Annotated in this window: 53 protein-coding genes and 5 tRNA genes (1 of these 58 only partly in view); 35 read left to right on the forward strand and 23 right to left on the reverse strand. The window is 57.7% G+C overall.

Features of this window, described 5'->3' with window-relative positions; genetic code table 11:
- The first annotated feature begins 31 nt into the window (after window positions 1–31).
- The 13 genes from HMPREF3169_RS05210 (at window position 32) to HMPREF3169_RS05270 (ending at window position 9,996) form a co-directional block, all read left to right on the forward strand.
- Entirely contained in the window at window positions 32–1,309 is a 1,278-nt protein-coding gene (locus HMPREF3169_RS05210) for a glutaminase (protein WP_070455864.1), read from the forward strand.
- 513 nt (window positions 1,310–1,822) lie between these two features.
- Window positions 1,823–2,077, forward strand: a complete 255-nt coding sequence (locus HMPREF3169_RS05215) for a hypothetical protein (RefSeq protein ID WP_070455865.1) — start codon at window positions 1,823–1,825, stop codon at window positions 2,075–2,077.
- A gap of 612 nt (window positions 2,078–2,689) precedes the next feature.
- Window positions 2,690–3,223: a hypothetical protein gene (locus HMPREF3169_RS05220; RefSeq protein WP_070455866.1), complete on the forward strand. Its 534-nt coding sequence runs from the start codon at window positions 2,690–2,692 to the stop codon at window positions 3,221–3,223.
- 127 nt (window positions 3,224–3,350) lie between these two features.
- Complete coding sequence (locus tag HMPREF3169_RS05225; RefSeq protein WP_070455867.1) at window positions 3,351–3,968, forward strand: hypothetical protein; 618 nt, start codon at window positions 3,351–3,353, stop codon at window positions 3,966–3,968.
- A 65-nt stretch (window positions 3,969–4,033) separates the two neighbouring features.
- Window positions 4,034–4,513, forward strand: a complete 480-nt coding sequence (locus HMPREF3169_RS05230; RefSeq protein ID WP_070455868.1) for a hypothetical protein — start codon at window positions 4,034–4,036, stop codon at window positions 4,511–4,513.
- Between the two features lie 598 nt (window positions 4,514–5,111).
- Window positions 5,112–5,312 carry a hypothetical protein gene (locus HMPREF3169_RS05235; protein WP_070455869.1) on the forward strand — a complete coding sequence of 67 codons (201 nt, stop codon included), beginning with the start codon at window positions 5,112–5,114 and terminating at the stop codon, window positions 5,310–5,312.
- A 13-nt stretch (window positions 5,313–5,325) separates the two neighbouring features.
- Entirely contained in the window at window positions 5,326–6,147 is an 822-nt protein-coding gene (locus HMPREF3169_RS05240; protein ID WP_070455870.1) for a hypothetical protein, read from the forward strand.
- A gap of 127 nt (window positions 6,148–6,274) precedes the next feature.
- Entirely contained in the window at window positions 6,275–6,538 is a 264-nt protein-coding gene (locus HMPREF3169_RS05245) for a hypothetical protein (protein WP_070455871.1), read from the forward strand.
- Window positions 6,539–6,609: 71 nt separating this feature from the next.
- Window positions 6,610–7,350: a hypothetical protein gene (locus HMPREF3169_RS05250; RefSeq protein ID WP_070455872.1), complete on the forward strand. Its 741-nt coding sequence runs from the start codon at window positions 6,610–6,612 to the stop codon at window positions 7,348–7,350.
- Between the two features lie 410 nt (window positions 7,351–7,760).
- Window positions 7,761–8,129: a P27 family phage terminase small subunit gene (locus HMPREF3169_RS05255; RefSeq protein ID WP_070455873.1), complete on the forward strand. Its 369-nt coding sequence runs from the start codon at window positions 7,761–7,763 to the stop codon at window positions 8,127–8,129.
- Between the two features lie 42 nt (window positions 8,130–8,171).
- Window positions 8,172–8,420: a hypothetical protein gene (locus tag HMPREF3169_RS05260; RefSeq protein WP_148132103.1), complete on the forward strand. Its 249-nt coding sequence runs from the start codon at window positions 8,172–8,174 to the stop codon at window positions 8,418–8,420.
- Between the two features lie 377 nt (window positions 8,421–8,797).
- Complete coding sequence (locus HMPREF3169_RS05265) at window positions 8,798–8,983, forward strand: hypothetical protein (RefSeq protein ID WP_070455875.1); 186 nt, start codon at window positions 8,798–8,800, stop codon at window positions 8,981–8,983.
- Window positions 8,980–9,996: an AAA family ATPase gene (locus HMPREF3169_RS05270; RefSeq protein ID WP_070455876.1), complete on the forward strand. Its 1,017-nt coding sequence runs from the start codon at window positions 8,980–8,982 to the stop codon at window positions 9,994–9,996. Before HMPREF3169_RS05265 ends, HMPREF3169_RS05270 begins: the two co-directional genes overlap by 4 nt.
- A 1,171-nt stretch (window positions 9,997–11,167) precedes the next feature.
- Here the strand turns inward: HMPREF3169_RS05270 and HMPREF3169_RS05275 are convergent.
- Both HMPREF3169_RS05275 and HMPREF3169_RS05280 read right to left on the reverse strand, forming a co-directional pair.
- Window positions 11,168–12,013, reverse strand: coding sequence for a tyrosine-type recombinase/integrase (locus tag HMPREF3169_RS05275; RefSeq protein ID WP_168162619.1), 846 nt, complete (start codon window positions 12,011–12,013; stop codon window positions 11,168–11,170).
- A 443-nt stretch (window positions 12,014–12,456) separates the two neighbouring features.
- A tRNA-Lys gene (locus HMPREF3169_RS05280) sits at window positions 12,457–12,529 on the reverse strand.
- A gap of 286 nt (window positions 12,530–12,815) precedes the next feature.
- On the opposite strand from HMPREF3169_RS05280, the gene HMPREF3169_RS05285 reads away from it, so the two are divergent.
- On the forward strand, window positions 12,816–14,036 hold the full coding sequence (locus HMPREF3169_RS05285; protein WP_070455878.1) for a L,D-transpeptidase: 1,221 nt from the start codon (window positions 12,816–12,818) through the stop codon (window positions 14,034–14,036).
- A 33-nt stretch (window positions 14,037–14,069) separates the two neighbouring features.
- Here HMPREF3169_RS05285 and crtI read toward each other — a convergent pair whose 3' ends face one another.
- The 4 genes from crtI to orn all read right to left on the reverse strand — a co-directional run bounded on the left by crtI (window position 14,070) and on the right by orn (window position 17,419).
- Complete coding sequence (crtI, locus tag HMPREF3169_RS05290) at window positions 14,070–15,677, reverse strand: phytoene desaturase family protein (protein ID WP_070455879.1); 1,608 nt, start codon at window positions 15,675–15,677, stop codon at window positions 14,070–14,072.
- Window positions 15,677–16,573 carry a phytoene/squalene synthase family protein gene (locus tag HMPREF3169_RS05295; RefSeq protein ID WP_246815600.1) on the reverse strand — a complete coding sequence of 299 codons (897 nt, stop codon included), beginning with the start codon at window positions 16,571–16,573 and terminating at the stop codon, window positions 15,677–15,679. The genes crtI and HMPREF3169_RS05295 overlap by 1 nt, the downstream gene beginning before the upstream one ends.
- A 90-nt stretch (window positions 16,574–16,663) precedes the next feature.
- Window positions 16,664–16,736 (reverse strand) — tRNA-His (locus tag HMPREF3169_RS05300).
- Between the two features lie 50 nt (window positions 16,737–16,786).
- Window positions 16,787–17,419, reverse strand: coding sequence for an oligoribonuclease (gene orn / locus HMPREF3169_RS05305; protein WP_061924309.1), 633 nt, complete (start codon window positions 17,417–17,419; stop codon window positions 16,787–16,789).
- A gap of 332 nt (window positions 17,420–17,751) precedes the next feature.
- On the opposite strand from orn, the gene HMPREF3169_RS05310 reads away from it, so the two are divergent.
- Window positions 17,752–19,263 (forward strand): alanine/glycine:cation symporter family protein, encoded by a 1,512-nt coding sequence (locus HMPREF3169_RS05310; RefSeq protein ID WP_070455880.1) that lies wholly within the window; start codon window positions 17,752–17,754, stop codon window positions 19,261–19,263.
- 40 nt (window positions 19,264–19,303) lie between these two features.
- Here HMPREF3169_RS05310 and cmrA read toward each other — a convergent pair whose 3' ends face one another.
- Window positions 19,304–20,116, reverse strand: a complete 813-nt coding sequence (gene cmrA / locus HMPREF3169_RS05315; protein WP_070455881.1) for a mycolate reductase — start codon at window positions 20,114–20,116, stop codon at window positions 19,304–19,306.
- A gap of 146 nt (window positions 20,117–20,262) precedes the next feature.
- On the opposite strand from cmrA, the gene HMPREF3169_RS05320 reads away from it, so the two are divergent.
- Window positions 20,263–20,448 carry a PspC domain-containing protein gene (locus HMPREF3169_RS05320; RefSeq protein WP_201040745.1) on the forward strand — a complete coding sequence of 62 codons (186 nt, stop codon included), beginning with the start codon at window positions 20,263–20,265 and terminating at the stop codon, window positions 20,446–20,448.
- Window positions 20,449–20,451: 3 nt separating this feature from the next.
- Here the strand turns inward: HMPREF3169_RS05320 and HMPREF3169_RS05325 are convergent, their stop codons facing one another.
- The 3 genes from HMPREF3169_RS05325 to HMPREF3169_RS05335 form a co-directional block, all read right to left on the reverse strand.
- The gene (locus HMPREF3169_RS05325; RefSeq protein WP_061924293.1) at window positions 20,452–21,114 is read right to left on the reverse strand and encodes a hypothetical protein; all 663 of its coding nucleotides are present in this window, start codon (window positions 21,112–21,114) and stop codon (window positions 20,452–20,454) included.
- A gap of 102 nt (window positions 21,115–21,216) precedes the next feature.
- Window positions 21,217–21,290 (reverse strand) — tRNA-Arg (locus HMPREF3169_RS05330).
- A gap of 56 nt (window positions 21,291–21,346) precedes the next feature.
- Window positions 21,347–22,312, reverse strand: a complete 966-nt coding sequence (locus HMPREF3169_RS05335) for a LysR family transcriptional regulator (protein WP_062043497.1) — start codon at window positions 22,310–22,312, stop codon at window positions 21,347–21,349.
- A 75-nt stretch (window positions 22,313–22,387) separates the two neighbouring features.
- Between HMPREF3169_RS05335 and HMPREF3169_RS05340 the strand changes: the two genes are divergently transcribed.
- The 6 genes from HMPREF3169_RS05340 (at window position 22,388) to ald (ending at window position 29,683) form a co-directional block, all read left to right on the forward strand.
- A complete protein-coding gene (locus tag HMPREF3169_RS05340; protein WP_070455882.1) occupies window positions 22,388–24,508 on the forward strand; it encodes a bifunctional copper resistance protein CopD/cytochrome c oxidase assembly protein in 2,121 nt (706 codons plus the stop codon).
- 262 nt (window positions 24,509–24,770) lie between these two features.
- Entirely contained in the window at window positions 24,771–25,370 is a 600-nt protein-coding gene (locus tag HMPREF3169_RS05345; protein ID WP_070455883.1) for a single-stranded DNA-binding protein, read from the forward strand.
- 160 nt (window positions 25,371–25,530) lie between these two features.
- Window positions 25,531–27,201: an energy-dependent translational throttle protein EttA gene (gene ettA, locus HMPREF3169_RS05350; RefSeq protein ID WP_062037514.1), complete on the forward strand. Its 1,671-nt coding sequence runs from the start codon at window positions 25,531–25,533 to the stop codon at window positions 27,199–27,201.
- Between the two features lie 29 nt (window positions 27,202–27,230).
- Window positions 27,231–27,659, forward strand: a complete 429-nt coding sequence (locus tag HMPREF3169_RS05355) for an acyl-CoA thioesterase (RefSeq protein ID WP_061924236.1) — start codon at window positions 27,231–27,233, stop codon at window positions 27,657–27,659.
- 56 nt (window positions 27,660–27,715) lie between these two features.
- Complete coding sequence (locus tag HMPREF3169_RS05360; protein ID WP_061924233.1) at window positions 27,716–28,360, forward strand: DUF8185 domain-containing protein; 645 nt, start codon at window positions 27,716–27,718, stop codon at window positions 28,358–28,360.
- A gap of 231 nt (window positions 28,361–28,591) precedes the next feature.
- Window positions 28,592–29,683 carry an alanine dehydrogenase gene (gene ald / locus HMPREF3169_RS05365; RefSeq protein ID WP_061924230.1) on the forward strand — a complete coding sequence of 364 codons (1,092 nt, stop codon included), beginning with the start codon at window positions 28,592–28,594 and terminating at the stop codon, window positions 29,681–29,683.
- A 3-nt stretch (window positions 29,684–29,686) separates the two neighbouring features.
- On the opposite strand, the gene HMPREF3169_RS05370 is transcribed toward ald, so the two are convergent.
- Both HMPREF3169_RS05370 and HMPREF3169_RS05375 read right to left on the reverse strand, forming a co-directional pair.
- On the reverse strand, window positions 29,687–30,082 hold the full coding sequence (locus tag HMPREF3169_RS05370) for a globin (protein ID WP_061924226.1): 396 nt from the start codon (window positions 30,080–30,082) through the stop codon (window positions 29,687–29,689).
- A gap of 3 nt (window positions 30,083–30,085) precedes the next feature.
- On the reverse strand, window positions 30,086–31,126 hold the full coding sequence (locus tag HMPREF3169_RS05375) for a mechanosensitive ion channel family protein (protein WP_061924223.1): 1,041 nt from the start codon (window positions 31,124–31,126) through the stop codon (window positions 30,086–30,088).
- A 237-nt stretch (window positions 31,127–31,363) separates the two neighbouring features.
- On the opposite strand from HMPREF3169_RS05375, the gene HMPREF3169_RS05380 reads away from it, so the two are divergent.
- On the forward strand, window positions 31,364–32,515 hold the full coding sequence (locus HMPREF3169_RS05380; protein ID WP_070455884.1) for a cystathionine gamma-synthase: 1,152 nt from the start codon (window positions 31,364–31,366) through the stop codon (window positions 32,513–32,515).
- A 163-nt stretch (window positions 32,516–32,678) separates the two neighbouring features.
- Here the strand turns inward: HMPREF3169_RS05380 and HMPREF3169_RS05385 are convergent, their stop codons facing one another.
- Window positions 32,679–34,586 (reverse strand): FAD/NAD(P)-binding protein, encoded by a 1,908-nt coding sequence (locus HMPREF3169_RS05385; RefSeq protein ID WP_070455885.1) that lies wholly within the window; start codon window positions 34,584–34,586, stop codon window positions 32,679–32,681.
- 149 nt (window positions 34,587–34,735) lie between these two features.
- Here HMPREF3169_RS05385 and HMPREF3169_RS05390 point away from each other — a divergent pair, with 149 nt between their 5' ends.
- The 7 genes from HMPREF3169_RS05390 (at window position 34,736) to HMPREF3169_RS05420 (ending at window position 42,866) form a co-directional block, all read left to right on the forward strand.
- The gene (locus HMPREF3169_RS05390) at window positions 34,736–36,367 is read left to right on the forward strand and encodes a TIGR04028 family ABC transporter substrate-binding protein (RefSeq protein ID WP_062043514.1); all 1,632 of its coding nucleotides are present in this window, start codon (window positions 34,736–34,738) and stop codon (window positions 36,365–36,367) included.
- Window positions 36,368–37,348 carry an ABC transporter permease gene (locus tag HMPREF3169_RS05395; RefSeq protein ID WP_070455886.1) on the forward strand — a complete coding sequence of 327 codons (981 nt, stop codon included), beginning with the start codon at window positions 36,368–36,370 and terminating at the stop codon, window positions 37,346–37,348.
- Window positions 37,345–38,220 (forward strand): ABC transporter permease, encoded by an 876-nt coding sequence (locus HMPREF3169_RS05400; protein WP_070455887.1) that lies wholly within the window; start codon window positions 37,345–37,347, stop codon window positions 38,218–38,220. Before HMPREF3169_RS05395 ends, HMPREF3169_RS05400 begins: the two co-directional genes overlap by 4 nt.
- Window positions 38,221–38,227: 7 nt before the next feature.
- Complete coding sequence (locus tag HMPREF3169_RS05405; RefSeq protein ID WP_070455888.1) at window positions 38,228–39,898, forward strand: dipeptide ABC transporter ATP-binding protein; 1,671 nt, start codon at window positions 38,228–38,230, stop codon at window positions 39,896–39,898.
- Between the two features lie 79 nt (window positions 39,899–39,977).
- Window positions 39,978–41,204 (forward strand): alkylhydroperoxidase domain protein, encoded by a 1,227-nt coding sequence (locus HMPREF3169_RS05410; RefSeq protein ID WP_061924203.1) that lies wholly within the window; start codon window positions 39,978–39,980, stop codon window positions 41,202–41,204.
- A 50-nt stretch (window positions 41,205–41,254) separates the two neighbouring features.
- Entirely contained in the window at window positions 41,255–41,956 is a 702-nt protein-coding gene (locus tag HMPREF3169_RS05415) for an SDR family oxidoreductase (RefSeq protein WP_061924200.1), read from the forward strand.
- Window positions 41,957–42,110: 154 nt separating this feature from the next.
- Window positions 42,111–42,866 (forward strand): GntR family transcriptional regulator, encoded by a 756-nt coding sequence (locus HMPREF3169_RS05420; protein ID WP_246815601.1) that lies wholly within the window; start codon window positions 42,111–42,113, stop codon window positions 42,864–42,866.
- Between the two features lie 12 nt (window positions 42,867–42,878).
- Here HMPREF3169_RS05420 and pepN read toward each other — a convergent pair whose 3' ends face one another.
- Complete coding sequence (pepN, locus tag HMPREF3169_RS05425; protein ID WP_070455890.1) at window positions 42,879–45,434, reverse strand: aminopeptidase N; 2,556 nt, start codon at window positions 45,432–45,434, stop codon at window positions 42,879–42,881.
- Window positions 45,435–45,541: 107 nt separating this feature from the next.
- On the opposite strand from pepN, the gene HMPREF3169_RS05430 reads away from it, so the two are divergent.
- Window positions 45,542–46,165: a mycothiol-dependent nitroreductase Rv2466c family protein gene (locus HMPREF3169_RS05430; RefSeq protein ID WP_070432994.1), complete on the forward strand. Its 624-nt coding sequence runs from the start codon at window positions 45,542–45,544 to the stop codon at window positions 46,163–46,165.
- A 20-nt stretch (window positions 46,166–46,185) separates the two neighbouring features.
- On the opposite strand, the gene HMPREF3169_RS05435 is transcribed toward HMPREF3169_RS05430, so the two are convergent.
- Window positions 46,186–46,887: a hypothetical protein gene (locus HMPREF3169_RS05435; RefSeq protein WP_070455891.1), complete on the reverse strand. Its 702-nt coding sequence runs from the start codon at window positions 46,885–46,887 to the stop codon at window positions 46,186–46,188.
- Window positions 46,888–47,012: 125 nt separating this feature from the next.
- On the opposite strand from HMPREF3169_RS05435, the gene HMPREF3169_RS05440 reads away from it, so the two are divergent.
- Window positions 47,013–47,486, forward strand: a complete 474-nt coding sequence (locus HMPREF3169_RS05440) for a ribose-5-phosphate isomerase (RefSeq protein ID WP_061924185.1) — start codon at window positions 47,013–47,015, stop codon at window positions 47,484–47,486.
- A gap of 158 nt (window positions 47,487–47,644) precedes the next feature.
- Here HMPREF3169_RS05440 and HMPREF3169_RS05445 read toward each other — a convergent pair whose 3' ends face one another.
- Window positions 47,645–48,478 carry an aldo/keto reductase gene (locus HMPREF3169_RS05445; RefSeq protein ID WP_061924182.1) on the reverse strand — a complete coding sequence of 278 codons (834 nt, stop codon included), beginning with the start codon at window positions 48,476–48,478 and terminating at the stop codon, window positions 47,645–47,647.
- A gap of 133 nt (window positions 48,479–48,611) precedes the next feature.
- Window positions 48,612–49,409, reverse strand: coding sequence for a hypothetical protein (locus HMPREF3169_RS05450; RefSeq protein ID WP_070455892.1), 798 nt, complete (start codon window positions 49,407–49,409; stop codon window positions 48,612–48,614).
- A gap of 149 nt (window positions 49,410–49,558) precedes the next feature.
- Here HMPREF3169_RS05450 and HMPREF3169_RS05455 point away from each other — a divergent pair.
- Window positions 49,559–49,633 (forward strand) — tRNA-Gly (locus HMPREF3169_RS05455).
- A 225-nt stretch (window positions 49,634–49,858) separates the two neighbouring features.
- Here the strand turns inward: HMPREF3169_RS05455 and HMPREF3169_RS13100 are convergent.
- The gene (locus tag HMPREF3169_RS13100; protein WP_168162620.1) at window positions 49,859–49,999 is read right to left on the reverse strand and encodes a hypothetical protein; all 141 of its coding nucleotides are present in this window, start codon (window positions 49,997–49,999) and stop codon (window positions 49,859–49,861) included.
- 194 nt (window positions 50,000–50,193) lie between these two features.
- Between HMPREF3169_RS13100 and HMPREF3169_RS05460 the strand changes: the two genes are divergently transcribed.
- Window positions 50,194–50,267, forward strand: a tRNA-Pro gene (locus tag HMPREF3169_RS05460).
- A gap of 85 nt (window positions 50,268–50,352) precedes the next feature.
- Window positions 50,353–51,711, forward strand: coding sequence for a trigger factor (tig, locus tag HMPREF3169_RS05465; RefSeq protein ID WP_070455893.1), 1,359 nt, complete (start codon window positions 50,353–50,355; stop codon window positions 51,709–51,711).
- A gap of 106 nt (window positions 51,712–51,817) precedes the next feature.
- Here the strand turns inward: tig and HMPREF3169_RS05470 are convergent, their stop codons facing one another.
- The 5 genes from HMPREF3169_RS05470 to HMPREF3169_RS05490 form a co-directional block, all read right to left on the reverse strand.
- Window positions 51,818–52,393 carry an NADPH-dependent FMN reductase gene (locus tag HMPREF3169_RS05470; protein ID WP_061924173.1) on the reverse strand — a complete coding sequence of 192 codons (576 nt, stop codon included), beginning with the start codon at window positions 52,391–52,393 and terminating at the stop codon, window positions 51,818–51,820.
- A gap of 286 nt (window positions 52,394–52,679) precedes the next feature.
- Entirely contained in the window at window positions 52,680–53,705 is a 1,026-nt protein-coding gene (nrdF, locus tag HMPREF3169_RS05475; RefSeq protein ID WP_082778640.1) for a class 1b ribonucleoside-diphosphate reductase subunit beta, read from the reverse strand.
- A 53-nt stretch (window positions 53,706–53,758) separates the two neighbouring features.
- Window positions 53,759–55,957 (reverse strand): class 1b ribonucleoside-diphosphate reductase subunit alpha, encoded by a 2,199-nt coding sequence (nrdE, locus tag HMPREF3169_RS05480; protein WP_070455894.1) that lies wholly within the window; start codon window positions 55,955–55,957, stop codon window positions 53,759–53,761.
- 35 nt (window positions 55,958–55,992) lie between these two features.
- On the reverse strand, window positions 55,993–56,421 hold the full coding sequence (gene nrdI, locus HMPREF3169_RS05485; RefSeq protein WP_246815603.1) for a class Ib ribonucleoside-diphosphate reductase assembly flavoprotein NrdI: 429 nt from the start codon (window positions 56,419–56,421) through the stop codon (window positions 55,993–55,995).
- A gap of 147 nt (window positions 56,422–56,568) precedes the next feature.
- Window positions 56,569–56,617, reverse strand: the end of a protein-coding gene (locus HMPREF3169_RS05490; RefSeq protein WP_070455895.1) for a metal-dependent transcriptional regulator. Its footprint extends 632 nt past the window's final position; 49 of the gene's 681 nt are visible here — the last part of the coding sequence; its start codon lies beyond the right edge, outside the window; its stop codon occupies window positions 56,569–56,571.

A 56,617-nucleotide genomic window follows, 5' to 3' on the forward strand; every position in this document is an offset into this window, starting at 1 on the left:
GCCAGCATAGTCATCCGTAAGCTAGAGCGAGATGAAAACACCAATTCCTTTTTACTTACGGGAAATCCTTGACCATGTCCGTGATGATAAACGCGGAAAAGTAGCGGACTATATTCCAGAGCTTGCGGTTGCGAACCCGGACTACCTAGGCGCGGCGATGTGCACCACCACTGGCCATGTCTATTGGGCAGGTGATGCAGATATCGAGTTCACCATGCAGTCCATCTCCAAGCCTTTTGTGTATGCGCTTGCATTGCAGGAGCTGGGGCTGGAAGCGGTGCGCTCGATTGTGGGAATGGAGCCTTCCGGTGAGGCCTTCAACGAGTTGTCTTTGAACCGCGACGACCACCGCCCGGTCAACCCGATGATCAACGCGGGCGCAATTGCGGTCACGCAGCTCATCAACGGCGTGGACTCGGGCGTCGATGAACGTGTTGAGCGTATCCGCAGCTACATGTCTCGCCTGGCGGGTCATGAGCTGCATATTGACGAAAGCGTTTCCGGCTCTGAGCTTGAAAACGCGGAACGCAACCTCGCGCTCGCGCACATGCTGCGCAATTACAACATTATTGAGGATGAAGCCCACGATGCGGTGCTGACTTACACCCGGCAGTGCTCTATCCGCGTGACAGTCAAAGACCTCGCGGTGATGTCTGCGACGCTGGCTAACGGCGGCCGTCAACCGATAACCGATGACAAGATCCTAGATGCCGACGTTTGCCGCCTCACGCTGGCGCTGATGAGCTCGGCAGGTATGTACGACGGCGCGGGTCGCTGGATGGCGGAGGTCGGCATTCCGGCGAAGTCGGGCGTGGCAGGCGGCCTGCTGGGTACGCTGCCGGGCCAGCTGGGTGTGGCTACCTTCTCGCCGCGTCTGAATGAGGAAGGCAACTCCGTGCGCGGCGTGGAAGCCTTCAAGCTTTTGTCTAAGGACATGGGTTTGCATCTGATGTCCACTGAGGAGCGCTACGGCGTGCAGCCAATCCGCCACATCGTGGACGAAGACACCGCGACGGTTATCTACCTGCAGGGCGTTCTCAACTTCAACGCCGCGGAGACCGTCCTGCACGAGCTGGAGCGCTATGACCTGAGCGCCGCCAAGGTGGTCTTGGAGCTTTCCAACGTCACCGCGACTAACCGCATGGGGCGCCGCATGCTGAAGGAGGGCCTGCGCCGCATCCGCGAGTCGGGCTTCGATATCGAGCTGGTTGACCCAGACCAGGAGCTCGAGGACCTCAAGATGTCCGACGGCACCGAGGTTCCAGTTGGCGATCCGGAGGACTATCAGATTGCGGGCGAGCCAATCTAACGCTTTCTGTGGCGTGGTGCTGCCTCCTCCTGCGCCCGCAGTGGCAAATGGTGAGGTCGCCCCGCGGCCAATGGGGTGCGTGTTAACTGGTGGGGCTGGTGACGGCTGACCTCACCATCCTTTCCTCACCATTTGGAAAATCGACCTCACCATCTAGGTTTGTCTGCATTTGGAGGTCAGGCGGGTGGCCGATTCCGGCGAAGATTAAGGGCGTTTTCCGTGGGGCGAATCGAGCCTTTTCTAAAGACGTAAAATCGCGCCGCTTCTGCTGATGTAACTGTTTGCTGGTGGGGATGCGGCGCCTCGGCGGGGAGGTGGCAAAATGAAAAATCTCGCGGCCTCCATGAAAGGAAACCGCGAGATTCTGTACTGTGCGCCATCAGGGACTTGAACCGGGGAGTTAATCCTCGTGAAAGTCCTGCAAGCTCACGAGCTTTTTCCTGTTCTGTTAGGGAATTCTACACGGTTAACATGCCGTGAACATGCCAGAAACAGGAAAGGTTTTTACCCCCCGTGAATAAATTAATCCCGGCTGAGATACCAGCCGATGACACCGTCCTCGCAGACGTAGACGGAGCCGTGTTCTCCAGCGTTGAAGACGGCAATATTTTCATCATCCAAGATGCAGAGCTTGACCAAGAGTATCCGAGCCTAGCCCCATTGCTCGACACCGCCTCCCGGTGCGGTCTGGACCTCCCCAGCGATATCACCCGCTCCTCTGAAATGTTCCCTAGCGGAAAAGAGCGCGTTCGCTGGTTTAGCGCTTAAGGCAAAAAGTGCTGTCCAGCAAAGTACGCACCGTGGAGAAGCCCTTAAAGCTGTCCTGTATTGGAACAGCCCTTGCCCCACGGGTACACGCTGGCAGCAACAGCCCATTACCCCGGCGTTATGCGGTTTAGAGGTCCTGTGCAGAGGATGAACAGGACCGGGTTAGCCGGGCAATCCACCGTGACCAAGGAACACGGTGCCCAACACAACAACCGGCGCGTAAAGCGTGATTTGTAAGAAGCGAGCGCCGCGCCCCTCGCCACCCCGTCCTTTGTTTAGCGACAAAGGATAACCCGCCCGAATGATTCGGGAAATCATAAGAAGCAACCAGTTTTCCAAACTGCTTCCTATTCCTCGGTTAATCCAGGCGGGAACGGAGATGTAGCTAGTCTCTGTGGGGTCATCCTAGCAGACGGTTGCCTAACAAGGGGCAATCGTCTACTAGGCGTGGGATAGCAACGAATCACGGTTCAAAGGGCAGGCACGCTGGGCAGGCTATCCCAGCAAGGGGCTACCTCTACCCTTTAAGGCTAGGTCCCCAAAGGGAGACAGTGCGCACCAGAGCTGGCTAACCCGCTCCACTGGACAGCCGGGTCTAGTAAGCTAAGGCCTGTGAAAAATACTCTTGTTCCCTTGCTCCTTGCTGTCCCTCTCCTCCTGACTGGTTGCGGTGGCGATGCCGAAACAACAACAGCGACCAGCTCCAGCGAGTACACCGCTGAAGAGACAACCAGCGAGTACACCGCTGAAGAGACAACAACAACCGCACAGGACCGTCCAGCAGAGTGTGACTCCAGCAACGACGGAACTTTCGAGCTTGCATCCGCTGAAATTGTCCAAGCTCCCAGCGGAGCACGTTCCGTTAGGTGGACCTTTAACGGAGACATGCCAGCGGGTTCCGAGGTAGCCTTTGGCGCATCCGGTGGCGGTTCAACAATGGGTGTAAAGATGACCAACGGTGAAGTTACTGCAAACTACTGGATGCCCAGCGGGGGAGCGAACAATTACTCCGAGATGCCGGTGGACTCGCAGCCGGGCTCCGTTAGCGTAGCGGTTCCTCCAGCCATCGCCCCGGACTTTAACGGCGGCTGGATGGCGGACCTAACAGTGGATAGTCAACGAGTCTCTGTTTGCACCGCGTTTTAGCTACAGTAATCCTGTTCGTGGGGTAAGGAACGCATCCATCCGTTATAGTCACAGTGGCTTTAAGATGGACGGCCTACGCTGCTCTTGATAGGGCACCGTGTAATCGAAAGCAAGGCGGTAAGGGGGTATGTTCTGGTTTAGGTGTAGTCTAGGTTCCGATACGGAGACGGCGAATCTCCAGCTAGTAGAGGAGGAGACCAACCGACAATTAAGCGAGGAGACGGTAACCGGAAACTCGATTACCAACCGCGCAACGCTGCTACTGACCACCGCCGTTATCTTTGTGGGAGTTTCAAAAGCTGGTAATGCTCTAGGGGCCGCTGAAACGGCTACCGCCGTTTTCGGATTACTCGCCTCGCTGTGTGCGGTGGTGACTTTGTTTTCTGGAACCAAAGTTGGTGATACCAACTTGGATAAGCTAGATAAGCACGCGGACCAACTGAACACGTACCTACTACGTGGAAAGATTCTCTCTGGTAAACGGCAAACGCTCACAAAGCGGAAAGATGCGCACAAGGCACAGATGCGCTGGTTGAGAGCTGGTTACGCGGCCCTGTTGCTGGCTGTTCTGGCTGCTACTTTTCCAGTGGTAATTAATTTATTCGAAAGAGAAGACATGCCCAACAACGAGAACGAAAAGCCGCGCCCGTCTATCACTGAAATGATGGCAACCCCTCCAGAATCCACGGATAAGCTTTTCCTTAACAGCGCGCCCGATGCAGAGTTTAAAGCGGTAAAGCATTAGAGAACACGAGCAAAGATGATAGATTACTACACGTTGACTATCCACTCTCTCTACAAGGATTACTCGTGAAGAAACTCACCACCGCCGCGTGCGCAGTTGCGCTTGCTGCCACTCTCTCTACTGTCCCGGCATCAGCAACCACTCTCGAACGCTTAGGGGACGCTTGCAGGATTGACTTCAGTATTACCGAACGCAACCTAACAAGGGAAGAGGGGTTTGTGTTCACAAAGGACGAAGCCCCGTTTTTGACTAGCCAAATCGAATATTTCCTGTCACTGTACGAGAAAGACTTGGCAGAGGCTCCCGCTGGTTCGGAAGATGCCAAGAAAGCAGAGGAAAGAATCGCTATTTACAAGAGCGCTCTATCCCGTGTTGACGAGTGCCTCGCTGAACCGGCGGACGAAGAGGGCAAGGAACCAGCTAGCGAGTCCAGCTCGTCCAGCCCTTGGATTACGGCGCTAGTCGGTCTAATCGGTGCCGTTATCGGTGGTGTGGTTACCGCGTTCGGTATTGTTCCAGCCCTTAAAGAGGCTTTGCACCTGTAGTAACAACGTCTGAGTCGCTATCCAGGACGGTAATCGGTCCTCGCACGGCTTTGGTTCTAGGCCTTGGTTCATCCAAGGCGTTGGGCCGCAAGATTAGGTGTTCCGCAGCTGAGTTACCTACTAAGAAATGAACACATTAGTAACTGCAACTATTAATGTGTTCATAATCTAGTAGGTGGTTGCCGTTGGGTGAAGTGTTAGAAGCCGCTTTAAGGCGATGAAGAACCTTCTCTAGTCCTTCACCCTTGGAACGACTGAAAGGTGCTTAGAGGTGCCGTTAGGCCGCTTAAATGGCGTGGTGTGGTTTTAGGCTTGTTAAAGTGGTGAATGATACCGCAACAGGCACCAGCAAACAGTATGAGATTTCTCACAATCCACTGTTCTGCTGTCCGAAAACCTTGAAACGACACCTATGTACTTATTGAGAGACGCATTCAAGGAATCGCCGCGAGGCTGGTGCGGTGATTACCTCGGATCTCCTCCGAACTCAACGAGTGGTCGTTCCTTTTGCAGCTCCTGGCTATTAAGGCCAGGGGCTGTTTTACTTTTGCAAATTGCACTAACAGTTAGTGCGCATCCAACCAGGAAGGAGGTAGACGTGCCGAGCGTCAACCGATACGAAAACCGGAATACCCCGGACCAGCAAATGGCTGCTAACGCTCGCTACCGCGAAAAACAACGCAACGCCCGTAACTGGCTGGATGAAGTCGCCACGGACCTAGGGCTGACAAGGGACCAGTTGGTATCCAGTCCGGCTGGTCAAGTCGCGCAGCTACTCCGAACCCATTTCAATTCTTAGAAAGGCTACTTTTATGTCCGTTATTGCTACGTCTCCAGGCTTTGAATACGAGGTTATCGACTCCGAGGCGCTGGTGTGGGAGCCGCCGCTGGAAAAGCAAGTTTACCTCGAGCTCCAGACTCAAAAGCGACTATCTAACAAGCTTCGTGCCAAGCTCGCAGAGGCCGAATCAAAGTTTTGTTACTCGTGCTCTGGAATTCAGCCGCTAAAGCGCTTTTTCAAGGGAGAATCTAGGTGTAAGTCATGCGTACACTTTGCAAAGGCTGCTTATGATGCAGAAAATCGTGAAGCTATCCGAGAAAGCCAACGGGCACGATACCAGCCGGTGCTAAAGGCACCGTGCTACCCGGTGACTTCCAAGGTTTGCCCTGGTTGCAGCACCGATAAACCTTGGACAGATTACGCTGCTAATCGCTCGAATTGGAACGGACTAGATTCTCGCTGCCGTGCTTGCAGGGCTGGTTATTACCAGGAGTGCAAGACAGAGCGTGACGAATACACCAATAACTACCGCCGCAGCGTTAACCCGTGGGCTTCCAAGCTCTCTGCTGGATACGCCCGTGCTGTTAAGGAGGGACTGCCAGCGGAGAAGATTACGACCAAGCAACTGTTGGAGTTTTGGGAAAGCGTCGGTATTGACTCCGAGCGCTCTGCTTACTCTGGACGATTGCTCTGGGATGGAACAGTGTCCTTAGACCATATCGTCCCATTGTCTAGTCCTGATTCGCCTGGGCACGTGCTTTCGAACCTGGTGCCTTGCCTTTGGGAGGAAAATAACGCTAAGAACACCGGCCATTTCATCCATCTGCTAGGGAGAATTCACAATGCCGACTAGCACGCCATCGCTGACAACATCACCACTCAAGACCCGCCGATGCGGGTCTCTTTTTGTATGGGGCGTTCGCACAGAATCGCCAGGGGAGTCCTCTCTCAACCTCAACTAGATTTTTAAGGAGAACATCATGCACAAAAGCATTCCGCTTAATGGGGAGCAGCTGATTAACCAAGCGGCCCGGGCATTCAACGGTGCCGCCGTCTCAACACCTGACCTTATCCGCCTCGCACTCGAGGACGCACCAGATGGCACTAACGGAGCTGTCCGCTCCGAGCCGTCCTTGTCCAAGGCTGTGGACCCTAGTCAAGGCGCTGGGTACCAACGACGCGCAAAGCACGAAGATCCGCTACTGGACTCGTTAAGCGCGGTCTTAGGACTCCGTAGTTATTAACCAAACCCATCCTGCCGTCCTTCACAACGAGGACGGCATTTTTGTTTTTATCCCGAAAGGAAAATCTGCTTATGCTCAACATTGATTCTTGGAACCTAAACCATCCAAAGGCTGTGCTTGACCTACTCGAAGCACAGGAGAAGCTGAACCAGATCGCTGATTCACCAGCGCCGGACCGCAACGGCTTATTTAACGCAAAAACTGTAGAGAAGACACTTAATGCTATGGTCGAGCACTCTCTTCGCACTGGTCCAGAACGCCTGCGTGCAATTACTAACGCGCAGTCCGCCATTCAAAACCGCATAGATTCCACCGTCGCTGCCCACCTTGACAACTACCTCGAGCAAGCTCGTGGCTCTTTTGATGACGCAGCTAATGCTTATTATGCCGCTCTTGAGGAGCTCCCAGTCGAGCCGTTTACTGCGCACGACGTGATTAATTTCTCTAAGCCACAACGAGAGGCTTATGACGCAGCTCGAGAAGCCGCTGGAACCATCTCGCATTGGATTGACTGGAGCAACGACCTCAGGCAACTACCCGGTCAGGGAATGGGGGCCTGGACCTCATGGAATCTTGTGGCCTCGCCACAGACCGTAGGGGCTCTTATGATTCTCCAGCTCGATGAGACCGCAGGTCTAGAACCTGCGTACCAGGCTATCCTCCCTACGCTAGCTAAGGCTATCCGCGACGGTGCCGAGCTTCGCCTAGCTACCCCTGCGCAGGCTAAGACAGATGCTGCGGAGGTAGAGGCAGAGCGGCAGGAGATGTCCGAGCCAGCCCACCGTGCACTGCGTACCTCGCTGGGGTACTAGGGGGCCAGCCCCGCTGGGGGAGGCCCGGCCTCCCTCCTCCCTCCCTACCTACCGGGTGCCCCTCCCTGGGTTGCCCCCTCTTCCTCCTCCTCCCTCGGAAGAGGAGGTGCTAAGCAGGCTTTGCTCCTGCTCGCTGCTGGGTTTGCAGGGCACGCTGCGTAGCCTCGGTTGGTCCTCGTGCACTACTAAGAAAGCGAGGAACACCTCCTCTTCCTGCCAGCCGGGGCTTCGAGTGTGCCTTGCTTGCGTTTTCGCTGGTACCAGAACTGGCAAACGCTCAAAAATAACCCCTGACCTGCCCTTATGTACCCAGGGGGTATACCCCGCCCTGTATAGCCAGACCGGGAGGTATTGCGCCTGCCTTCGTTCCTGGCAAAAGATCAATTGTTTTCCAACCAAAAGGAGTTTTTATGCCGTTGACCAAGCCCGCGAACCTGGGAGCCGCTGGTTCCAAGCTTTGGGATGAAGTTACCAACGAATATGTGTTTGACTTTGAACCTGACAAGGCCGCGCTGTTAGAGCGCGCTTGCCGCACAGCGGACGCTATCGCCACCTTAGAGGAAGCCGCAGCCGATGCTGATCTGGTTGTCCAAGGTAGCCAAGGTCAACCTGTCATTAGTCCGCTTATCGCAGAGGCTCGACAGCAGACCTTGACCCTGAACACGCTTATCAAGTCCCTGAAGTTAGAACCATCAGAGGCAGAACAGGCAGCCTTATCAGCCAAACGCCGGGCGGCTGGAGCCAAGGGTCTGCGCTCACGTTACGGGACCACCAAGTAGAAAGTAGCTGATATGCCGCCTCGCAGGCACAAACTCGTGGACATGACACCCGAAGAACTCGCAGCTGAGCTAGCACCTGATTATCCGGTAGACGCAGGGTTTCTGGATTGGTATGCCGCAACGGCGGATTACTGTTACAACAAAGTTCGGTCCGATGAGCACGGCCTCGTGTGTCGTGTGGCCGTAGCCGCTGGTGTGGGCATAGCTGATTGGTTCCGCGCAGCGGTTAACCACCAGGACCGTGACAAGCTCGACGCTAGGTTCGGTCTTTACCCACCAAAGGAAGATTAGTCACCCGAGCACCTGAAATAAGCCGATTTTGCAGGCCTTTGACCAGGGAGTTTAGGAAGGTAATTTCGCTAATTTCGATTCTAAGGGATTTTAGACAATCGCCTGGACTGACCGGCTAGGGAGCATACTTCAGAGCCTTAGAGAGGCTCTGAGAGGGCTATTTTTTTAAGAAGGGAATCCGCTTTGACAACCACTAATAACAAACCACCTCGCATGCCGAGACTCGAACGGCACGCATCACCCATAACGCCGTACAGGCTCACGCTTTGGCACCCTCGCCAAAAATTCCTGTTATCTGAGGCGCAAGCCATCTCACTTGCTGACCAGCTTCAAGACCTCATTTTCGACATTAACAACTAGCTAAGGAGCTATCCATCATGACCACGCCCGCTGCCATGCCACCTATCCGTGCGCCGTTCAAACCGCCCAAGCTAACCAAACTGGACGACGGAGGAGTGTTTGCTCTTACAAAGAAAGGCACGAGGATTAAGCTTTTTATGAACCACGAGGAGCTTCGTTACCTCCTTGTGCAGGCCGTGGAGTTGTTGGAGGACCAAGAATGACCGGGTACTCGCAAGAAGAAATGGACCGGATGGCCGATGCTTACTTTTCGAGCATCCTCCCGGCTAAGTCTGGTACCCGTATCAAGAACGAGTTGAACGGCGACTACAACGAGTGGGTGTATCCCGGTCTCCTGTGCATGTCATACACGATGCTCGTGGGTGCTCCCAAAGCTGGAAAGTCCTGGGTCGCTGTCAACATCGCCGCCGCTGTTTCTCGTGGTGAACCAGCTCTTGGAATCAAAGCCGTGAAGCCGCTTGCTTCCAGAAACGTGTTGATAGTTACGACAGAGGGTAACGGAGAATCCGAGAACACGAGCCGACTTGACGGTCTCGGGGCGGACCTGGACCATGTGTTCATCGACCGTATCCCGCGCGGTGGCGATGTCCCAGAACAGTCCTACCTCGCCGCTGAATACGGCAACCTAGGTCTGGTCATCGTGGATAACGTTGGAGGTATTCTCCGAGACGGTGTGAGCCTCAACGACGCAGAGGCAACAAATGAGCTCAACAGGATTGCGGAGCGTTTCAACATCGCAAAGGTTCCGGTGTTGTTTATTCATCACACGAACAAAGGAAACAGCGCGGACCCTGTAAGGGCTGCGATGGGCAACAACACTGTTGCAGGTTTTGTCCGCCACCTCGTGGGTGTCCGAGCCTCGAAGTCTGGTACTGTCACGCTGACGACGAACGGAAACATCTCTAGTGGCTTCGATGGCCAGGTCTCGTTGAACATGACAGCAAATGGAAAGCTAAGCGTTGCCGATGATTCTGTACAACAGAAACCCAGGTCCAGTACCGATGATGCGGAACGTCAAATAGCGGAGATTGCGTGCTCACTCCCGGGCGGTCTGTCCAAGATTGAGATTGCTCGCAGGATTGCGGAGAAGTTAAAGAATAAGGGAGTCAAGAGCCAACGCGGAGACTACTACCAGCCGGACACGCTACAGCGGAAATTGAACAGTATGCCCAACCTGATATGGGACAAAGAATCCGGATTCCGTTCTGTACTCTAATCCCGGTTTTCTGCATTATCGCAGGTAGAGAGGTTTTAGAATCGGGAAAGTATCCGGATTGCACTTTCCCGACTATGGTGTTTGTGCAGGTCACAGCGTCGGGAATCGGGAAAGTTGGTCTCTTATACACTCACTTCGTTCGTTTATCGCTTGGAGGACACCTTTGGGTGTCACTCCACTTCGTTCCGTTCCCTTAGGCGAGTGAAATTCAACGGCCCTTTACAAAGGGCCTTGGATTGAACCGGGTAACCAACACCGGCCACCGTTAAGGCGGTGGCTGGTAGGTGAGAAGCGAGGAAGGCAACCGGCTTAGGCGGTTGCTGTTCGAGCACAGGAACCAACGGCGGGGGAGCCGGTGGTGCCGTCTCCCTTATCACCGGTGACAGCTGGAACAAGCTGGAACCGGCAATGTCTTTAAGGAGCCATTGCCTGGATAAGCGACGGCCTGAAAATAGCCGGAGCCGGTTCCGGTGTCCTTTGGTAGTCCACCGTCACCCCGGAGCCGTAAGAGCGGAGGGTGGTGTTCGTTGACCTATGACTAGCTCAACTCACTGAACCTATGCCGTGGTCTACCGCCCACGGACCAGCTCAGACTATTTTGCCAACGCCACCGCATAAAGCGCGGTGGCTATCCCACCAACCAAAGGAGAATACATGTCCCGTCCAACTAAAGCGTTCCAGCAAGAACGCACAGAGCTTGCAGCAATCAACCAGCGCCGGTGCATACGCTGCTACGAAGTCAAGGCGCTGGACCAGGAGTTCCCGCTAGACGCAACATGTGCTAACGGTTTCGCCGGGGAGTGTACCGCGTGCCGACGCAACCGGCACCGAGGCATCCACCACGGCCTGGACGGCCTAGACGGTGCCAACCACAACGGCTACAACCGAGCCGCACGAGCCGGGAGGCCTCGGAGACGATTCAAGACGGAGACGCTTATCCGATACTGGCAGGACCACGGCATAGACCCGTGGCGCTGCTACTACACGGGCGTGAAGCTAACGCGTGAACCAGGTCTACCGAACACCCGTAACCTTGACCACATCGAACCGTTGGTACTCAAAGGCTCTAAGGGACATGTTCTAGCGAACATAGTCCCGTGTTCACGAGTGTTTAACCTCCACAAGAACAGTGACAGAGCGGTTATCGCTGTCCTGACAGCGCCGGGAGAGGTTAGGAATCCTCCAGGCTTAGCCGCCGCATAAGAGCATCTGACTTTGCCTCCCTCGCCCGCATGTAGACACCGACAATCGTGGATATGTCTTCCTGTCCTAGGATTCTCCCAATCTCCTTTGGTGTCGCTCCTGCCTCTGCAAGCCGCGTAATCAAGTAAACACGGCCATAGTGGGGAGTAATCGCCTTGGTTATTCCAGCGCGTTTCTTGGCATAGTTGAACCTGGACCTATACGACGTATCAAAAACCGGCATGCCTGTAGCGGTGGTTGTCGCATAATCCTCTGGACCAGGCTGGTAGGTCTCCAGGTGCTCCCGCACCACGGGGAGAAACTCCGAGAGGATAGGAACCGTGCGGAAACCCGCACGAGTCTTAGGCTCGTGGTACTCCATCATCACGCCGCCCTTGCTATTCGGAACCCGCGATAGCGTTCCCTGAACCTGGACGACGCCGTCGTTTGCGGTGAGCTGGATGCTCTTACCCTTGATAGCCAGAGCCTCGCCAATGCGCAGCCCGTGGAACAGGCAGAGCACCGTTATTAGTTTGTACCGGTGTGGCATCTCGTTCACGATGGCCTTAAGGTCCGCTGTCGTAGGCATCTCCTTAACTCCAGTATTGACCCTGCGCAGGCTGGAGCGGATGTACACGGGGTTCGCTGGAATGTATCCGTTATCAACAGCAAGCGCCATTGCCGAACGAAGCTTCTGATAAGCGCGGTTGTTGCGGGAGTGAGTATTGGGGAACTGCTCTGTTGTCTCCTGCCACCACCGTGCCACGATAGCGGTGGTGAGCTTATCCAGGGGAACCGCGCAGAACTGCTTGTTTCCCAGCACTCGTGAGTTCATGATGTCGGTATAGGTGCTAAGTGTGGAACTACGCACCTGTCCCTTGACAGTGCTCAACCAGAGCTGAACCATCTCACCAACGGTTAAGGTTTTCTCTTCGTAGACCCGTGGTTGTGGAGGCTCCCAGGCCTCTAGCTCTATCCGCCTGCGCTGACCAGCAAGCCACGCCCACGCGTCTTGCTCGTTGGTGTAGGTGCTGGGTCCGTTGTAAGTGTTGCCGTCTGGTGCAAGGTATCTCGCCTGGAATCGTCCAGACGGGAGTTTCCGCACGTTACCGAAATTTCTCCGTGCCATATTCGTGCCAAGAGCTTCCTACCCCCGCGCCACGGGAACCGGATGGCGGCGGCGGGTACATGCTACTGTTGAAGGTGCCCTGAACAGGAGCGAAGCAACAAAAAGACCCCGTCCAAACCGGTGAAAACACCGTCTGAACAGGGGGATTGTGCGCCATCAGGGACTTGAACCCCGAACCCACTGATTAAGAGTCAGTTGCTCTGCCAATTGAGCTAATGGCGCTTATGTTGTCTGGCTGGTTTGTTTGCCTGCCGTGCAACGAGAAATAACTTTAACACCCACTATTCAAAACTGTAAAATCGCCAGGCCATTGTGTGTTTTTAGGGTGTTTTATGGTGGTTTAATAGGGCTTCAAGATCCGCCATCGAAGAAGGCGGGTGGGGCAGGGGTGTTCTTCTTATAACAATTGATTAACGCGTGAAGCGCCGTGTGGTGTTTTGAAGGTGTGCGATATACGCTAATTGAGAAATTCTGACCGTCTTATATGCACAAATTTTAAAGGGCCCAAGTGTTTAATTCCCTCTCTCTCGCTCGTCGCGTCCTTGCCACTACCGCTGTAGCCCTAACAGCCACTGTTGCGGCAGCGTGCACCATTGATTCTTCCGCTCAAGATAATGCCGCTGAACAAGCCGCTTCCGCTGATGGCAGCCAGGGTGGTGCAGAGCAGTCGCAAGCTCCAAAGGCGAAGGAACTGCAGTTCTCCGTTAAAGACGGTGCGAAAGACGTCGATCCCTCCGAGTTCGTCACGGTAAAGACCTCGGGCAAGCTGAAGTCCGTCACCATGACCAATGAGCTTGGCGTTGAGGTTGCAGAAAAGCTTTCCTCTGACGCGAAGACCTGGTCCACCGATGAGGTCCTTGGATACAATCACACCTACACAATCCAGGCAGAAGACGTTGACGGAAAAAAGAAGACCGTAACTTTCACCACCCCACAAGCGGCGGGTGTTTCTGAGGTTGCGCTTTCCCCGATTCCGGGCGCCGAAGTGGGCGTTGGCCAGGTCATCGGCGTGCGCTTTGGCAACTACGTCACCGACCGCAAGGCTGCCGAGGAAGCAATCACCGTCAAGACCACCCCAGAGGTTGAAGGCGCCTTCTACTGGATCAATGACCAGGAAGTGCGCTGGCGTCCGAAGGACTACTGGCAGCCAGGCACCAAGGTTGAGGTCAACGTTGATCTCTACGGCCGCAACCTTGGCGGCGGCATCTACGGCGGCGAGGACGCTTCCACCAACTTCACCATCGGTGACCGTGTGATTTCCCTAGTGGACAACGCCACCAAGACTATGAAGGTATTTAAGAACGGCCAACTGCTGCGCGAGATTCCGGTTTCCCTGGGCACCGATGGCCAGTGGGATACTCCAAATGGCCGCTATATCATCGGCGATGAGTACGAGTCGTTGATCATGGACTCCAGCAGCTTTGGCCTGGCTGTCGACGCCGGCGGCTACCGCACCTCCGTCAATTACGCGACGCAGATGTCCTACTCCGGCATCTACGTTCACTCCGCACCTTGGTCCATCGGCGCACAGGGCGTCTACAACCAGTCCCACGGCTGCATCAACCTCTCCCCGGAGGCCGCGCAGTGGTTCCAGTCTGTGGTCAAGCGCGGCGACATCGTCCGCGTCTTCAACACTGGCGGTGCGCAGCTCAACCCATTCGATGGCTTGGGCGATTGGAACATGGACTGGGATACTTGGTCCAAGGGCAATACCAACGCCAACGCTTAAAGTAGAGCTTCAAGCAGCGGTTAACGCAGAGCTTTAAGCGGGATAAAAGGAACTCAGCGGCGACGCTGTGGCGTCGCCGTGCATGCGTTTGAGCACGTTCTCGGCGGAAATTAGGCACATCGGCACGCCCACTCCGGGCACTGTCGTGGCACCAGCATAGTAAAGCCCGGCAACCTTGGAAGAGACGTTCTTTCCGCGCAGGAACGCAGACTGCGCCAGCGTGTGCGCCGGGCCGATCGAGCCGCCGCGCCACGCGTGATAGCGTTCTGCAAAATCCGCTGGGCCCAGCGTGCGGCGGATTACGATGCGTTCTTCCAAGTCTGCGATACCGGCCCAATCCCCAATCTGCTTTACGGCAGCGTCAGCAATGGCCTCCACGTGGGCAGAAGGACTATCGCGGTAGGCGTTGCCGTGTCCCAGCGCGGAATCAGCCGGCACTGGCACGAGCACGAAGAGATTCTCGTGACCTTCCGGCGCCACATCGGGGTCCGTTGCCGAAGTCTTGGAGATGTAGATGGAGTGCGAACAGTCCAGCGGACGGGCTGGCTCAGGGCCGTGATAGACCGCGCGGAAGTCCGGCGCCCAGTCCTTGCTAAACAACAACGTGTGGTGTGAAAGCTCCGGAAGCTTGCCCTTCACTCCGAGCAGCACCAGCACGGTTCCAAGCCCCGCATCGCGCCCAGCAAAGTACTTTTCCGGGTAGGTGCGCAGGCGTTGTGGGAGGAGCGTGTTCTCGGTGTGGTGAAGATCGGCGGCGGAAACCACGGCGTCGGCAAGCAGCTTTTGCGTGCCAGAGGCGTCGGTGATGCGCACGCCCGTCGCGCGCGGGGAGGCGCCCGCTGTGAGGATGCTGGTGACCTCCGCGCCCAAGCGGAACTGCACGCCGGCGAGCTGGGCCTGCTTGGCGATGGCGCGCACCACCGCATCGAAGCCACCCAGCGGGTAGCGCACGCCCTCGACCAAGTCCGTGTGGCTCATCAGCGAGTACAACGCCGGCGCCGCCGCGGGTTCGCTGGATAAGAACACCGCCGGATAGCTGAGCACCTGGCGTAGCCGGTAATCGCTAAAGGATTTCGCCACATGTTTGTCCAGGGTCCGGACAAGTAGCTGCGCCAGCATACCTAGCCGGGAGCGAACCGTGGAGCCTAAAAGCTCGCGGGGACTGCTGAAAGTGGTGTAGAGGAACTTCGATAGTGCCACGTTGTAGATGTCGCTGGCCTGGGCGAGGTAGGCGCGGATGCGGGCGCCGGCGCCGGGCTCGATGGACTCGAAGAGTTTGGCGGCTTTCTCAACGCCGGTCTCGACGTCGAGGAAGTCACCATCGTCGTTGTAGACGCGGTAGGCGGGGCTGAGATCGATAAGCTCGAGCTCTGCCTGCGTGGACGTGCCGCAGAGCTCAAAGAAGTGGTCGAATGCCTCTGGCATCAGGTACCAGGATGGGCCCGTATCCCAACGAAAGCCCGCTTCTGTCAGGCTGCCCGCGCGGCCGCCCACTTCTTCTAGTTTGTCCACCACGGTGACCTTCTTGCCGTCGCGTGCGAGCAACGCTGCGGTGGCAAGGCCGGCGATGCCTGCCCCGATGACGATGACGGTCTCGGGCTGCTCGCTGGAGAGGGCGGTAGAAAGGCGGGGCAGTTTCATCAGTTGCTCTTTCTTAAAGAATGCAAGGTGGCGCGGCTTAAAAGCGCTAGCTTGCGTGGGGCGCTGACGCGGGTGCGTTGGGAAAAGACGGCGTCGGCAGGCAGTGCTGCAAGGTCGTTGGTCAAGGCCTCAAAAAGGTCAGTGGCGGCGCTGACACCTACGCGTGCCGAGAATGGAAGCTTGCCGGTGACGGCGCGGGCAGTGGCGAGATCGCTGCGGATATCGGCGATGAGTAGGTCTTTGTCCTGCGTGCTCAATCCGCCGTGCCCTGCCTGCGGGAAGTAGCTGCGGCCAAGCTGTGCGGTATCCGCGCCGAGGTCGCGTAAAAAGTTGACCTTCTGAAAGGCGGCGCCGAGGCGCCGTGCACCCGTCTCGAGCTGGCTCAGCTCGGGGCCAGAAACTGGATGATCCACCAAGAAAGTAGACAGGCACAAAAGCCCAATGACCTCCGCGGAGCCGTAGATATAGGCCTCGAGATCTTTCTCGTCGGCGTAGTCGCACTGGTGAAGGTCGCGGCGCATCGACGCGAAGAAGGCCCGAATGTGCTCATTCTTGAACCCGCAACGCCTGGCGGAAATGCCATAGGCATGCAGCACAGGATCGGTGTGAAAGCGTTGCGAAGGTGCGCACAGAACCGCCTCTTCGTATGCATTGAGGGTCTGCTCGACTTCTGTTGTGTTAAGGCCCGCGGCGGCTGCGGCGCCGTCGACGATTTCATCCGCTATGCGCACCACGGCATAAAGATTGCGGATATCGGTGCGCGTGCGGGGAGCGAGCAGCTCGGAGGCAAAGGAAAAGCTCGTGGAATAGGCCGCGATGATTTGTGCTGAAGCTCTTTGGGCACTTTGGTCATAGCGTGGCAAAGGCTGAGTGGGGAAGCGAGAAATCCCAAACACAATCGGCCACCTTAATCCACGGGGCTAAAAATAGCGCGAGAAAAGTATAAGGCCCTAACCTGAAAAATAACAGGTTAGGGCCCTCATCGGGGTGGCTGACGGGGCTCGAACCCGCGACACCCAGGATCACAACCTGGTGCTCTACCAGCTGAACTACAGCCACCATCGCTGCCTTAAAAGCAGCACGGATAAGATTAACTCACGCCGCGTAAATTACAAAAACGCCTGGTAGTCAGCGGTAGTTGACTCCTTGAGATCCGCTGCTTCCGCGGAGGAGGGACCGTCGTCGGTGCGGAACACACTGCGGCGGTAGTAGTCCAACTCGCGGATGGACTCGATGATGTCCTGGAGCGCGCGGTGCGCCATGCCCTTGTCTGGCTGGTTGTAATAAGCGCGCGGGAACCAACGGCGGCTGAGCTCCTTGATGGTGGAAACGTCAATCATGCGGTAGTGCAGCGCTTCATCCAAGCGCGGCATGTAGGCGCGAATGAAGGTGCGGTCGGTGGCGATGGAGTTGCCTGCCAGGGGGGCGGGATGCTCGGGGTCGCAGTGCTCAGCGATGAGCGCCAGGACGGCATCTTCGGCTTCCCGCAGAGTGGTGGTGGATTCGCGGATTTCCTTATCCAGGCCGGAGTTGGCGTGCATGTTGGTGACAAAGTCATCCATCTCAGCGAGCTCCGCTTCCGTGGCATGGACCACTAGGTCGATTCCCTCACCAATGACGTTGAGGTTGCCATCAGTGATGATGGCGGCCACCTCCACGATGACGTGGCGCTTCGGGTCCAGCCCTGTCATCTCCAAGTCAATCCAGACGAGTCGGTCATTCTTCGGGGCGATGTCAGTCATGGGTTTAACCTTAGTCTTCCTAGAGCCGCGCTTGTCGACGCCTCCCTTCCCACCGTCTGATTTAATCCACCGGCGTGGAAGGTGTGGCGGGGGGAGGCAAAGGGGGTGTTTTGGTGCAGATAGTTCAGTTTTTCTAAATGGTTCGTCTTAGCGGTATTGACGGTTCTTGAGCTGTGCATTAAATTTCAGTCAACCGACAGGTAATGTGAAGAATTAGATTCTTCCAAAACATTTTCGTGATTATCCTCACAAACTTCGATTGAAGTAGTGCATGATTCTTTATGTCACCTTCTATGTTAGAGCTCACAATTTTAGAAAGTAGGTTCCCTCATATGGCCGGGTTCTTGGATGCTCTCAACTCCCTCATTTGGTCCCCAGCACTCGTGTTCCTGTGCTTGGGCGCCGGTGTCTACTTCACGATCGTGACCAAGGGATTGCAGATTCGCTGTATTCCCGACATGATTGCGCAGCTGAAGAACGGCGAGAAGTCAGACTCCGGTGTTTCTTCTTTCCAGTCCCTGATGATTTCGCTCGCCGGTCGCGTCGGCGTCGGCAACATTGCCGGTGTTGCCACGGCGATCGCCTTCGGTGGCCCAGGTGCTGTCTTCTGGATGTGGGCGGTGTCGCTGTTGGGGTCCGCTACCTCATTCGTGGAATGTACTCTCGCCCAGGTCTACAAGGAAAAGGATCAGGACACCGGCGAGTACCGTGGTGGCCCGGCGTACTACATCGAAAAGGCTTACCGCCACACCTCTGTGGGCCCGTTCATGCTGGTCTACGGCGTCATCTTCGCTGTCTCCATGATTCTGGCTACCAGCTACTTCCTCCCAGGCATCCAGGCCAACGGTGTGGCCGCTGCAGTGGAGAACGCCTGGGGCGTCAACGTCACTTGGTCCGCAGTCATCTTGGCTGGCGTCTTGGCCTTCATCATCATCGGCGGCGTCAAGCGTATCGCTAACTTCACCTCGCTCATCGTTCCATTCATGGCAGGCGCTTATATCATCATCGCGCTGACCATCCTGTTCATGAACTTCGGCGACATCCCACACGTTTTTGGCCTCATCGTCAAGTCTGCATTTGACATGGAAGCAGGATTCGCGGGCATGCTGGGCTCTGCAATCATGTGGGGCGTAAAGCGCGGTATCTACTCTAACGAGGCAGGCCAGGGCACCGGCCCGCAGTCGGCAGCAGCTGCTGAGGTTTCCCACCCAGCAAAGCAGGGCTTCGTTCAAGCATTCGCCGTCTACGTCGATACCCTCTTCGTCTGCTCGGCCACCGCCTTCATCATCATCTCCACTGACATGTACAAGGTCTTCGAAGGCGAGTCCGAGGACGGCGCCGTTCGCTACGCCGGCTCCCTGCCTGACGGCATTGAGGTCGGCCCAGGCTTCGTTCAATCCGGTATGGACTCGGTATTCAACGGTGTCGGCGCTTCCTTCGTGGCAATTGCTATCGCGTTCTTCGCCTTCACCACCGTTCTGGCTTACTACTACATGGCAGAGACCAACCTCACCTACTTCAACCGCTGGATCAAGAATGCTGGCGCACGGCGCGCGCTGGTGTGGGTCCTGCGCGTCCTCATCATCATCTCCGTCATCATTGGTGCCACCACCACCCCGGGCTCCGCGTGGGCATTGGGCGACATCGGAGTGGGCGCCACCGCATGGCTTAACATCATCGCCGTCCTCTTCCTCCAGGTCCCGGCACTCAAGTGCCTCAAGGACTACAGCGCGCAGAAGAAGGCTGGCAAGGATCCGGTTTTCGACCCTGAAGCTCTGGGCATCAAGAACGCCGACTTCTGGGTAGACCGCAAGAACGCTCGCTCTTCCTCTGCAACCGAGTAAGGCACACCAAAAGCAGGACCGCGGAAAGGGTGGGAGTGCCTTAGGCCATCTTTGAGTAGAAGCTGCCGATGAGCGGTGCGGCAATCGGGGTAGGGATGATTTGGCCAAGCGTATTCATGGCCTTCGACAGCGGGCCCGGTACCACGCGGCGCTGGTTGCGAGCCATAGCCTCTAGGGTCTCTGCGGAGCAGGACTCGTAGGTGGTCCACAGGAAGTCAGGAACTACCTTATCTACGATGGACTGCTCCTCTTCCGGGATGACGGCATCGCGCACCGGGCCGGGGGCTAGCAAGGTGCAGCTGACGCCAGAGCCCTTGAGCTCGTAGTGCAACGCCTCGGTGAAAGCGTTGACGCCTGCCTTTGTAAATACATAGGTGGCGTTGTTCGGAATCGAGACGTTGCCCGCTGCAGAACCAACGTTGCAGATAGCGCCGGAGCGACGCGGCAGCATCTGGTCCAAAGCGGCGCGGGTCAGGCGGTGCACGGCCTTGCCGTTGAGATCGAATTGCTTGTTCTCATAGTCCCAGTCCTGGTCCATGAATTTGCCAAAGCTGGCGATGCCCGCGGAGTTGACGATGATGGAAATTTCTTTGCCGGCCATGAACTCGATGACGCGGTCGACGTCGGCTTCCTTTGCTAAGTCGGCGGCCAGAGCGATCGCATCGATCTCGTGCTTCGACTTCAGTTCATCCGCGATGTGCTCGAGGACTTCCTGGCGGCGCGCCACCAAAATGACGTTATATCCGAGGGCGGCGAGATCGCGCGCCATCGCCTCGCCGATGCCCTGGCTAGCGCCCGTAAGCAGCGCATAGGAATTGCGGGTGGGTGCGGGAAGACCTGCGTTTTTAGCCATAGTGATTGTGTCCTTTCGCCGAAAAGAAGTTTTCAACCAGCGTAGACGAAAGCAAAACATCAGGGTGATTCTCGGGGGTTTACCTGATGCGTGTGGCCTGCTGAAAAGCTTTAATGGAGGGCGCACACTAAGAAGAAAGGACAATCATGAATTACCGTTTGACCCGCTCGAGCACGGATTGCTACATCGGAGGCGTATGCGGCGGCATTGCTCAGACCTACAATCTGGATCCCACGTTGGTGCGCATCCTCTTCGTTGTTGCCACTTTGGCAGGCTTTTCCGGTGTGCTGGCTTATCTCATCCTGTGGGTTGTGATGCCGGTAGGTAGCTAAGCCCTACTGCAGTGGCCCAAAGCCCATGAACCTATGCCAGGTTTCCCATTCATCGCGGAGCCTGGCGGCGTGGTGTGCGGGGCTGGCGACGTCGTCGATAAGCACCGCGTCCTGCATGCGCACTCCGTTGTCGAAGAACAACGCCGCGTGCCCGGAAGCGCCGTAGCGCACGACGGGAACGAGGTTGAGGCCGTCGAAGGAAAGATGCGCATTCGGGCGCACATCAAGGCCCGCGATGGCAGCAAGCGTCGGCGCCAAGTCCATCGGGGAGACTAGCTCTGGGCACGGCTCCACCAGCTTTTGATCCGTAACACCCGGCCACGACAGCGACATCGGCGAGGGCCCGCCGCTTAAGGAACACACAGCAAGGACGCTGTGCTTGGCGACGTCGCGCAACCGCGCCGGCTCCGCAGGCTCCTCGAGCAGTCGGAACACGGGCTGCTCAGCAGTACCGGGGGCCGAGTCGATGTCCTCGCTGATGAGGTAGCCGGCCTCGCGGAAGATATCGGTGATGCGGGTCGTGGCGCCGCGCTGCGGATACTGGCCGGTCAGAACCGAGTTGCGCGATTGTGCGTATTCCGGCGAAGGCGCCCATGCGTTGGTAAAACGCATGCCGATGAGCGCTTCTTCTGGGGCAGTGACGAAGGTGGCCAGCGTGATATCCATGCTTGTTATTTTAGGCGCGCTTACTAAGCCAGACCGATAAAACCAAAGAAAAGGCCACCAATCTGTGGAAGAAACTTCCCAGTGAAGTGGCCTTTTCGGCGGTGCCCCCAGCAGGACTCGAACCCGCGACACATGGGGTAGAAACCCACTGCTCTAATCCGCTGAGCTATGGAGGCTTAGGCTTTCATCTTAGACCAGCCAGCCTCGCGTACTAAAAGTAGGGCTTAGCGTCTTAGGCCTTGTCCGCTTCTGCCGAGTGGACGGACTTGTGAAGAAGGGTTTCTTCGCTCTCGCCGCCTACGGAAAGGATGAGATCTACCAGCTGGTTGGCGGCAGGGGAAAGGTCGCGTTCACGGCGGTAGATGAGCAAGGACTGCATCGGTGGGATGCCTTCTGCAATCTCGCGGAGGTGAATGCCGCGGTGGTTGAGCGCCTGTGCCGAGCTCGGGACAAGGCACACACCGATGCCGCCGGAAACCAGTGGGAGGCCGGTCTGGAGGGTAGAGATTTCTTGGACGCGGTTAGGGACGGCGTCCGGGTGCTTGGCAAAGACCTGGTCCAGCAGCTCTGGAAGGCCAACGAATTCAGGGTTGCGTGGAGGCAGGATCCACGTTTCTTCCGCGATGTCGTGAAGGGAAACAGGGTTGGGCAGGTGCTGGAGGCGATCCGGTACGGCGACGCGGAATTCCATCTCGCTGGCTACATGGACGTTCAGCTCGTTGTGGTAACGCTGGGCAAATGCGTGTGGGTCAGTCGAAGGCATCAGGCCTAGGTCGATGGAGCCTTCGAGGACGCGGCGCAGGGTTATGGTCGGTTCTGGATCGTCCAAGAAGATGTTGACCTCAGGGGCGCGATCCACCATGCGGTGAAGAACCTCTGGCATAAACAGCCAGTTGAACTCCGGCGCAGACGCGATAGAGACGCTGCCGGCGGCGCCGCTGGCGATCTCGGTGATGCGCTGTGCGGCGTCGCTAAGCAGGGTGTCCATCTTCGCGGCGATGGAATAGAGGTAGTCGCCGGCTTCGGTGGTCTTAACACCGGCGCGGCCGCGGGTCAGGAGTTGAACGTCAAGCTCCTTTTCGAGCTTACGAATAGAGAGACTTAGAGAAGGCTGAGTCATATCTAGAGCTTCAGCCGCATGAGTGAAAGATCCGTAGTCCACTACGGAACGAAAGTAGAGTAGCTGGCGTGAATCCATAACGAATAATTATGCCAGAACTTAAAAGATTATTCGTTTTAGGTAAGAAGACGGTTTGGGCGGTAGACTGCGCCTATGGAAAAACGGGAAGAAACTGCCAGCTCAGCGGCTCGCGCGGCTTCGACAACGGTTTCGCCGGCGCAGGGCGCAGCGTCCAAGAACACAGTTTTCAAAGGTGGAAAGCGTGGCGCCAAAGGTGCTACAACGGTCTATCTCGCGGCTCTTATCGTTGCCGGGCTGGTTGCTGGCGTTATTTCCCTGTTCTTTCTGGCGGAGTCACTCGCGGCATTGGGCATTCCCGATCCCGGGCGTTTGACCACATTCGGCCTGCCATTTTTCCGCGGCGTCGCCTGGATTTTAATGGCGCTGTCGGTGGGCTCGTACATGGTTTCAGCCTTTCTCGTTGCGCCGCAAATTCCTAAGAAAGACAATGATCGTCTCATTGAGTCGCGCTTAAGTGTCGATGGACACATCGCCGCCCGCGCCGGCGCCCTGGCGGCTTTTGGCGTGGCAGTGGTATCTCTGCTGGAAGTGCCGCTGGTTATGTCCGATCTGACGGGCACACCTTTCCTCAAAGTCCTCAACCCGCAGCTGATGGGCATGGCGCTGGATAGCATTTCCACCTCCCAGGCCTGGTTGGTCACCGCCTCCATCGCGGTTGTTGCCGGCGTGCTGGGCCTGGTTTCTAAGAAATGGTCCCTGCAGCCTATTGCGTTTTTCTTCGCACTCATGCAGATTGTGCCCCTCGGCATGGAAGGTCACTCTGCTTCCGGCGGCGACCATGATTACGGCACGAACTCCCTGCTCTTCCACCTTTTCTTCATGGTGCTTTGGGTGGGCGGATTGCTGGGGCTTATAGCCCATAGTCGCCGTCTGGGACCAGACATGCCTACGGCTGTGCGCCGCTACTCGGTGGTTGCTTTCATCTCCATCGTAGCTATGGCCGCCTCCGGCGTGATTAATGCGCTCATCCGCGTTGAGCTAGCAGACCTGTTTAGCACCCGCTATGGACTCATCATCGTCACCAAGGCGGTGCTTACTGTCCTGCTTGCCGTCTTTGGACTAGCGCATCGCCAGATCACCATGCCGCAGCTGGAGCGCCGTCCGCTGCTTTTTCGCCGCGTCGCATTCGTGGAAATCCTCGTGATGGCAGCCACCGTGGGCGTGGCTATTTCCATGGGCCGCACGCCGCCCCCGCCGCCGCGCGATCCGAACCTGAACAACATGCAGGTGCTCTTGGGCTACGAGCTTCTCGACGCCCCGACGGTGACCAACGTCTGGACCATGTACCGCTACGACCTCATGTTTGGCACTTTGGGGCTCGTGCTTGCTGCCGCCTATGGTTACGCGCTGCTGCGCTTGCGCCGCCGCGGCCTTAACTGGTCGCGGGTCCGAACCACCTGGTTTATGCTGGGCGCCTTAGGCTTGACCTTCATCATGAGCTCGGGCATCGGCCTTTATATCCCGGCGCTTTATTCCATGCACATGCTGGGGCATATGCTCCTTTCCATGGCGGTTCCGCTCTTCCTCGTGCTCGGCGCACCGCTGACCTTGGTGATGGAGGCCTTTGAGCCCGGCGCGCCGGGGCGTCCCACTGTCCATGACTTGGCGGTGGCGGTAACTAAGTCGAAGCTTTTGAAGTTTCTTACCCATCCGGCGGTCAATCTGATTCAGTTCCTGACCTTTTTGTACGTGCTCTACCTTTATCCGGAGCTGTATCAGTTCGCGGTTTCTGAGCATGCCGGCCACGTAATCATGAACTGGGTCTTCTTGGTCTCGGGCTATATCTATTACTGGGAGGTTATCGGCCCGGATCCGTTGCCGTTCCGCGCGCCGACTAACCTGCGCCTTCTGGTGTTGTTCTTCTCGATGCCGCTGCACCTTTTCGCCGGCGTCTACCTGATGCAGCTGCAGAGCGTGCTCGGCGTGGAGTTTTATGAGTCGCTGGGGCTGCCGTGGCACCCGGACTTGCTGCAGGATCAGCGCGTGGGCGGCGGCATCGCGTGGGGCTTTGGCCAGTTCCCGTTGGTCATCGTCTTTGGCAAACTCTTTTTGGACTGGCTGCGCGATGACCGTGCTACCGCTCGCCGCCACGATGCAAAGGCAGAGGTCGACGGCGATGCGGAGCTGGAGGATTACAACGAAATGTTGCGCCGCATGAGTGAGGGCGACGCCACTGGATTCCGGCAGCAGTAATCGTTGCAGTAGAGCCGGTTATTTTTCTGAGCGAAGTTCTTTTTGTGGATAGATCCCCTGCCGCTTCGGGCAGGGGATTAACTTTTGTTGACGCTTCCAACAAGTTATCCACAGCTAGGAAAATCGGCCCTTGTGACAGTGCTAGGACGCTAGCGATGATTCGAGCAAGGAAGGCATTTACACGACCTCCTTAAAACACCGCGAGGCAGGAAGACCTGTACTCACAAGTTTCGCTAGCTCAGCAAAGGATTTTCTAAAGCACATGTCTCAGCTACCAATCACCATCACCGGCCACCTCACGCACGAACCCGAGCTCATTAAAGTCAACACCGACATGTACAAGGCGCGCCTGCGCGTGGCATCGTCCCGCCGCATCCCGGTGGATAACGCGGACAACGGAGTCCGCGAGTGGCGCGATACCGACCTCATCTACATCGACGTGGAGCTGTGGGGTCAGTTCGCGATCAACGTTAAGAAGTCATTGCACCGCGGAATGCCGGTCATCGTGGTCGGCTCGGTCTGCTCCGATTCCTGGCTGGCGCCCGATGGCCAGAATAAGTTCCGCACCTTTATCAAGGCTTTCTATGTCGGCCTAGACCTAAACCGCTACGTTATCTCCTCCCGCAAGCTCGAGCGCGTCTATGAAACCGACGGATTGGAGGCACCTGCTTCGGGCGAGACGATGCCGGAAGTCGATGTGGACAGGACGGCGTCGATGGCCGCAGGTGCCGGCACCCAAGACCATGACGATAAGCACGACACCGCAGCCGATCGCCGTCAAGCTGCGCATAGTAAGGCGAATGCAGCCGAGGAGTCGTTCGAGGAGACCGAGGCGCCCGCCGAGCAATCGGTAGGCAGCTAAGCACCGCCTCGTAGGTGCCTGCGACCTAGGCGCCCCGGGGAGGTACAAAGCGGGGGATTGAAATCCCACGTTAATCCCAGCCCGGGGCGCTAGGTACATCCATGTCATGTACTCTTTGTTGTGTTATAAACCATTCCCAAGTTCAAGCAAAGGGTGAAACATGGGCGAATTCATCTACACGATGAAAAACGTGCGTAAGGCAGTCGGCGAGAAGCTCATTCTCGACAATGTAACGATGGCCTTCTACCCAGGCGCCAAGATTGGCGTCGTCGGCCCGAATGGTGCAGGTAAGTCCTCCATTCTGAAGATTATGGCCGGCATTGATCAGCCTTCCAACGGTGAAGCATTCATCGACCCGGGCAAGACCGTGGGCATCCTCATGCAGGAGCCACCGCTCAACGAGGAAAAGACCGTCCGCGGCAACGTGGAAGAGGGCCTCGGTGACATCTTCGAGAAGAAGCAGCGCTTCGAAGCTATCGCGGAAGAGATGGCTACGAACTACACCGACGAGCTCATGGAAGAAATGGGCAAGCTGCAGGAGGAGCTGGACGCTGCCGACGCCTGGGAGGTTGATTCCAAGATTGAGCAGGCGATGGAAGCTCTGCGCTGCCCGCCTTCCGACGCCCCGGTAAACAACCTTTCCGGTGGTGAGCGCCGCCGCGTTGCGCTGGCGAAGCTGCTGCTTTCAGAGCCTGACCTGTTGCTGCTCGACGAGCCAACCAACCACCTGGACGCCGAGTCCGTGGAGTGGCTGGAAAAGCACCTTGCTGACTACCCGGGTGCCGTCCTAGCCGTTACCCACGACCGTTACTTCCTCGACCACGTCGCGGGTTGGATCTGTGAGGTTGACCGCGGCAAGCTCTACCCATACGAGGGCAACTACTCCACCTACCTGGAGAAGAAGGCCGAGCGTCTCGAGGTTGCTGGCGCCAAGGATAAGAAGCTGCAAAAGCGCCTGAAGGAAGAGCTCGCCTGGGTTCGTTCCGGTGCCAAGGCACGTCAGGCAAAGAACAAGGCTCGTCTCCAGCGCTACGAGGAGATGGCTGCTGAGGCTGAGCAGTACCGCAAGCTCGACTTCGAAGAAATCCAGATTCCTACCCCTCCACGCCTGGGCAACAAGGTCGTTGAGGTCAAGAACCTGGTCAAGGGCTTCGACGGTCGCACCCTGATCAAGGATCTCTCCTTCACCCTGCCGCGTAACGGCATCGTGGGCGTCATCGGCCCGAACGGCGTCGGTAAGTCCACCCTGTTCAAGACCATCGTTGGCCTGGAGCAGCCGGACGAGGGCACCGTCGAGGTTGGCGAGACCGTCAAGCTGTCCTACGTTGACCAGGGCCGCGAGAACATTGACCCAGAGGCAACCGTCTGGGAGGTCGTTTCTGACGGATTGGATTACATCCACGTCGGCCAGAACGAAATGCCTTCTCGTGCATACCTGTCCGCATTCGGCTTCAAGGGCCCGGACCAACAGAAGCCTTCCAAGGTGCTCTCCGGTGGTGAGCGCAACCGCCTCAACCTGGCGCTGACCCTGAAAGAGGGCGGCAACCTGATCCTCCTCGACGAGCCAACCAACGACCTGGACGTCGAGACCCTGGGCTCCCTGGAAAACGCTCTAGAGAAGTTCCCGGGCTGTGCAGTGGTCATTTCCCACGACCGCTGGTTCCTGGACCGCACCTGTACCCACATCCTCGCGTGGGAGGGCAATGTTGCAGAAGGCCAGTGGTTCTGGTTCGAGGGCAACTTCGGTGACTATGAAAAGAACAAGATCGAGCGCCTAGGTGAAGACGCTGCTCGCCCGAGCCGTGTTACCCACCGCAAGCTGACCCGATAAGAGTGACTACTAGCTAGTAAAAGGAATCAATGTCTTCTGAAAAGGTGCACGCCCATTCTGTAGGCGTACGGTGGTCGGACTTCGACATGTACGGCCACATGATGAACGCCAACTATATCGAGTTGGCGCAGGAGGCCCGCCTGGCATTTGCCATGGACCATTTCTACAAGCAGGGTTTGGAACTCATTGCGTTCGTGCGTCATCTCGACGTCGACTATGTTCGCCCGCTGAAGTGGGATGGAAAGAATTCCACCGTCACCGTAGAGACTGCTGTAGTACGCCTAGGCAATACCTCGTTTACCACCCGGCAGGAAATCAAAGACGGTGCTGGCAACGTAACTTGCGTGGTCACCTGCACCCAGGTGGTCATCGATAAGGTAACGCAGGCGCCGCGTCCCGTCTCCGAGGAAGAAAAGAAAATCATCACGGAGAATGCTTTGGTTAAGCTGGACGCATAGCGCGAGCCAAATCCGGCTCGATGCGTGAGCAGTTTGTCTAGGAGGGCCCGCAGACCATGGTTCATGAATTACTCGAATTATTAAGTGGTGGACCTGGTTTGCGGGCCCTTCTCGCACGTGCGGTGGGGTTGGATGCTTCGGCAGTGGTGCGCTTGCGTCAATTCGACGCCCAGACCGTCGAGGCTTTCGTTACCACTCCGTTCGAGGTCGTCGCCGCCCGCCGCATAGAGGCCGTTGTGTCCCGCGATGGGGCAGTGGTTTCCGCGCAGACCCTGCATGATGCGCTTGTGCTCGCCGGGATTGAGTCTGCGACGCTGGACTTAGGCCCAGCCCGCGATCCTTCTTGGCCCGGTGCGCTGCCGCCAGCCACGGGCTTTCAGCTTATCGACACCCTGCCCGTCGAGGTGGTCCGTGAGCTCTCGGATAAAGGCCAACAGTTAGCACGCCAGTTCTCTGGCCCGATGGGCCCGCCTGCCAGCTTGTTGAATCAGACCGTGGTCACGGTTAGCGGTGGTGCGGAGCAAGAGGTTGAGATTCCCATGCGGATGATCTTTGCCTGCACGAGCCTAGGCCTAATTCCCGGTTTTGCTGCGCCCATGGATATCCCACGCCACCTGCGTGTCTCCGGCCTCGGTCGGTGGGTACGCGTCGACGCGCCCTTCGGTAGCGTTTATCGCTCGACGCGCTTGTCCCTCTTCTAACTCGCTATAAAAGCACCGCGGGCCCTCCGAAAGCCGTCCAGCCGAGTGGGCCAAAGGAGCGGCTGAGCTCGAAAAATCCACGGTTTATTTGCGTCATTCTAAGGATGGTAGCGGTGTGCTATGGCCTCCGCGAGCCGTGGTAAAAAATCACACTCGAAATCATTTGTGCTGTGCGTTACTCTTTGGGGAGGAGTTTATCCATCAAAATTTTCTTGCTTAAGGAGTTCTAGAATGCGCATTGGCGTCCCTAAAGAAATTATGAACAACGAAAACCGCGTTGCTCTGACCCCACTTGCGGTGCAAACACTCGTAAAAGATGGGCACGAGGTGCTGGTGGAAACCGGCGCTGGCGTGGGCGCTTCCTTCCCTGATAGCGATTACGAGGACGCCGGTGCGCGCATCATGCCTACCGCCGCAGAGACTTGGGAGCAGGCGGAGATGGTGGTCAAGGTCAAGGAGCCGCAGGCCTCCGAATATGGCTACCTGCGCCCAGACCTCATCGTGTTTACCTACCTGCACCTGGCGGCGGACCGGCCTCTTACCGATGCCCTCGTAGAAGCCAAGACCACTTCGGTGGCCTACGAGACTGTCACCGACCGCCACGGCACCTTGCCGCTTCTTACTCCGATGTCCCAGGTGGCGGGACGTCTCGCGGTGATGGAGGGCGTGCATCACCTCTTGTCCACGCAGGGCGGCCGCGGCGTGCTGTTGTCGGGTGTTCCGGGCACGCAGGCCGCCCGCGTCGTCGTTATTGGCGGTGGCCAGGTCGGTGCCTCGGCCGTGGCGATGGCCCGTGGCCTCCGCGCCGAGGTGACGGTTCTGGACCTGGATCCGCATGTGTTGCAGCGCTTTGACGAGCAGTACCAGGGCACCGTCCGCACGCTCATTTCTGACCCAGCCACCCTGGAGGCGGAGCTCTTAGAAGCCGATCTCGTCATCGGCGCTGTCCTTGTGCCAGGCGCCGCTGCGCCGAAGTTGGTGCGCGAGGAAACAGTCAAGAAGATGAAGCCGGGAGCTGTGCTTGTCGACGTCGCGATTGACCAAGGTGGCTGCTTCGAGAACTCGCGCAAGACTTCGCACGATGAGCCGACCTTCAAGGTTCACGACACTTTGTTCTACTGCGTGGCCAACATGCCGGGCGCGGTGGCCAACACCTCTGCGCGGGCGCTGAACTCGGCAACTCTGCCGTATATTCGCGCAGTCGCAGCGCAGGGTGTCGATGGTGCCATCGAGCGCTTCCCAGGCTTGTCCGGCGGTGTGATGACCCGCGACGGCAAGCTCATTTCTGAGCCGGTGCGTCGGGCCTTTAATTGGGAGGATTAAACCCTAGCGATTGATGAGCATCTGCGCCACGCGCTGCATGTGATCCCAAATCATGTGGCGATAGGCCGGCGGAATCGTCTGCTCATCAATCTCCGCCAGGGAATTGCCCATGAGCTCTAACCAGCGATCATGGGCTTTCTGGTCCACGGGATACGGGGCATGGCGCATGCGCAGGCGCGGATGCCCGCGGTTTTCGCTGAAAAGCTGCGGGCCGCCCCAGTATTGAACCAAGAACCATTTGAGGCGCTCCTCAGCGCCCTCCCAATCGGCATCGGGGTACATCGGGCCGATGACGTCATCGTTGCGGACTTGGGCATAGAAACCGTGGACCAACTTTTCGAAGGTCTCCATGCCGCCGATTGCCTCATAAACGCTGGCTGGCTGCTTTTCAGACGGCATGATTTAAGACTCGTTTCCTGGGGTCGAAGGGCTGAGGCTTTCTACCTGTGCGTCTGGAGCCTCGTCCATGTCAAAGAAGGCCACGCCCTGTGGGTATGGGGTATCGATGTCGTTGGCATGCATCGCGTTGAGAATCTTCGACTGCAGTTTGCGCTGCACGCCCCACTGCTTTCCTGGCAAGGTCTTGACCACGACGCGGAAGGACATATGGTCGACCTCGAGGCTGGAAATTCCATTGACGTCGGGCTTGTCTAGGAGGTCGTCGCGGATGGCGTCGTCAAGCGCGGCTTCTTCAACCGTCTTGGAGATGACGTCAAAGGCCTTATCCGGGTCGTTGGAAAGCGCGACCGGAACCTGCACGCGGGCCACGGAGTAGTGGTCGGAGTGGTTAGCCACCTGCAGGATCTCGCCATTGCGGACGTACCACAGGGCGCCGTCGATATCGCGCACGGTAGTGATGCGCAGGGAAATCGACTCAACGTCGCCGAAGACACCGTTGCCCAAATCGATGGTGTCGCCGATGCCGTACTGATCCTCCAACAACATGAAGATGCCGGAGAGGAAGTCCTTGACCAGTGACTGAGCGCCGAAACCAAGGGCAACACCGACCACACCTGCGGAGGCTACGAGTGGGGCAACGTTGACGCCGACCTCGTCCAGGATTGCGAGCACGGCCCAGACCCAGATGAAAATGCCCGCGGCGGAACGGCCCACGCTAGCCAAAGTCTGCAGGCGGGAAACGCGGCGCGCCTCGTGGGATTTGGACAGTGCGGTTTCCTGTTTTGCAGCTTTGCGGCGTGGGCGAATCTGGGACTTCAGGCGGCCGTTTTTGATGCTGTTATCTGCCAGCTTCGTGATGAGGCGGCGTAGCAACCAGTGGCCGACGAGCGCGATGAGAAGGATGATAGCCACGCGGATGGGCTTATCCACGAGCCATGCCTGGGTGGTTTCGTTTTCCCACAAGCCGGTGAGGTTATCTACTGCCTCTTGTGGAGTGGTCTCGCTTTGGGCGAGCGTCAGATGCGGTGCGAAATTAGGACTCATAGTGCTTTCTATTTGGGGAAAGTGTGCGAGAGGCGTGCAGTGACGGGGCTAGCAACGATGGGCTAGCGAAATCTGCTACGCGCAGCCACACCATGGTACGTAAAGGGCAATCGTTGGGCATGGCCCACGGGCTCGACGTTGTCTCAAGTTTCAGCTCAGCGTTGCGTTAAGTGCTGCAATGAATTTAAAGAAGCAATCCACGGGCAAAGTGGACAGCTTTGTCTACAATTTTCAGACATGACTGTTAAGCGTGCTTCTGGATTCCACTCTCGCTCCATCCATGCTGGCTACCAGCCCGATAGCCACATGGGCAGCATCAACGTACCGATTTATGCCTCGACCACCTTTCAACAAGATGGTCTGGCGCAGTTGCGCGGCGGCTATGAATACGGGCGCGTGGCTAACCCCACGGTGCGCTCGCTCGAGTTAACGCTTGCCGCATTAGAGAATGCGCAATATGCGCGGGCTTTTTCATCTGGCATGGCGGCCATCGATACGCTGTTGCGCATTATCTTGCGCCCGGGTGACCACGCTATCTTGGGGAATGATGCTTATGGCGGAATGTATCGCCTGCTCAACAACGACTATGGGCAGTGGGGCATTGAGCTTGACATCGTAGATACATCCGACGCCGCGGCGGTTGCTGGGGCCATCCGCGAAAACACCAAGCTGATTTGGCTGGAAACGCCAACAAACCCGGCGCTGAATATCACTGACATCGCCGCAGTTGCCGCGTGCAAGAGCGGCGCCCAAGTGGTCGTGGATAATACCTTTGCCACTCCATACCTGCAGAATCCGCTTGAACTGGGCGCGGACCACGTGGTGCATTCCACCACCAAATACTTGGGCGGCCATTCTGATGTGTTGGGCGGAGCAGTGGTGACAAATTCCGCTGAGATGGACGAGCGCTTGTTGTACTTCCAGGGCAACGTCGGTGCGGTGTCTTCGCCCTTTGATGCATATCTCACCGCTCGCGGCATTAAGACGTTGGGGCTGCGGATGGATAGGCACTGTGAAAATGCGCAGGCAGTAGCCGAATACTTGGAATCGCGGCCCGAAGTAAAGCAGGTGCTGTATCCGGGGCTACCGACGCATCCGGGACATGAATTGGCTGCACGGCAAATGCGCGGCTTCGGCGGCATGATGTCGGTGCGCTTCCATAACGAGGAGCACGCAAAGCAGATTTGCCTGAACACGAAGCTGGTCTCACTCGCGGAGTCGCTGGGCGGCGTGGAATCGCTGATTGAGCATCCGCAGAATATGACCCATGTGTCCGCCGCGGGCTCTGAGTTGGTTCCACCTGCGGACTTGGTGCGCATCTCGGTCGGCATCGAGGATATCGCCGATCTTATTGCGGACTTCGAGCAGGCATTGGACACGTTGGGTTAGGGAGGCGGCGGCCTTACTCGAACAGATACCCAGGGCTGGGCACCCAGACCTCCTAGATAGCCTCGTTGGATTTTTCATCAGCCGCGAAGTCGAACTGGAGGTCTTGGTTTCCAGCCCTGGGTATTTGAGTAAATGGTGAGGATGGAAAGGGCGCAGGGGCGCGCTAGCGAAGTGCCGCCAACAGCGAGCCGGCGGTGCGGTCGGTCTCCTGCAGCATCAGCGGGTCGGTACCAGGCATCGGGGAGATGGTGGTATCCGGCCATTGCGAGTAGGTAGGGATGCCGATGACGTGCAGGCGCGGGTCGACGCTGCCGTCGGGGCGAACCACCTTGCGCTCCCACGTGGTCTCTGGGGAGCCGGTGGGGTTGCCATGGTCTAGGAAGGGGCGAACGCGGTCCTTAAGCGATACCGCTAGCGGGTCGGCTGGGCGACGCACGTCGGGAGAGTGCATCCACGCATCAATCAGCCACGGGCTCGAAGCAGCGCGTGGGCCGGAAGTCAGCGTGAATTCGTCGTCCCAGCTCAGTGCGGGGCGACCTCCCAAGAAGGAGACCGCGCCAGCGTCCACGAGAGCGAGCAGCTGGCGGACGCGGAACAGGGGTGGGCCGGAGCCGACCATCTGGCCAAAGGCCATGAACTCTTTGTAATTGCTGGTGCGTGACTCCCAGTCCAGGCGGCCCTCAGAGCCTGCGATGGCAGAGGGCTTGCGGGCGGAGGCAACCGCCCACAGCGCAGACTTCAGCGGGGAATCCTGAGCGGCATCGGCGGCGATGATATCGTCCGCCAAGCTGTCCGCGATGTACGCGGTGAGCTCTTCTGCGGTGGAACCCGTGAAAGCATCCAACGGATTGACCCAGTGGGAGAGATCGAGCGGCTCGGCAGAAACATCTTTGAGTGCCGCATTGAGCTCCTGGGAGATGCCGACGATGTTTTGGGAATTAAGTTTCGCCGCATCAATGCGCGCAATGATCTCTTCCAGTGGAACCTGCAGTGCCGCAGAGTTAACGCGGGCCTGTGTCTCGTAGTACTCGGCATAAGCATCGCGAGCGATGTGGGGGAGTAGGTCGCGGCCGAAATCGATTTCGCCGCCTTCTACCTTCGCGAGTTGTTCGCGGAAGCGCATAAGTTTTGCGCGCGGTGGGAGTGAGTGATAGTCAGACTTGGGAATATAGGGGTAGCCGCGGCCCGAGGAGGCGATGAGATGCGGCTCGTTGCCGGAGGGCTCATAGCGCAGGCCGGAGCGAGTGGACGTGTCTTCGTGGAAGACACCGCCGCGGTCGATGGTCAGCAGCGCCATGATGTCGAAGAAGCCCATGCCCAGGCCGCGCACCAAGACCTCTTGGCCGGCAGGGATTTCGGCAATGTCCTGTTCCACCGGGTTATTAGGGCGTACCCAGTGGAGCGAGTCGGAGGCGGCGGTGGCCTCAGTAAGGTGCTGCTCAGAGCCGTTAAGGCCCGGCACCTGCCAGCCATAAGCCAGCACGGTGGAATCGGCGGTGACGCTAGAGCCGTCGGCAAGCTCGATGACGTCCTGCGTGCCTTCTTCGCGCACAGCAACCGCGCGGGAGGGGTGATTTGAGACGGTGACAGTATCTGGCAACTGTGCCAATGCCACCTCAAAAGCCCAGCGCAGATAAGCGCCATAGAGCGCGCGGGAAGGGTTGGACTCGGGGCGGCTGGACTCAATTTCGGCGCGGAAGGACTCGTCGACGGTGACGGGGTGGGCGTCGAAAAGCGCCTGCTTTTCTGGAGAGATGCCCTCGCGCTCGCCGCGCAGTAGCTGAATCCACTCGTACTGAATGGGGCCCTCGAGAACCGGGGCGCTCATGGTGGAGCCAGGCTCGGTGAACAGTGTGACGGCACCGGCGAGGGTATTCATGCACAGCGTCTGGGTTTGTTCGGTGTCCCAGATGCGGCCGGCGCCGAACTGGGCGTCGTCGATGAGATGCAGCGCGAGGGCGGGAGAGTCGCTGCGGGCATTGAGGTGCGCGGCCAACCGCTCTATCACGGAGATGCCGCGAGGCCCCATGCCAACGATGGCGATGGAGGGGGTTGAATCTGGCGAAATCATTTAATTCATCCTTTGAGGCGAGCTTGCGGGCTCGCCGTTTTGAGAATTTTTCTAGACCGGACTGTCTATGGAATAGATACTAACATGTCTATGTTGTGTTAATTTACATGGCTAATAGCAATCTCTTTAAAACTCGAAGGCTTTAGAAAGTGAAACTGATTCGCACCATCGCCAGCGTGGTGGGTGCCGCGGCCCTTCTTGTAGGATGCGCGACATCGACCGGCGCGGGTTCTGGAGATGAAGACAACGTCCTGACCTATCTCGAACCGCAGTTCTTCCGCACGCTGTATCCGCCAGCGGCCGGCTTTTATCCCAACGGTGGCGTGGTCAATCAGCTCACCGACCGTCTGCTGTACCAGGACCCGGAGACCCTCGAGCTTTCTCCATGGATAGCCACGGAGATGCCGAAGGTCAACGAGGACGCCACCGAGTACACATTTAACATCCGCACGGATGTGACTTACTCCGACGGCAGCCCGCTGACCGCGGAAAACGTGGTGCGTAACTTCGATCTTTATGGCTTGGGCGATACCGAGCGCACCCTGACGGCCTCGGAGCAGATTGCCAATTATGAGCGCGGCGAAGTAGTCGACGAAGACACGGTGAAGTTCTACTTCTCCGAGCCTTCGCCGGGCTTTTTGCAGGCTACTTCCTCCTATAACGCAGGCCTACTCGCAGATAGCTCCTTGCAGTTGGACAACGAAGGCTTTGGCCCCGGTAATGCAAAGAAGTTTGTGGGTTCCGGGCCCTTCGTGGTCGACGAAGAAAAGATCGGCACCGACCTCGTGCTTAAGACCCGCGAGGACTATGACTGGGCGCCACCGGCCGTAGAGCACCAGGGCCGCGCCGACATCGACGGCGTGCATTACATCCTGGCAGCCGAAGAATCCGTGCGCACGGGCGCCATCATCTCCGGTCAGGCAGACATCGCCCGCCAGATCTCTGCCCCGCAGGAGCCGTTATTGGAAGACAAGGGTGTAGAAATCTTCTCCCGCGGCACCAACGCGATTAACAACCAGCTGGGCTTCCGCTTCAATCACCGATTTCTGCGCGATAAGCGCGTGCGCGAGGCCATCATTCACGGCATCGACCGCGAGGAAATTATCCGCGTGCTCTTCTCCGAGTCCTACCCGCTGGCCAAGTCTTCCGTGGCCGAGACCGGCTTGGGTTTCAAGGATCAGTCGTCGGCCTATACCTTCGATCCGGAGGAATCGAAGCGCCTGCTTGACGAAGCCGGATGGAAGCCCGGCCCCGATGGCATCCGCGTCAAGGATGGCCAGCGCCTAGTGCTGCGCTCGAATACCGCGCTGCCGCAGCCGCGTTCCAAGGAAGTCATGACGATGGTCCAGGATCAGCTAGGCGCGCTGGGCATCGCCATCGAGATTAACCCGGGCGACCAGGCAACTCAGAACGCAGATGCGAAGTCCATCGACAAGGTGCAGCTCTACCACATCATGGTCGGCCGCGCGGACTATGACGTTATTTCCTCCATGTACTCGGTGAACAACCGCGACGCCCTGCTTAACCAAGACGAGGACGGCAAGCCAATCGACGCCCACTTGGAGAATCTGCTGCAAAAGGTCAGCTCCAGCCCCAAGTCTGAAGACCGCAAGAAGGCCGTCGAAGAGGTGCAAGATTACCTCACCGAACAGGCCTACGTCATTCCTTTCTTCGAGGAGCCGCAGGTCTACGCGGTATCGCCGCAGGTTTCCGGTTTCCACACCGAGTCGGTGGCCCGCCCGTGGTTCTACGAGGTCAGCTTGAATCAAGAGGAGAAGTAAATGACTGCTCGACAATTAGCTGCCCGCATCGGGCAGGCACTCGTGGTGCTGCTCGTGACATACACGGTGGCCTTCTTCCTGCTTTCCGCGCTGCCTTCCGACGCCGTGATGTCGCGCTTTGGCGACCCAGCACTGGGCCTTTCGGAGGCGGAGATTGTCGCCATCCGGGAGGAAATGGGCGTCGATAAGCCGCTGCTCGTGCAGTTCTTTACCGGGCTCGCAGGCTTTTTCACCGGCCATTTCGGTAACTCTACGCAGACGGGCGCGGCGGTATCGACGCTGATTGCCGACGCCCTCCCGCACACCCTTATCCTCGCCGCGTGCGCGATTGGCCTGGCCATCGTCGTGGCGCTCATCGTGGCCTTCCTGGCTACCTTGCCGGGCCTCGGCGCGATTGCGACCTTCTTCCGCGGGCTGCCATCTTTCATGGTCTCCCTGCCCGGTTTCTGGATTGGCATCCTGCTCATCCAGGTCTTTTCCTTCCAGCTGGGCTGGGTGCGCATCATCGAGCCTTCCAGGGTAGAGGGCCTTATCCTGCCGACCTTGACGCTGTCGGTGCCGATGGCCGCACCACTTATTCAGGTGCTGATTCGCTCCATCGACGAGACGCAGTCGATGCCCTTCGTGCAGGCGGTGCGCGCTCGTGGTGCTACAGAATCTTGGATCTTCTGGCGCAACATCTTGCGCAACTCCCTCCTTCCGGCACTGACTATGGCGGGCCTGCTCTTCGGTGAGCTCGTAGGCGGCGCCGTGGTGACGGAGACCGTCTTCGGACGCAACGGCCTGGGCTATATGACTGCCCAGGCGGTCTCGAACCGCGATACGCCGGTGCTGCTGGCCGTGGTTCTGATCGCGGCTACCGCTTACGTCATCATCAACCTCGTGGTGGATCTGCTCTACCCAGTGCTGGACGTGCGCCTGCGCCGTCCCGTTACTGCTACTGCAGGATCGACCGAATCCGCGAAGAGAGCCCGCGCATGAGCGTTCCAACCTCGAATAACACAAACGCGCAACCCACGCAGCTGCGCCGCAACCGCCACCACGTCTCGCGCGCACAGCGCAACCCGTGGACCAGCCCAGCCTCCATCCTCGCGCTGGTGATCCTCGCGGTGGCCTTCCTGGCGGCTTTGGTGCCGGGCCTTTTCACCAACTCGGATCCTTATGCCGGCACCGACGTCGCTCTTTTGCACCCCAGCTTTGAGCACTGGTTCGGCACCGACGCGGTAGGCCGCGACCTGTATGCCCGCGTGGTCTATGGTGCGCGTCAGTCACTCATTGGCGCGCTCATCGCCGTGGCAGTGGGCCTTATGGTGGGCACGCTACTGGGCCTTCTGGCCGGCTCGCTGCGCGGCTGGGTGGATGCGATCATCATGCGCGTGGTGGACGTGTTACTTTCCATCCCGGGCATCCTGCTTTCCCTGTCCATCATTATCGTGCTGGGGTTTGGTTCCCTGCAGGCCGCCGTCGCGGTGGGTGCGACCTCTATTGCCACCTTCGCCCGTCTGGCCCGCTCGCAGGTGATGTCTGTGGCCGGCTCCGACTACGTTGAGGCCGCCTACGGCGCCGGCGCGATCCCCATGCAGGTCATGGCGCGCCACATCCTGCCGAACTCCCTGACCCCGGTCATCGCCCTGGCTACTTTGCAGTTTGGTTCTGCAATCTTGCAGCTTTCCATCCTCGGCTTTTTGGGCTACGGCGCTCCGGCCCCGACCCCGGAGTGGGGCCTCATCATCGCCGAAGGCCGCGATTTCATGGCCACCGCTTGGTGGCTCATCATCCTGCCGGGCCTGGCCATCGTGGCCGTAGTGGTCTCTGCCAACCGTCTATCCCAGAACTTCCGAGCGGAGGCTTAGAAAAACAATGACAGTTAAAGACAAGGCTGCACAGAATAATCCTTTGCTTACCATCCGTGACTTGAATGTCTCCTACACCACGGCCGCGGGCGAAGTCCCAGCCGTGCAGGGCGTTAGCCTGGAAGTCCACCCAGGGGAGATCACCGCCATCGTGGGTGAGTCCGGCTCCGGCAAGTCCACCTCTGCCATGGCCGCCATCGGCCTACTCGCGCCCAACGCGCAGGTCGACGCCGGAACGATCGCCTTCAAGGGCACCAACGTCACCGATTACACCAATGCGCAGTGGCGCAAGCTGCGCGGGCGCGCAATTGGGCTCATCCCGCAGGATCCCAACAACTCGCTGAATCCGCTCAAGACCATCGGCGCCTCTATCGAGGAAGGCATGGCCATCCACGGCATCGGCAGCGCCGCTAGCCGCAAGCAGCGCGCGATTAAGCTGCTGGAGAAAGTGGGCATCGACGAGCCTGACCGCCGCTATGGCCAGTACCCGCACGAGCTCTCCGGCGGCATGAAGCAGCGCGTGCTCATCGCGGCGGCGGTGGCGCTGGAGCCAGAACTCATCATTGCCGACGAGCCGACTTCCGCACTCGATGTGACGGTGCAGAAGGTCATCTTGGACCTGCTTGATGAAATGCGCCAGGAGACCGGCGTGGGCATCTTGTTCATCACCCACGATCTCGCCGTGGCAGGTGACCGCGCGAACCGCATCGTCGTCATGGAAAAGGGCCAAGTTCGCGAGTCCGGGCAGGCCGCGCGCGTGCTCACCGACCCGCAGCATGCCTACTCACGCCGCCTGCTTGCCGACGCCCCGTCGCTTTCTGTAGCCGAGGCCCCGCACTCTTCGCGCGTGGCGCAGCCTGCCAGCAAGGAACCCGTTGCTGAAACCGTGCTCAAGGTCCGCGACCTCACCCAGCGCTACGGCGACTTCGTGGCTTTGGATGGCGTGAGTTTCGACGTGGCGAAAGGAACCACCCACGCGCTGGTGGGCGAGTCTGGCTCCGGAAAAACCACCACGGGACGCTCCATTTCTTTGTTCAATTCGCCGACCTCGGGCTCTATCGAACTGCTGGATGCAGCTGGTAGTACCACCGAGCTGACCAAGCTGAAGGGCAAGGCGCTGCGTGAGGCGCGTAAGTCCGTCCAGCTCGTTTACCAGAACCCGTATTCCTCCCTGGACCCACGCCAGAGCATCGGTAACGCCATCGCTGAGCCGCTGCGCAACCTCGCGGGCGCTAGCAAGTCCAAGGCTAAGGCCCGCGCGCAGGAGTTCCTGGAGCTCGTCGCGCTCGACCCACAGCACTATGACCGCCGCCCGCGCGAGCTGTCCGGCGGCCAGCGCCAGCGCGTGGCCATTGCCCGCGCCATGATCGTGGAACCGGAGTTGGTGGTGCTTGACGAGGCAGTCTCCGCCCTCGACGTGACCGTCCAGGCGCAGATCCTGCGCCTGCTGGCGCAGCTGCAAAATGAACTGCAGTTGAGCTATGTCTTCATCTCCCACGACCTCGCCGTGGTCAACCAGATCTCCGATACGGTCTCGGTGCTCTCCCATGGCAAGCAGGTAGAGTCGGGCCGGACCGCTGAGGTATTTGCGAACCCGCGCTCCGAGTTCACGCGCACGCTAATCGACGCCATCCCCAGCCAGCGTTATCGCGCCGGGGACTTAAACCTAGGGCTGTAAGCACCGCCGCTCCTACGCGGCGGGTAAGGCCTTAAAAACCTTAAGAGCCTAAAACCTTAAAACAAGGAAAGGAAGTTTCATGGCAGACATCATCAACCAACTAGCCGGGGCAAGCCCGGAGCTAGTGCAGCTGCGCGCACGCCGGCCCGATGCTTTGGCGAATGCGCAGCTTTCCTTCCAAGCCCTGCTGGAGCCAGAGGAGCCCGGCACCTTTAGCTATGCGCAGCGCTATGCCGTGGCGGCTTTCTTGAGCGGCATTTACCAGGCTAAAAGCGCCGGCGAGTTCTATGGGGACCTGCTTGCTGATGAGGCCACGGAGACTCTGCAGGGCGCCGTCCAGGCCGCCATTGAGCACGGCACTACTTCTGGTCCTTATGCCGCACCGGCCGATATTTCGGGCGAGGGCGCAGGCTTTATCACCTTCGGTGAGATTGCCGGCCTAGACGAGCGCTTGGCCGCGGCCTTCGATTTTGCACATCTTTTGGCATTCCACCCTAAGGACGCTTCCGCCGAGGCCATCGGCCACCTGCAGGCTGCCGGTTGGTCTGAGGATGACATCGTGAGCCTGTCCCAGCTCATCGCATTCCTTTCCTTCCAGCTGCGCGTCATCCACGGGCTGAAGGTCTTGGGCGGCGATGAATCCACCGCCCCCGAGACCACCCGTATTGAGGGCGCTTCCGACCCAGGCTGGCAGCTGCACGAGCACACGCTTAACCCAGAGACCCACGCTCCGCAGGGCTTTGTTGCCCACTCGCTGGGCTGGAAGCCGTGGCTTACACCGTTGGCCAAGGAGGAGTTCACCCAAGAGCAGATCGATGCACTCATCCGCCCGGAGCGCATCGACTCCGAGTACTTCCGCCTGCTGGCCCGCGATGCTGCGGCGCTGAAGGCCCGTACGCTCACGGACTTGGATATCTTCTACAACACCGACGGCGGCTTGGGCCGTGCCGAGCGCGAGCTGGCCGCCACCGTGGTTTCCCGATTCAACGGCTGCGAGTTCTGCGCCTCGGTGCACCAGCAGCGTTCCAAGGATGAGGGCGGCGATGCCGCGGCCATCGATAGGCTGCTTTTCGAAGGCCTCGACGCCGATTTGGGAAGCGATGCATGGGGCGTGATTCGCGACGCCGCGCGTGAGCTGACGCGTTCGCCCTTCAGCTTCAACTCCGGATGCGTGGCCAAGCTGCGCAGCGTGGGCTTCGATGACCTGGCAATCATTGACCTCATCAACTCTGCGTCCTTCTTCAACTGGGCCAACCGCCTCATGCTTACCCTCGGCGCGCCGGATGTGCCGAAGCGTTATCGCTAGAATCGGGAAACCTAAATAAGCGCAAACATAGTTAGGAAGGCGAGTAAATCATGGCAAATACCAAGATCGCAGTAGTAACCGGCGCTACCGGCGGCATGGGCCGCGAGATCATTGAGGACCTCGCGCGCGACCATCACGTCTATGCGCTGGGCCGCCGCGCCGAGGAGCTGCCGGAAGCCGCGAACATCACCCCGGTAGCGCTCGACTTGCTGGAGCTTCTTGACCCCGAAACCGCGCTGCCAGAGCCGCTGCAGGCCCTCGACCGCGTCGACGTTCTGGTACACGCGGCAGCTCGCGCCGATAAGCACTCCGTCGAGTCCGCACGCCCGCAGGACTGGCAGGCACAGATGGACTTAAACGTCCACGTTCCCGCTGAACTAAGCCGCCGCCTGCTGCCGCAGTTGCGCGCGGCTGATGGGGAAGGCCTCGTGGTCTTCATCAACTCTGGTGCCGGTATCCACAGCTACGGCGACAATGTCATCTATGCCGCGACCAAGCATGCGCTTTACGCGCTTGCCGACGGCCTGCGCCTTTCCGAGCTCGGTATCCGCGTTTCCACCGTGGCCCCAGGCCCTACCGATACCCCAATGTTGCAGGGACTGCAGGACTACGACCCAGCGCACGTCATCGCGCCCGTCGAGGTGGCCAATGCCATCCGCGCTGCGGTGGATGCAGGTTCTACCACCCAGCTCACCGAGATCCGCGTGCGCCCGCGCGTGGAGCTTGCGCAACGCAAGAACCTCAAAGGATAGTTGCAAGAACTAGCTAGAAAACTGGTTTAATACCGAAGCAAATTTGTAGTTAACGCTTGGGCGGGGGATGTGCGCCACGGTGGCGCCATTCCTCGCCCTAATTCACATCTGCTCGAGATGCGAAAGCTCGGCTGCGCTGTAGACTTCTGAAATTGTGACTACTTCAAGCCGCCGCCCTGCCTATTTGGTGATCGCGGATTCGCTGCGCTGCAAGATCGAAACCCAGCAACTCAAGCCAGGCGAGCGTTTCCCCACTGAACGCGAACTGGTCCAGGAATACAACGTTGCCCGCATGACCGTGCGCCACGCGTTGGACATCTTGCAGATCGAGGGCTTAATTGATCGCAAACGCGGTCGCACCGGTGGCACCTTTGTACGCGCCGTCCCGCCCACACTTAACCTGACTAGCCATGAAGGCATTCTGCTGCAGCTGCGGGATCGTGGCTTCCTGACGCGCGTTGAAGTAGTAGCGCTGCACAAGGCAGAAGTGCTCTCCCATATGGCGGCGACTTTCGGAGTAGAAGAGGGCACGCTCGTGTGGGAACTCAAGGGCGTGCACTACGTGGATGACGCCCCGATCAGCGTCTCGAAGTACACCATCCCTGTGCAGTTGGTTCCGGACCTTGATGAGCGCGATCTCCACCAGCCTTTGCTGGAGACCTTAGAAAGCTGTGGTCTGAAAATGGCGCACAAGCGCGATCGCATCGTGGCCGCTACCGCCCGAGCAGAGGAGCAAAAACTGCTCGGCGTGGGCCGTTCGCACCCATTGCTGCGCTTTAGCCGCGTCATCAAGCAGTCCGATGGCACCGTTATGGCGATAAACGAGGAAACTTTGCGCTCCGATATCGCCAACGTGGAGGTTATCGTCGGCGAGGACCCATCACCCGGACAGGTCCCTCACCTCGACTAATTAGCGTGCCTCTTATGCTTCCTGCGCATCTACCGCACGATTGCGCAGCGCACGAGCCATACGGTCGCGCTGCTCGGTAACCGCACGGCGCAGGCCGCCGGCTAGGTCGCGCTGCAGGAACGCATCGGCCTCATCCAGGCTCTGCTGCGAGATAGCCCAGGATGGGAACAGACCAGTCACAGAGGTCAGTCCGATCTCGGTGGACTGGGAAGCCCAAATCTTTTCTGCCACATCGAAGAACTCGGAAGTCGGCAACAGATCGTCAGCGCCGGGGTAGGTAAGGCCCTCTAGCTTGGAAGTCAGCTCGCGGTTGGTCAGCTTGCCCTCGACAATTTCTTCCCACACCGCGCGCTTGTTCTCCGCGGTGTTGACCGCGGCGCGCGCACGCACTGCGGCTTGGTGGCCGGTCGCGGAGTTATCGCGCGCCAACTGCGCATCGATGGCAGCCGGGACATTGTCAAGCGCGCCGTCGGCAGCCAGCGCTGCGATTGCGTACCAACGCAGGCCCTCGTCATCGGAGGAGTCCAGAACATCCTGCAGGAAGGCGCGGGTGCCTTCGGTCAGGCGAATCTTGGCCAGCGCCTGCGCGAAGACGATGGAACGCTCTGGGTCTTCGTCCTGCGTGCCGGCGAGCAGGGCGTCGGCAAGCAGCGTCGACTCCTTGGCCCACGCTGGGTCCGCGTAGTTGGATTGCGCCGAAGCCGCCTGCTGCACGATGCGCTCGAGCACCGCCAGCTCGGTCTCTGCCGCCGCGCCGCGCGCTACGAGCGCCACGAAGTCGCGGGCGCGCATGGTGCCACCGCGGGTCATCTCCCATGCTGCGGACCAGCACAGAGTACGCGCCATTGGGTCGGCGAACTTGTCGATGTTTTCGACCATGAATTCCAGCGACTTGGAATCCAACTCGATGAGCGCGTAAGTCAGATCATCGTCGTTTGGCAGCAGGAAGTCGATGTCTTGTTCCTTGCGGCCTACAAGCTGCGGAATATCGGTGGACTCGCCGTCGATATCCATCTCGATGCGATCGGTGCGAACGGCCTTGCCGTCTACCAAGTTGTAGATGCCCACGCCTGCGCGGTGGGTGCGCAGCGTCTCGCCACGCTGGACCAGCTGTGCGGTGGTGATGACCCCGGCGTCGTCAGTGTCTAGCTCAACTGCAAACGTGTTGATGCCGGTGGTCTTGAGCCACTGCTTAGCCCAGAAGCTTAAGTCGCGGCCACTGGACTCGGCGAGTGAAGCGAGTAGATCGTCGAAGGTGGCATTAGAGAAAGCATGCGCCTTGAAATGGCGGCGCACGCCGGCAAAGAAGTTTTCGCGGCCCACATAGGCCTGCAGCTGCTTGAGCACGGAAGCGCCCTTAGCGTAGGTGATGCCGTCGAAGTTCTGCTCCACGGTCTCGATGTCGGAGGCATCGGTGGAAATCGGGTGCGTGGTGGGCAGCTGATCCTGCTGATAAGCCCAGGACTTTTCCACGTTGGCGAAGGTGACCCATGCGGTGTCGTACTGGGTTTCCTCAGCCTGGGAGATGGCGGCGGACCAGGTGGCGAAGGACTCGTTGAGCCACAGGTCATCCCACCATTCCATGGTGACCAAGTCACCAAACCACATATGCGCCAGCTCGTGGAGAATGGTGTCAGCGCGGCGCTCGTACTTGTAGTGGGTGGCCTTGGAGCTAAAGACGTACTCGTCGCGGATGGTCACGCAGCCAGCGTTCTCCATAGCGCCGGCGTTGAACTCCGGCACGAAGATCTGGTCATACTTGCCAAAGGGATAAGCAAAGCCGAAGTTACGGTGGTAGAAGTCGAAGCCCTGCTTGGTTTCAGTAAGGATGCGCTCTGCGTCGAGGTGCTCTGCTAGGGAGGCACGGCAGTAGACCCCCAGCGGGACGGAAACCTTCTCAGCGGCATTGCCTTCTGGGTGCTCAGTCAGTTCGCCGTTCCAGGTATCGGTGACCTCGAAGTAGGGGCCGGCGCACAGGGCAATCAGGTAGGTAGAAAGCGGGTAATCAATCTCCGTGGACCAGGTTTGGGCATCAGCCTTGCCCTCGATTGGCGCGACGGTGGTGGGGCCATTGGTGATGATTGTCCAGTCTGCCGGGGCGTCGAAAGCCAGCGAATAAGTGGCCTTCATGTTTGGCTGGTCGAAGCAAGCGAAGACGCGCTTGGCATCGGCAGTTTCAAACTGCGTGTAGAGGTAAACCTTGCTGTCTGCTGGATCGACGAAGCGGTGCAGGCCCTCACCGGTGTGAGAATAAGGAATCTTGGCTACAACCTTGAGCTCATAATCTGCTACCTGCAGCCCGGACAGCGGGATTCCGTACTCGGCTTCATAAGCCTTGGTGGGCAGGGGAGCGCCGTTCAAGCGAACCTCTAGCAGTTCCTCGCCGCGCAGATCGATGAACGTGGAGCCAGCCTGCTTGGCGCGAAAGGTCACGGTAGTCGTGGAGATGAAATGCGTTTCGGGATTAACCTTGGAACCAACAAGGTCTAGGTGGACGTCGTAGTGGGAAACGTCGATCATCTGTGAGCGGTGCGTGGCCTCTTCGCGAGTGAGGTTAATCGAGGTCATAGGCTAATTACTCCTCCTTGTAGCAATTGAGTTTCTGCATCCACCTTAGTCGTGCCCGTAGGGTGGGAAGGGCCAGTTAGCAATGAATTTGTATAAAAGGAGTCCACATGGCTGAGTCTGTGAAGTTTTGGTTCGATTGCAGCTGCCCGTTTGCTTGGGCCACCTCCCGTTGGATCAAGGAAGTAGAAAAGGTCCGCGATATCGAGGTCACCTTCGTGCCGATGTCGCTTTCCGTGCTTAACGACGGCCGTGATTTGGACCCGGATTACATGGAAATGATGAAGGCAAACTGGGGCCCGGCCCGCGTCGCCACGAAGATCGCCATTGCGGCACCTGAAAAGGTCGATGCCTATTACACCGCGATGGGCAATCTCATCCACGGCCAGGAGCAGGGCGGCAAGAAAGGCTTCGGCGCTTATGATGAAATCATTGCGCAGGCGCTGGAAGAGGTCGGCTTGCCGGCAGATTACGCCGAGGTGGCAAACACAGAGGACGTTGACGATAAGCTGCGCGAGTTCCACAATGCCGCCATCAACGAGGTCGGCGATGAAGTAGGAACCCCAGTGGTCAAGCTCGGCGATACCGCATTCTTCGGCCCGGTAATTACCCGCGTGCCAGAAGGTGAGGAAGCCGGCGAAATCTTTGATGCTTCCGTCCGCCTTGCGCAGTACCCATACTTTTTTGAACTAAAGCGCACCCGCACCGAAATGCCGCAGGTGAGCCAGAAGTAACTTGGGTTAGCACCCCGAACTTAATGCTTGACGCGGGTGTTAGCCCATGCCGCGAAAGCAAATACTGCTGAAAATGCTGTGACGAACGGGATGAAAAAGCTCAGCAGGGCCAAAGCTCCGGTGCCAATCAGCAGGCGCCGGGGCTTTTTGTCTTGGGTGGAAAGCGCGATGGCCCAAGTAACCACGGTGAGAATGACTGGTGCGGCGCGCAGGATGATGACCGTTGCCAAGGAGGCCATATCAGGCGACATGGCCGGTTCTGCAAGTTGTTCTTGGAACAGGAAGGTCCACAGCACCTCGACCAAGACCAACACCGTGAAGGCAACTCCGACGGCAAAATATCGCTTCCTGCCGCGGGATGTGGAGCCGAACTTGAGGTTATCCGAGGAGAGGAAAAGAATCGTGAGCAGCGTTGAAATTGGTGCGATAAGGCCCGCGATATTGATGTTGGGCAGCGACATCTGTGCGCTGTATTCCTCCCAGTAGCACCACACCCAGGTGGCCCAGGAGGCCGCGCCGAGGAGTGCGCAAAGGCCTACTCGCAGGTCTCGTGTTGGCCGGAAATAATAGAAAAGGCCCAGGATGATGTGCGCGAGCGTGACGCAAGCAGTGCTGACGACGGGTCCGACGAAAGGCGGCAGGAAGAGCGGAAAGATTGGCAGCGACAGCAGGCTGGCCACAAAGAGGCCGAGGCACAGCCGTGCGCCAAAACGTTCGTTCATTTCCAGTCTCCTTTCTAAGACGTTGCGAGCCATGCTGTGAGGGATTCAGCGTTAATACGGGGGATGAATACGGGGAACGCCGATCATAGCAACGCCAGATTGGGCAAAGCTGTAGGATTTGGGGCATGCGCGTTTATTTAGGAGCAGACCACGCAGGGTTCGAGATGAAGAACGTCATCGTTGAACACCTGAAGAAGCAGGGCCACGACGTCATCGATTGTGGCGCACACGTTTACGACGCTGAGGATGATTACCCAGCTTTTTGCATTGAGGCGGCACTGCGTACCGTCAACGATCCCGGTTCCTTGGGCATCGTGCTCGGCGGCTCCGGCAACGGTGAGCAGATTGCAGCCAACAAGGTAAAGGGCGCGCGTTGCGCACTGGCCTGGTCCCCAGAAACCGCCCGCTTGGCTCGCGAGCACAACAACGCTCAGCTGATCGGCATCGGCGGCCGCATGCACTCTGAAGAAGAAGCGCTGGCCATCGTGGATGCCTTCCTCGAGCAGGAGTGGTCCGCGGCGGATCGCCACCAGCGCCGCATCGACATCCTGGCGGAGTACGAGCGCACTGAGATTCCCCCGGAGCTGCCTGAGGCTTAGTTCCTTCAAGGTTCCTTTAAGGTGCCTTCAAATACTAAAACTGCTAAAAGCGCCTTCACTTCTTTTCGCCCACCCACTGGATGTGGGGCCAACGAGAAATGAAGGCGCTTTTTAGATGCCTAGCTAAGCAGACTCGCGCTGTCTAGTTCTCGCGCTGCTTAGCTAGCGTTGAACTCGTTTGGGTGCGGGCCGCCGCGGCCTTCCTCACCAAGATCCAGATCCGTGATGGCAGCCATCTCGTCCTCGGTTAGCTCAAAGCCAAAGACATCGAAGTTTTCCGCAATACGCTCTGGGTTCGCGGACTTCGGGAACAAGATGACGTCATTTTGCAGGTGCCAGCGGATGATGACCTGCGCAGGGGAGACCCCATATTTCTTGGCAGGCTCGGTAACCTCATCAATCTCGAAAAGGTCCGTCTGGCCCTGACCGAGTGGGCCCCAAGCCTCAATCTTGACGCCGTGTGCACGGAAAGCGTCCAATTCGCGCCAACGCTGCAGGTACGGGTGCAGCTCAACCTGGTTAACCACCGGGGTAACAGAGGTGTGGGTTTCCAGCTGCTCTAAGTGCTCGAGCTCGAAGTTGGAAACGCCAATGGATTTGACCTTGCCGGACTTTTGCAGCTCAATCATCTGCTTCCACGCCTCTACGTAGTTGCCGTTTTCAGGGCATGGCCAGTGGATGAGATAAAGGTCGACGTAGTCGAGGCCTAGCTTCTGCAAAGACTCATCGAGGGCCTCTGCGGCGTTGGTCTGGCTATCATTCCACAGCTTGGTGGTAATAAATAGCTCCTCGCGCGGAATATCGGAGTTAGCGATGGCGCGGCCTACGCCCTCCTCGTTGCCATAAACGGCAGCGGTATCGATGTGGCGATAGCCCACGCGCAGGGCTTCAGCGACGAGCTCTTCGGTCTTTTCTGGATTGACCTTGAAGACGCCGAAGCCAAGCTGTGGGATTTCGTTACCGTCGTGGAGTTTCATCATTGGTACAGACATGGTTCCCAGACTACGTTGCGAGTGAACAACTTAGCAGAAGCCAAGCTCAGCGGTACAAAATAGCCACAAAAATTTACGTATTAATTATTGCTCGGGTGGTGCTGTTGCTGGGCGCCCAGTGTGGGGGCGAGAACTAGAAATCGAAATCGAAGTCAAAGAGACCGTCGTCGCCATCGCCGCCGTCGAAGAGGCCGTCGAAGAATCCGCCGCCATCTTCGCCGTCACCGCCCGTGTTTCCGGCGATGTCACCACCGCCTAATTCACCACCGCCCTGGTCGCCGCCCCAGTCGCCGCTTTCGGCAGCTGCTGCCGAGTAGCCAATGCCGGACATGCCGCTGAACATGGCATTGAACATCATGGAGTAGCCCATCATCCATACGCCGGTGCTCAGTGCGTCGGCCCACCATGGGCGGGAGTACCAACCAGCCGGAACCGGGCGGCCTGCAACCACGCCGCCGGGGTAGTAGTTCGGCGTCTCGCTGGATGCATAAGGCGAAGCGGTAATCGTCTGGCCGTCTGCCTCAACTGTGCGCTTTTCAGTGACCTTGCCAGCCTGGCGCTGGCCCTCCAACGGCGGGAGCTCTGGGCCTGCATCCATGCCCATGATTTCGCGCGCTGCGTTGACATAGTGCATGCCCTCTAGCGCGGATTCGCGCGCCAGATTCGCCTGCTTGACGGTGTTGGCGCGGGAAATCGCGGCATTGGCTGCGGTGAAACGCTCGGAAGCATCTGCCATGGCTTGTGTGGAAGCAGCGTCGGTGCCGGAAATCTGCATGACCTGACCACCCAGGCGCTCAGTCCAGCGGCGGGCATCTGCCAATGCGTCCTCGAAGCGCTGCGCTTCAAGCTCTTCGCGCCTTTTCTTCTGTCCGCGCGAAGCAAAGTAGGCGGCGCCGCCGCCGACGGCAATAAGCAGGACAATTGGTGTCAAGAAAACTCACTTCCAAATCTTGATGGGCAACACACGTTGAACGCCTTCCAAGCCTAGTTAGTTCCCCACGTTGACGGGCCGGTTTTATTTTCTGCCGGCAAGTGCGCTAAAGTGGTTCGCACGTCAAACATCGCTAGATGTCGGACTGTGGGAATGTCGTATAGTGGCTAATACCTCAGCCTTCCAAGCTGAAGACGCGGGTTCGATTCCCGTCATTCCCTCCAATTTTTAAATCTCGAGTCAACGTTTCATGCAAATGTTGGCTCGAGATTTGTCGTTTTCCACCTTGCGATCAAATCCAGGGAAAAGCCCATAAAGCGTGCTTGTTTGGCCGAAACCCCAAATGGTGAGGTGACAAACCTACATGGTGAGGTCTAAAAGGTGAGGTCAGTAGACTCCAGTCACAGCCGTTATCACCAGGCGCAGAATTGACGGCGTGACCTCACCATCTAGGAATGGGCGACCTCACCATCTGGTTTAGGGGCAAGGCCCACGTCCCACAGTGCGATGGTGTGGGGCTTCGCTGAACGGGCTGCGGAGACGTTGCCGATGCAGTGGAATGGCGCCGCAAAACAAGCGCTAAAACTCACGCTTGAAGGCGTTAACTTTGCGTCATTGACCCTTGCGGCGGGGAGGAAATTAATAGCTTTTAACCTGCGGAAATGCTCTTAAGTGGGGGTCGGTGTTAGGTCATTTGGAGATATGCCGCTACACTATTTCGAGTATGCAACGCACCCACGGCGAAAAGCATGACATGTTTTAGAAGATCGTGGAGGCCTACATACGGGGCGTGGCGCAGTTTGGTAGCGCACCTGCTTTGGGAGCAGGGGGTCGCAGGTTCAAATCCTGTCGCCCCGACGTATGGGGGTCTGGGAATACCCTTAAAAGTATTTCCAGACCCCTTATTTACATTCTGAACCAATTTATGCCAGGAGAGTTTCTCGTGAAGACCACCGTAGACAAGCTGAGCGATACCCGCGTCAAGCTCACCGTCAACGTTCCGTTTGCTGAGCTGGACAAGGAAATCGATCAGGCCTATGCGGCGATCGCACAACAGGTTTCTATCCCAGGTTTCCGTAAGGGTAAGGCTCCGCGCCAGCTTATCGACGCCCGCTTTGGTCGCGGCCCGATTCTCGAGCAGGTTGTCAACGACATGCTGCCGACCCGTTACGAGCAGGCAGTTCAGGAAAACGAGCTGAAGGTTATCGGCCAGCCAGAGGTTGACATCGCGAAGATCGAGGACAACGACTTCGTCGAGTTCACCGCTGAGGTTGACATCCGCCCGGAGATCGAGGTTCCGGACTTCTCCAAGCTGTCTGTTACCGTTCCGGCTCTGGAGGCTAAGGAAGAGGACGTCGACAAGGCTCTCGAGGACTTGGCAGCACGCTTTGGTGAGCTCAAGGACACCAAGCGCAAGATGAAGACCGGCGACTTCGCCATCATCGACATCGTTACCGAGATCGACGGCGAGAAGCTGGAAGAGGCATCCTACGAAGGCATGTCCTACCAGATTGGTGATGACGACCTCATCAAGGGCCTTGACACCGCACTGCGCGGCATGAAGACCGACGAGGACAACGAGTTCACCTCCACCATCCAGTCCGGTGACCACGCTGGTGAAGAAGCAACCATCAAGGTTCACGTTCAGCAGACCAAGGAGCGCAAGCTTCCGGAACTGGACGATGAGTTCGCACAGATGGCTTCCGAGTTCGACACCATGGACGAGCTGCGCGAGTCCACCAAGACCCGTGTTGAGGAGTCCAAGAAGGCTGAGCAGGCTGCGAACATCCGCGACGAGGTTCTGAAGGCTGCTCTCGACGGCGTTAAGTTCGAGCTGCCGACCTCCGTCGTTGACGAGCAGGTTCACGCACAGCTGCACCAGATCCTGGGCCAGCTGGCTCACGACGAGAAGGCATTCGCACAGCTGCTTGAGGCGCAGGGCACCACCCGCGAGGAGTTCGATAAGGAAGCTCGCGAGTCCGCTGAAGAGTCCGTCCGCACCCAGCTGTTCCTGGATGCCGTTGCTGAGGAAGAGCAGCCTGAGGTCTCCCAGCAGGAGCTGACCGACCACATCCTGTTCACCGCTCAGTCCTACGGCATGGACCCGAACCAGTTCATTCAGCAGCTGCAGTCCAATGGCCAGATTGCAAACCTTTTCTCTGATGTTCGCCGTGGCAAGGCTCTCGCAGCCGCTATCTGCCGCGTTGACGTCAAGGACGAGGACGGCAACAAGGTTGACGTCGACCAGTACTTCGGCGAGGTCGAAGAAGAGGGCGCTGAAGATGCTACCGAGGAGAAGTAGGTTTCTTTCGTAGCGAGCGGTTTCTAGCGCACTAGCAAACCCCGGATTCATGAATGAGTCCGGGGTTTGCGTGATCGTGAACGCCCTCTAGAGATGTGCGTGGGTCCTAGCTGGTTAAGGCATTGTCCACCAGAGCCAGGAAGCGCATGACGTAGTCCTTTACAAATTCTGCGGTGTGTTCATTAAGGCGGCCCGAGTCTTCGAAAAGGGTGGGTGATTGGCCGAGGAATACCTCGGGCTGCCCAGGAAAAGGCATATCAAAGTAAGACAGGGCCAATCGGAGGTTCTTTTGTGAGCTATACCCGCCCATGCGCCCTACAGAGTGGCTGATGATTCCTGCGGGAAGGTTCTTCCAAGCAACATCTGAGTTGGGTTTAGAACCGATGTCCACTGCGTTTTTGAGGCATGCGGGGATTGTGCGGTTGTTTTCGGGCGTAATGAAAAGGACTCCGCTAGAGTTCTTGATGGTGTCGCGGAAGGTGGTGTACTCGGCCGGAGTTGGCTTGTCCGTGACCGCGGGATCATCGTAGTCGAAGTCATAAAGGGGCAAGTTGCGGATTTCGAGGATGTTTGCCTCGTAGTCTTTCGGGATCATTGTGAGTACTTCGTGCGCAATCTTGCGCGCAATTGATCCGCGACGCAGGCTACCTACGATAACGGTGATGCGTGGGGTGGAAGTCATGCTGAACCTTCTTTCTTCATTGGGGCTGGATTAAGGGAGAAAAGGCTTGCAACCGAAAGCTGGGGGCGGGCCGGCACTGTGGGCGGCAGCGAGAAATCCCTCTATTTTGTCATCTTCTTCATTGCGGAAATACAGTTCAATGAGGCCCAAGAGCCCTCCCAGGACGGCCTCGCGTGCGGCCGAGCTTTGTAGCAGCCGCAATGCCGCAGGTTGGTTTCCTTCACGAATAGTCTCAAACAATGCAATGGTTTCAAGCCAGCTTCCTTGGTCTGGTCGTGGGAAGGGTTTAGAAATCCCAGTCATCATCACTCGTTTCTTCAGCGGTACCAATGACATAGGAGGAGCCTGAACCAGAGAAGAAGTCATGGTTCTCGTCTGCTCCAGGAGCTAGGGCGGCGAGAATTTCTGGGTTAACTTCCGTTTCCTCAGGTGGGAAGTAATCTGGGTAGCCTAAGTTCATCAGGGCCTTATTTGCGTTATAGCGAACGAAGACGGCCACATCGTCCATGAGTCCTAATGGTTCATATAGTTCGCCGGAGTATTCCAGCTCTAGGGAATAGAGCTCCTCGAGCAAAGAGATGGTGAAATTCTTCATCTCTTTTTGCCTTTGAGGAGAAGAAGATTCTAGGCCACGCTGGTATTTATATCCCGAGTAGTAACCGTGTACTGCCTTGTCACGCAGAATGAGGCGAATCATGTCTGCCGTATTGGTCAGGGTGGCGTGGACAGAAAAGTGTAAGGGGAGATAGAAACCCGCGTATAGAAGGAGCGAAGAAAGAAGCGTCGATGATACCTTGCGCTTGAGCGGATCCGGCCCGAAATAGTGCGTGAGGACTTTCTTGGCACGTGCTTGGAGAAGGTCATTATTCACCGCCCAGCGGTAGGCTTCGTCGATTTCCTTTGTGCTGCTTAGCGTAGAAAACACTGAAGAATAAGAACGGGCGTGAACTGATTGCATGAAGGCAATGTTGGTGTAAACGGCCTGCTCATGCTCGGTGCGGGCGTCTTGAATTTGGCAGATTTCTCCCACGGTAGCCTGCACGGTATCTAAAGTGGTCAGGCCTGTGAACACCCGCATGGTGAGGTTACGCTCTGAGGGCGTCATTTTCTGCCAGGCTGAGAGATCATTAGAAAGCGGCACTTTCTCCGGCAGCCAGAAATTGGCGGTGAGCCGGTTCCATACTTCAAGATCCTTTTCGTCACTCACACGGTTCCAATTGATGGGGCGGATGCGGGCTGAGGGATCATGTCGGAAGCTCGGAGGCGTAACAGAGATGCTAGTTAACGCAGCAGCGTTCGATGTTGAAGTCATTACTTTTTCCTTTCGGGTGAATTGGTAGTGCAAAAGATGGGAGGGCAGTGCTCCTATAAAGCGCAGGAGACGCAGCCTTCGACCTCGGTGCCTTGGAGCGCGGATTGGCGTAAACGGATGTAGTACAAGGTCTTGATGCCGGCCTTCCAGGCATAGATTTGCGCCCTGTTGATATCCCTAGTGGTGCTGTCGGCAGTAAAGAACAAGGTCAGAGAAAGGCCTTGGTCCACGTGCTGCGTGGCCATGGCGTAGGTATCAATGATTTTCTCGTATCCCACGGTGAAAGAGTCCTCGAAATACTCCACATTGTCGTTGGTCATTTCCGGTGCGGGGAAATACACGCGCCCCAAGCGGCCTTCCTTGCGAATTTCGATCTTGGAGGCAATCGGGTGGATGGATGCAGTCGAATCATTGATGTAGGCAATTGATCCAGTGGGTGGAACTGCCTGTAGATAGGCGTTATATATTCCGTCTCGGGCCACCTGATTCTTTAATTTCAGCCAGTCCTCGCGTGTAGGAATCCGCACGCCTGCTTCATGGAAAAGCTGCTCTACTCGCTTGGTGGCAGGTACCCATTCCTGTTTGAGATACTTGTCGAAGAATGCGCCGGAGGCATAAGCAGAGTCTTCAAAACCCTGGAATCGCTGACCTTTCTCTACCGCTAACGCATGGGATGTGCGCAGCGCATGATAGGTCACAGTCAGGAAATAGAAGTTGGTAAAGTCCAAAGCCTCGGCGCAGCCATAGGGAATCCGTTTGGAAGCAAGGAAACCATGGAGATTCATCTGCCCCAAACCAATCGCGTGCATGGATTCATTGCCTTTAGCAATGGAAGGAACTGCTTCGATATCGGTAAGATCTGAGACTTGGGTGAGCGCGCGCACTGCGGTTTCTACAGTTGCTCCAAAATCCGGTGATGCAAAGGCCTTAGCGATGTTGAGCGAACCCAGATTGCATGAAATGTCTTGGCCGATGGTGGTGTAGTTGCCAGATGGGCCAAGAGTGGATGGCGCGTTGACTTGAAGGATCTCGCTACACAGGTTGGACATATTGATACGCCCTTTGAGGGGATTAGAGCGATTGACCGTATCTTCGAAGAGGATATAGGGGTATCCTGATTCAAATTGAAGCTCAGCAAGCGTAGTGAAAAACTCCCTGGCCTTGATGGTGGTGTGCGAAATTCGCGGATTGGTCACCAGCTCGTCGTAATGCTCGGTGATAGACATGTCGGACATGGGCACGCCGTATTCGCGAGCAATGTCATAAGGACTAAACAGATGCATGTCCTTGTTCTCTTTGGCCAGGCGAAACGTTATATCCGGAATAACGACACCCAGTGAAAGGGTCTTGATGCGAACTTTTTCATCTGCATTTTCCCGTTTGGTATCGAGGAAGCGAAGAATATCTGGGTGATGCGCATGCAGGTAGACAGCCCCAGCGCCCTGGCGGGCTCCCAGTTGGTTGGCATAGCTGAAACTATCCTCCAGAATCTTCATAACTGGGACTACGCCGGATGCTTGGTTCTCAATCTTTTTGATCGGGGCTCCGGATTCGCGCAGATTGCTTAGCAATAGGGCCACGCCACCGCCGCGTTTTGATAGCTGTAGCGCGGAGTTCACACTGCGGCCAATGCTTTCCAAGTTGTCTTCTATTCGCAGGAGGAAGCAAGACACCATTTCACCGCGCTGAGCCTTGCCTGCGTTGAGAAAAGTAGGGGTGGCGGGCTGGAATCGTCCGGACATGATGTCGTCCACCAGTTTCTCTGCAAGAGCTTTGTCGCCTTGTGCCAGGTAAAGAGCTGTGGTGGTGACGCGTTCTTCGTAGCCTTCAAGGAGTGTTGAGCCGTCAAAGGTTTTTAGCGCGTAGGAAGTAAAGAACTTAAATGCGCCGAGGAATGTGCGGAACCGATGCTGGGCGCGATGTGCTCTGTCATATATGGCGCACAGGAACTCGTCCTCGTAAAGTTCGAGGAAACCCCGCTCATAGTATTCATTATCTACTAACCATTCCAGGCGTTCCGTGGTGGAGCTAAATGTGCGCATGCGGGGAGCAACATGGTGGGCTAAATAATCCTGTGCTGCCTCAATATCTTTGTCGAACTGAATTCTCCCGGAAGAATCGAATAAGTTCAGCTGCGCGTTGAGCGCATGGTAACTTTTGCGCTTACCAACGCCGCCTTCGTCGTTAGCACCGGTGGTGATGCGATGGGCTGCGTCAACAGGCTGCGTGGGTGTGGTCTGCGGAGGGGTCATTGTGTAGTCCAATCTGTGTGGTCCGGACGTGTTCTTCATCTTTTGACGTGTTCTTGCTGTTCCCAAAACTTGTGAAGACCTTGTTTTACGGTGTCAATATCTTTTTGGGTGCCGAGTAGCTCAAAGTGATACAGCTCGGGCACGTGGCACTTGGCGGAAATGATTTGGCCGGCTACGCAGTAGGCGTTTCCGAAATTGGTGTTTCCTGAGGAAATGACGCCGCGGATAAAGGATCGATTGATTGGGTCGTTAAGGAAAGTGATGACCTGTTTAGGAACCGCGCGTTTGAGAGAGCCGCCTCCGTAGGTGGGGACGACGAGTACATACGGGTGTGAAACCTGGATCATTCCGTTTTTCTTGGGCCGCAGTGGAATTCGCACTGCGGGTCTGCCTAGGCGTTCAACAAATCTTTTTGTGTTTTCAGAAACGCTCGAAAAGTACACCAAATCTGGTGAGTCTGACATAGCAATCCTGCTCATCCTGGCCTGAGCCATTCGTGGGATATGTGATATCCGAAAGCGTAACTACGTGTGAGCGTAGTTGCAAACTACGTTGCAACGTATATTTTAAAAGGGCAGGTAATGTTAGGTTTAGGTGGAGGGGGATGGCTTTTATGGGGTATGAGGAGCTACAAAAACTGCGTCGGTAGCTGGGCGTGCG

Origin of the sequence: Corynebacterium sp. HMSC08C04 (genome assembly GCF_001807495.1) — a bacterium.
Taxonomy (GTDB): Bacteria; Actinomycetota; Actinomycetes; order Mycobacteriales; family Mycobacteriaceae; genus Corynebacterium; species Corynebacterium simulans.

Coding starts and splice junctions, on each gene's coding strand:
- HMPREF3169_RS05440 (WP_061924185.1), top strand. CDS start 47,013: ATGCGCGTTTATTTAGGAGCAGACCACGCAGGGTTCGAGATGAAGAAC.
- ald (WP_061924230.1), top strand. CDS start 28,592: ATGCGCATTGGCGTCCCTAAAGAAATTATGAACAACGAAAACCGCGTT.
- HMPREF3169_RS05270 (WP_070455876.1), top strand. CDS start 8,980: ATGACCGGGTACTCGCAAGAAGAAATGGACCGGATGGCCGATGCTTAC.
- nrdE (WP_070455894.1), bottom strand. CDS start 55,957: ATGACCCCTCCGCAGACCACACCCACGCAGCCTGTTGACGCAGCCCAT.
- HMPREF3169_RS05410 (WP_061924203.1), top strand. CDS start 39,978: ATGGCAGACATCATCAACCAACTAGCCGGGGCAAGCCCGGAGCTAGTG.
- HMPREF3169_RS05245 (WP_070455871.1), top strand. CDS start 6,275: ATGCACAAAAGCATTCCGCTTAATGGGGAGCAGCTGATTAACCAAGCG.
- HMPREF3169_RS05320 (WP_201040745.1), top strand. CDS start 20,263: ATGAATTACCGTTTGACCCGCTCGAGCACGGATTGCTACATCGGAGGC.
- HMPREF3169_RS05250 (WP_070455872.1), top strand. CDS start 6,610: ATGCTCAACATTGATTCTTGGAACCTAAACCATCCAAAGGCTGTGCTT.
- crtI (WP_070455879.1), bottom strand. CDS start 15,677: ATGAAACTGCCCCGCCTTTCTACCGCCCTCTCCAGCGAGCAGCCCGAG.
- HMPREF3169_RS05470 (WP_061924173.1), bottom strand. CDS start 52,393: ATGACTTCCACCCCACGCATCACCGTTATCGTAGGTAGCCTGCGTCGC.
- nrdI (WP_246815603.1), bottom strand. CDS start 56,421: ATGTCAGACTCACCAGATTTGGTGTACTTTTCGAGCGTTTCTGAAAAC.
- HMPREF3169_RS05405 (WP_070455888.1), top strand. CDS start 38,228: ATGACAGTTAAAGACAAGGCTGCACAGAATAATCCTTTGCTTACCATC.
- HMPREF3169_RS05445 (WP_061924182.1), bottom strand. CDS start 48,478: ATGTCTGTACCAATGATGAAACTCCACGACGGTAACGAAATCCCACAG.
- HMPREF3169_RS05340 (WP_070455882.1), top strand. CDS start 22,388: ATGGAAAAACGGGAAGAAACTGCCAGCTCAGCGGCTCGCGCGGCTTCG.
- HMPREF3169_RS05415 (WP_061924200.1), top strand. CDS start 41,255: ATGGCAAATACCAAGATCGCAGTAGTAACCGGCGCTACCGGCGGCATG.
- HMPREF3169_RS05260 (WP_148132103.1), top strand. CDS start 8,172: ATGACACCCGAAGAACTCGCAGCTGAGCTAGCACCTGATTATCCGGTA.
- HMPREF3169_RS05435 (WP_070455891.1), bottom strand. CDS start 46,887: ATGAACGAACGTTTTGGCGCACGGCTGTGCCTCGGCCTCTTTGTGGCC.
- ettA (WP_062037514.1), top strand. CDS start 25,531: ATGGGCGAATTCATCTACACGATGAAAAACGTGCGTAAGGCAGTCGGC.
- HMPREF3169_RS05370 (WP_061924226.1), bottom strand. CDS start 30,082: ATGCCGTCTGAAAAGCAGCCAGCCAGCGTTTATGAGGCAATCGGCGGC.
- HMPREF3169_RS05310 (WP_070455880.1), top strand. CDS start 17,752: ATGGCCGGGTTCTTGGATGCTCTCAACTCCCTCATTTGGTCCCCAGCA.
- HMPREF3169_RS05430 (WP_070432994.1), top strand. CDS start 45,542: ATGGCTGAGTCTGTGAAGTTTTGGTTCGATTGCAGCTGCCCGTTTGCT.
- orn (WP_061924309.1), bottom strand. CDS start 17,419: ATGACTGACATCGCCCCGAAGAATGACCGACTCGTCTGGATTGACTTG.
- HMPREF3169_RS05240 (WP_070455870.1), top strand. CDS start 5,326: ATGTCCGTTATTGCTACGTCTCCAGGCTTTGAATACGAGGTTATCGAC.
- HMPREF3169_RS05355 (WP_061924236.1), top strand. CDS start 27,231: ATGTCTTCTGAAAAGGTGCACGCCCATTCTGTAGGCGTACGGTGGTCG.
- HMPREF3169_RS05255 (WP_070455873.1), top strand. CDS start 7,761: ATGCCGTTGACCAAGCCCGCGAACCTGGGAGCCGCTGGTTCCAAGCTT.
- HMPREF3169_RS05335 (WP_062043497.1), bottom strand. CDS start 22,312: ATGGATTCACGCCAGCTACTCTACTTTCGTTCCGTAGTGGACTACGGA.
- cmrA (WP_070455881.1), bottom strand. CDS start 20,116: ATGGCTAAAAACGCAGGTCTTCCCGCACCCACCCGCAATTCCTATGCG.
- nrdF (WP_082778640.1), bottom strand. CDS start 53,705: ATGACTTCAACATCGAACGCTGCTGCGTTAACTAGCATCTCTGTTACG.
- HMPREF3169_RS05395 (WP_070455886.1), top strand. CDS start 36,368: ATGACTGCTCGACAATTAGCTGCCCGCATCGGGCAGGCACTCGTGGTG.
- HMPREF3169_RS05385 (WP_070455885.1), bottom strand. CDS start 34,586: ATGATTTCGCCAGATTCAACCCCCTCCATCGCCATCGTTGGCATGGGG.
- HMPREF3169_RS05265 (WP_070455875.1), top strand. CDS start 8,798: ATGACCACGCCCGCTGCCATGCCACCTATCCGTGCGCCGTTCAAACCG.
- HMPREF3169_RS05275 (WP_168162619.1), bottom strand. CDS start 12,013: ATGAACTCACGAGTGCTGGGAAACAAGCAGTTCTGCGCGGTTCCCCTG.
- HMPREF3169_RS05360 (WP_061924233.1), top strand. CDS start 27,716: ATGGTTCATGAATTACTCGAATTATTAAGTGGTGGACCTGGTTTGCGG.
- HMPREF3169_RS05375 (WP_061924223.1), bottom strand. CDS start 31,126: ATGAGTCCTAATTTCGCACCGCATCTGACGCTCGCCCAAAGCGAGACC.
- pepN (WP_070455890.1), bottom strand. CDS start 45,434: ATGACCTCGATTAACCTCACTCGCGAAGAGGCCACGCACCGCTCACAG.
- HMPREF3169_RS05225 (WP_070455867.1), top strand. CDS start 3,351: ATGTTCTGGTTTAGGTGTAGTCTAGGTTCCGATACGGAGACGGCGAAT.
- HMPREF3169_RS05380 (WP_070455884.1), top strand. CDS start 31,364: ATGACTGTTAAGCGTGCTTCTGGATTCCACTCTCGCTCCATCCATGCT.
- HMPREF3169_RS05210 (WP_070455864.1), top strand. CDS start 32: ATGAAAACACCAATTCCTTTTTACTTACGGGAAATCCTTGACCATGTC.
- HMPREF3169_RS05400 (WP_070455887.1), top strand. CDS start 37,345: ATGAGCGTTCCAACCTCGAATAACACAAACGCGCAACCCACGCAGCTG.
- HMPREF3169_RS05345 (WP_070455883.1), top strand. CDS start 24,771: ATGTCTCAGCTACCAATCACCATCACCGGCCACCTCACGCACGAACCC.
- HMPREF3169_RS05325 (WP_061924293.1), bottom strand. CDS start 21,114: ATGGATATCACGCTGGCCACCTTCGTCACTGCCCCAGAAGAAGCGCTC.